Annotated in this window: 48 protein-coding genes and 3 pseudogenes (2 of these 51 cut by a window edge); 22 read left to right on the forward strand and 29 right to left on the reverse strand. The window is 73.5% G+C overall.

What is annotated here, in order from left to right; genetic code table 11:
- A protein-coding gene (locus LV78_RS05670) for a 6-phosphofructokinase (RefSeq protein WP_041837437.1) crosses the window boundary here: on the forward strand, positions 1-538 show its 3' portion. The gene continues 488 nt to the left of window position 1, outside the view; only the last 538 of its 1,026 coding nucleotides appear in the window; its start codon lies off the left edge, out of view; the stop codon is at positions 536-538.
- 268 nt (positions 539-806) lie between these two features.
- Positions 807-2,195, forward strand: a complete 1,389-nt coding sequence (locus tag LV78_RS05675) for a class II 3-deoxy-7-phosphoheptulonate synthase (protein ID WP_253843649.1) — start codon at positions 807-809, stop codon at positions 2,193-2,195.
- A gap of 168 nt (positions 2,196-2,363) precedes the next feature.
- Here the strand turns inward: LV78_RS05675 and LV78_RS41490 are convergent, their stop codons facing one another.
- Both LV78_RS41490 and LV78_RS05685 read right to left on the reverse strand, forming a co-directional pair.
- Entirely contained in the window at positions 2,364-3,761 is a 1,398-nt protein-coding gene (locus LV78_RS41490; protein WP_308208679.1) for a Stk1 family PASTA domain-containing Ser/Thr kinase, read from the reverse strand.
- 63 nt (positions 3,762-3,824) lie between these two features.
- Positions 3,825-4,895 (reverse strand): annotated as a pseudogene (locus tag LV78_RS05685) (protein kinase domain-containing protein); the annotation flags it as partial.
- A gap of 221 nt (positions 4,896-5,116) precedes the next feature.
- Between LV78_RS05685 and LV78_RS05690 the strand changes: the two are divergent.
- Positions 5,117-5,482: an Rv2175c family DNA-binding protein gene (locus LV78_RS05690; protein WP_253843650.1), complete on the forward strand. Its 366-nt coding sequence runs from the start codon at positions 5,117-5,119 to the stop codon at positions 5,480-5,482.
- Between the two features lie 181 nt (positions 5,483-5,663).
- Here the strand turns inward: LV78_RS05690 and mptB are convergent, their stop codons facing one another.
- The 3 genes from mptB to LV78_RS05705 all read right to left on the reverse strand — a co-directional run bounded on the left by mptB (position 5,664) and on the right by LV78_RS05705 (position 10,156).
- Positions 5,664-7,124, reverse strand: a complete 1,461-nt coding sequence (mptB, locus tag LV78_RS05695; RefSeq protein ID WP_253843651.1) for a polyprenol phosphomannose-dependent alpha 1,6 mannosyltransferase MptB — start codon at positions 7,122-7,124, stop codon at positions 5,664-5,666.
- 451 nt (positions 7,125-7,575) lie between these two features.
- Positions 7,576-9,084, reverse strand: coding sequence for a phytoene desaturase family protein (crtI, locus tag LV78_RS05700; RefSeq protein ID WP_253843652.1), 1,509 nt, complete (start codon positions 9,082-9,084; stop codon positions 7,576-7,578).
- Position 9,085: 1 nt separating this feature from the next.
- Positions 9,086-10,156 carry a polyprenyl synthetase family protein gene (locus LV78_RS05705; protein WP_253843653.1) on the reverse strand — a complete coding sequence of 357 codons (1,071 nt, stop codon included), beginning with the start codon at positions 10,154-10,156 and terminating at the stop codon, positions 9,086-9,088.
- A 105-nt stretch (positions 10,157-10,261) separates the two neighbouring features.
- Between LV78_RS05705 and LV78_RS05710 the strand changes: the two genes are divergently transcribed.
- Entirely contained in the window at positions 10,262-11,152 is an 891-nt protein-coding gene (locus LV78_RS05710) for a methylenetetrahydrofolate reductase (RefSeq protein WP_253843654.1), read from the forward strand.
- Between the two features lie 43 nt (positions 11,153-11,195).
- On the opposite strand, the gene LV78_RS05715 is transcribed toward LV78_RS05710, so the two are convergent.
- Together LV78_RS05715 and LV78_RS05720 are read right to left on the reverse strand one after the other, a co-directional pair.
- A complete protein-coding gene (locus LV78_RS05715; protein ID WP_253843655.1) occupies positions 11,196-11,630 on the reverse strand; it encodes a carboxymuconolactone decarboxylase family protein in 435 nt (144 codons plus the stop codon).
- Between the two features lie 71 nt (positions 11,631-11,701).
- Positions 11,702-12,355, reverse strand: coding sequence for a DUF3153 domain-containing protein (locus LV78_RS05720; RefSeq protein ID WP_253843656.1), 654 nt, complete (start codon positions 12,353-12,355; stop codon positions 11,702-11,704).
- Positions 12,356-12,543: 188 nt separating this feature from the next.
- On the opposite strand from LV78_RS05720, the gene LV78_RS05725 reads away from it, so the two are divergent.
- Together LV78_RS05725 and LV78_RS05730 are read left to right on the forward strand one after the other, a co-directional pair.
- Positions 12,544-14,223 carry a DUF885 domain-containing protein gene (locus LV78_RS05725; RefSeq protein WP_253843657.1) on the forward strand — a complete coding sequence of 560 codons (1,680 nt, stop codon included), beginning with the start codon at positions 12,544-12,546 and terminating at the stop codon, positions 14,221-14,223.
- A gap of 201 nt (positions 14,224-14,424) precedes the next feature.
- Entirely contained in the window at positions 14,425-15,048 is a 624-nt protein-coding gene (locus LV78_RS05730) for a CHAP domain-containing protein (protein WP_253843658.1), read from the forward strand.
- 48 nt (positions 15,049-15,096) lie between these two features.
- Here the strand turns inward: LV78_RS05730 and LV78_RS05735 are convergent, their stop codons facing one another.
- Together LV78_RS05735 and LV78_RS05740 are read right to left on the reverse strand one after the other, a co-directional pair.
- The gene (locus LV78_RS05735; RefSeq protein WP_253843659.1) at positions 15,097-15,660 is read right to left on the reverse strand and encodes a GNAT family N-acetyltransferase; all 564 of its coding nucleotides are present in this window, start codon (positions 15,658-15,660) and stop codon (positions 15,097-15,099) included.
- Positions 15,657-16,160, reverse strand: coding sequence for a YbaK/EbsC family protein (locus tag LV78_RS05740; protein ID WP_253843660.1), 504 nt, complete (start codon positions 16,158-16,160; stop codon positions 15,657-15,659). Before LV78_RS05740 ends, LV78_RS05735 begins: the two co-directional genes overlap by 4 nt.
- A 309-nt stretch (positions 16,161-16,469) precedes the next feature.
- On the opposite strand from LV78_RS05740, the gene LV78_RS05745 reads away from it, so the two are divergent.
- Positions 16,470-17,213, forward strand: a complete 744-nt coding sequence (locus LV78_RS05745; protein ID WP_253843661.1) for a maleylpyruvate isomerase family mycothiol-dependent enzyme — start codon at positions 16,470-16,472, stop codon at positions 17,211-17,213.
- A gap of 202 nt (positions 17,214-17,415) precedes the next feature.
- Here the strand turns inward: LV78_RS05745 and LV78_RS05750 are convergent, their stop codons facing one another.
- Positions 17,416-19,011, reverse strand: coding sequence for an alkaline phosphatase D family protein (locus LV78_RS05750; RefSeq protein WP_253843662.1), 1,596 nt, complete (start codon positions 19,009-19,011; stop codon positions 17,416-17,418).
- A gap of 24 nt (positions 19,012-19,035) precedes the next feature.
- On the opposite strand from LV78_RS05750, the gene LV78_RS05755 reads away from it, so the two are divergent.
- The 3 genes from LV78_RS05755 (at position 19,036) to LV78_RS05765 (ending at position 21,906) form a co-directional block, all read left to right on the forward strand.
- Positions 19,036-19,866, forward strand: coding sequence for a VOC family protein (locus LV78_RS05755; RefSeq protein ID WP_301305842.1), 831 nt, complete (start codon positions 19,036-19,038; stop codon positions 19,864-19,866).
- Positions 19,867-20,270: 404 nt separating this feature from the next.
- Entirely contained in the window at positions 20,271-20,909 is a 639-nt protein-coding gene (locus LV78_RS05760) for a GntR family transcriptional regulator (protein WP_253843664.1), read from the forward strand.
- Position 20,910: 1 nt separating this feature from the next.
- Positions 20,911-21,906 (forward strand): 1-aminocyclopropane-1-carboxylate deaminase, encoded by a 996-nt coding sequence (locus tag LV78_RS05765; protein WP_253843665.1) that lies wholly within the window; start codon positions 20,911-20,913, stop codon positions 21,904-21,906.
- A gap of 313 nt (positions 21,907-22,219) precedes the next feature.
- On the opposite strand, the pseudogene LV78_RS42165 reads toward LV78_RS05765, so the two are convergent.
- Together LV78_RS42165 and LV78_RS05770 are read right to left on the reverse strand one after the other, a co-directional pair.
- Positions 22,220-22,585: pseudogene (locus LV78_RS42165) on the reverse strand (hypothetical protein); the annotation flags it as partial.
- A gap of 279 nt (positions 22,586-22,864) precedes the next feature.
- A pseudogene (locus LV78_RS05770) lies at positions 22,865-27,121 on the reverse strand (ATP-dependent helicase); the annotation flags it as partial.
- Between the two features lie 301 nt (positions 27,122-27,422).
- On the opposite strand from LV78_RS05770, the gene LV78_RS05775 reads away from it, so the two are divergent.
- Both LV78_RS05775 and LV78_RS05780 read left to right on the forward strand, forming a co-directional pair.
- Positions 27,423-29,396 carry an Hsp70 family protein gene (locus tag LV78_RS05775; RefSeq protein WP_253843666.1) on the forward strand — a complete coding sequence of 658 codons (1,974 nt, stop codon included), beginning with the start codon at positions 27,423-27,425 and terminating at the stop codon, positions 29,394-29,396.
- A 51-nt stretch (positions 29,397-29,447) separates the two neighbouring features.
- The gene (locus LV78_RS05780; protein ID WP_253843667.1) at positions 29,448-30,656 is read left to right on the forward strand and encodes an MFS transporter; all 1,209 of its coding nucleotides are present in this window, start codon (positions 29,448-29,450) and stop codon (positions 30,654-30,656) included.
- A gap of 10 nt (positions 30,657-30,666) precedes the next feature.
- Here LV78_RS05780 and LV78_RS40570 read toward each other — a convergent pair whose 3' ends face one another.
- Positions 30,667-30,792, reverse strand: coding sequence for a hypothetical protein (locus LV78_RS40570; RefSeq protein ID WP_256373867.1), 126 nt, complete (start codon positions 30,790-30,792; stop codon positions 30,667-30,669).
- Between the two features lie 164 nt (positions 30,793-30,956).
- On the opposite strand from LV78_RS40570, the gene LV78_RS05785 reads away from it, so the two are divergent.
- The 3 genes from LV78_RS05785 to LV78_RS05795 all read left to right on the forward strand — a co-directional run bounded on the left by LV78_RS05785 (position 30,957) and on the right by LV78_RS05795 (position 32,978).
- Positions 30,957-31,151 carry a DUF3046 domain-containing protein gene (locus tag LV78_RS05785; protein WP_015800260.1) on the forward strand — a complete coding sequence of 65 codons (195 nt, stop codon included), beginning with the start codon at positions 30,957-30,959 and terminating at the stop codon, positions 31,149-31,151.
- Positions 31,152-31,326: 175 nt separating this feature from the next.
- Entirely contained in the window at positions 31,327-32,370 is a 1,044-nt protein-coding gene (recA, locus tag LV78_RS05790; RefSeq protein ID WP_096492038.1) for a recombinase RecA, read from the forward strand.
- Positions 32,371-32,459: 89 nt separating this feature from the next.
- Positions 32,460-32,978, forward strand: a complete 519-nt coding sequence (locus tag LV78_RS05795; RefSeq protein WP_253843668.1) for a regulatory protein RecX — start codon at positions 32,460-32,462, stop codon at positions 32,976-32,978.
- Between the two features lie 433 nt (positions 32,979-33,411).
- Here LV78_RS05795 and LV78_RS05800 read toward each other — a convergent pair whose 3' ends face one another.
- From LV78_RS05800 to edd, 3 genes are all read right to left on the reverse strand, one after another.
- Positions 33,412-34,104, reverse strand: a complete 693-nt coding sequence (locus LV78_RS05800; RefSeq protein ID WP_253843669.1) for a YqeB family protein — start codon at positions 34,102-34,104, stop codon at positions 33,412-33,414.
- A 604-nt stretch (positions 34,105-34,708) separates the two neighbouring features.
- Complete coding sequence (gene eda / locus LV78_RS05805; RefSeq protein ID WP_253843670.1) at positions 34,709-35,347, reverse strand: bifunctional 4-hydroxy-2-oxoglutarate aldolase/2-dehydro-3-deoxy-phosphogluconate aldolase; 639 nt, start codon at positions 35,345-35,347, stop codon at positions 34,709-34,711.
- The gene (gene edd, locus LV78_RS05810; protein WP_253843671.1) at positions 35,344-37,215 is read right to left on the reverse strand and encodes a phosphogluconate dehydratase; all 1,872 of its coding nucleotides are present in this window, start codon (positions 37,213-37,215) and stop codon (positions 35,344-35,346) included. The genes eda and edd overlap by 4 nt, the downstream gene beginning before the upstream one ends.
- A gap of 225 nt (positions 37,216-37,440) precedes the next feature.
- Between edd and LV78_RS05815 the strand changes: the two genes are divergently transcribed.
- The 4 genes from LV78_RS05815 (at position 37,441) to LV78_RS05830 (ending at position 41,678) form a co-directional block, all read left to right on the forward strand.
- Positions 37,441-37,734, forward strand: a complete 294-nt coding sequence (locus LV78_RS05815) for an Rv0250c family protein (protein ID WP_253843672.1) — start codon at positions 37,441-37,443, stop codon at positions 37,732-37,734.
- Between the two features lie 515 nt (positions 37,735-38,249).
- A complete protein-coding gene (sdhC, locus tag LV78_RS05820) occupies positions 38,250-39,011 on the forward strand; it encodes a succinate dehydrogenase subunit SdhC (RefSeq protein ID WP_253843673.1) in 762 nt (253 codons plus the stop codon).
- Positions 39,012-39,055: 44 nt separating this feature from the next.
- Positions 39,056-40,927: a fumarate reductase/succinate dehydrogenase flavoprotein subunit gene (locus LV78_RS05825; protein ID WP_253843674.1), complete on the forward strand. Its 1,872-nt coding sequence runs from the start codon at positions 39,056-39,058 to the stop codon at positions 40,925-40,927.
- Position 40,928: 1 nt separating this feature from the next.
- A complete protein-coding gene (locus LV78_RS05830; protein ID WP_253843675.1) occupies positions 40,929-41,678 on the forward strand; it encodes a succinate dehydrogenase/fumarate reductase iron-sulfur subunit in 750 nt (249 codons plus the stop codon).
- Here the strand turns inward: LV78_RS05830 and LV78_RS05835 are convergent.
- The 7 genes from LV78_RS05835 to LV78_RS05865 all read right to left on the reverse strand — a co-directional run bounded on the left by LV78_RS05835 (position 41,630) and on the right by LV78_RS05865 (position 48,279).
- Entirely contained in the window at positions 41,630-42,484 is an 855-nt protein-coding gene (locus LV78_RS05835) for an ADP-ribosylglycohydrolase family protein (protein WP_253843676.1), read from the reverse strand. The genes LV78_RS05830 and LV78_RS05835 overlap by 49 nt on opposite strands.
- A gap of 71 nt (positions 42,485-42,555) precedes the next feature.
- The gene (locus LV78_RS05840; protein WP_253843677.1) at positions 42,556-42,708 is read right to left on the reverse strand and encodes a hypothetical protein; all 153 of its coding nucleotides are present in this window, start codon (positions 42,706-42,708) and stop codon (positions 42,556-42,558) included.
- Positions 42,705-43,049, reverse strand: coding sequence for a MerR family transcriptional regulator (locus tag LV78_RS05845; protein ID WP_253843678.1), 345 nt, complete (start codon positions 43,047-43,049; stop codon positions 42,705-42,707). Before LV78_RS05845 ends, LV78_RS05840 begins: the two co-directional genes overlap by 4 nt.
- Positions 43,050-43,061: 12 nt before the next feature.
- A complete protein-coding gene (locus LV78_RS05850) occupies positions 43,062-43,748 on the reverse strand; it encodes an SDR family NAD(P)-dependent oxidoreductase (protein WP_253843679.1) in 687 nt (228 codons plus the stop codon).
- Positions 43,749-43,941: 193 nt separating this feature from the next.
- Positions 43,942-46,791, reverse strand: a complete 2,850-nt coding sequence (locus LV78_RS05855; protein ID WP_253843680.1) for a vitamin B12-dependent ribonucleotide reductase — start codon at positions 46,789-46,791, stop codon at positions 43,942-43,944.
- Positions 46,792-46,913: 122 nt separating this feature from the next.
- Positions 46,914-47,369: a transcriptional regulator NrdR gene (gene nrdR, locus LV78_RS05860; protein ID WP_015800273.1), complete on the reverse strand. Its 456-nt coding sequence runs from the start codon at positions 47,367-47,369 to the stop codon at positions 46,914-46,916.
- A 400-nt stretch (positions 47,370-47,769) separates the two neighbouring features.
- Complete coding sequence (locus LV78_RS05865; protein ID WP_253843681.1) at positions 47,770-48,279, reverse strand: LysM peptidoglycan-binding domain-containing protein; 510 nt, start codon at positions 48,277-48,279, stop codon at positions 47,770-47,772.
- A 218-nt stretch (positions 48,280-48,497) separates the two neighbouring features.
- Here LV78_RS05865 and lexA point away from each other — a divergent pair, with 218 nt between their 5' ends.
- Positions 48,498-49,205 carry a transcriptional repressor LexA gene (lexA, locus tag LV78_RS05870; protein WP_253843682.1) on the forward strand — a complete coding sequence of 236 codons (708 nt, stop codon included), beginning with the start codon at positions 48,498-48,500 and terminating at the stop codon, positions 49,203-49,205.
- 156 nt (positions 49,206-49,361) lie between these two features.
- Here the strand turns inward: lexA and LV78_RS05875 are convergent, their stop codons facing one another.
- The 3 genes from LV78_RS05875 to LV78_RS05885 are packed head-to-tail and all read right to left on the reverse strand — an operon-like array spanning position 49,362 to position 52,453.
- On the reverse strand, positions 49,362-50,429 hold the full coding sequence (locus tag LV78_RS05875; RefSeq protein ID WP_301306010.1) for an NHL repeat-containing protein: 1,068 nt from the start codon (positions 50,427-50,429) through the stop codon (positions 49,362-49,364).
- A 53-nt stretch (positions 50,430-50,482) separates the two neighbouring features.
- Positions 50,483-51,922 (reverse strand): GTPase HflX, encoded by a 1,440-nt coding sequence (gene hflX, locus LV78_RS05880; RefSeq protein WP_253843684.1) that lies wholly within the window; start codon positions 51,920-51,922, stop codon positions 50,483-50,485.
- Positions 51,923-51,964: 42 nt separating this feature from the next.
- The gene (locus LV78_RS05885) at positions 51,965-52,453 is read right to left on the reverse strand and encodes an ArsR/SmtB family transcription factor (RefSeq protein ID WP_253843685.1); all 489 of its coding nucleotides are present in this window, start codon (positions 52,451-52,453) and stop codon (positions 51,965-51,967) included.
- Positions 52,454-52,561: 108 nt separating this feature from the next.
- On the opposite strand from LV78_RS05885, the gene LV78_RS05890 reads away from it, so the two are divergent.
- Positions 52,562-53,812 (forward strand): MFS transporter, encoded by a 1,251-nt coding sequence (locus LV78_RS05890; RefSeq protein ID WP_253843686.1) that lies wholly within the window; start codon positions 52,562-52,564, stop codon positions 53,810-53,812.
- 31 nt (positions 53,813-53,843) lie between these two features.
- Here LV78_RS05890 and dapF read toward each other — a convergent pair whose 3' ends face one another.
- Genes dapF through LV78_RS05905 form a run of 3 tightly spaced genes read right to left on the reverse strand, consistent with a single transcriptional unit; the run spans position 53,844 to position 56,285 of the window.
- A complete protein-coding gene (gene dapF / locus LV78_RS05895; protein ID WP_015800280.1) occupies positions 53,844-54,662 on the reverse strand; it encodes a diaminopimelate epimerase in 819 nt (272 codons plus the stop codon).
- Positions 54,663-54,672: 10 nt separating this feature from the next.
- Positions 54,673-55,575 (reverse strand): tRNA (adenosine(37)-N6)-dimethylallyltransferase MiaA, encoded by a 903-nt coding sequence (miaA, locus tag LV78_RS05900; protein ID WP_253843687.1) that lies wholly within the window; start codon positions 55,573-55,575, stop codon positions 54,673-54,675.
- Positions 55,572-56,285 carry a class III extradiol dioxygenase subunit B-like domain-containing protein gene (locus LV78_RS05905; protein ID WP_253843786.1) on the reverse strand — a complete coding sequence of 238 codons (714 nt, stop codon included), beginning with the start codon at positions 56,283-56,285 and terminating at the stop codon, positions 55,572-55,574. The genes miaA and LV78_RS05905 overlap by 4 nt, the downstream gene beginning before the upstream one ends.
- Positions 56,286-56,466: 181 nt before the next feature.
- Here LV78_RS05905 and LV78_RS05910 point away from each other — a divergent pair, with 181 nt between their 5' ends.
- Positions 56,467-57,671 carry the 5' portion of a DUF349 domain-containing protein gene (locus LV78_RS05910; RefSeq protein ID WP_253843688.1) on the forward strand. Its footprint extends 142 nt past the window's final position, so the window shows 1,205 of its 1,347 coding nt (coding positions 1-1,205); the start codon lies at positions 56,467-56,469; its stop codon lies off the right edge, out of view.

The following is a 57,671-nucleotide window of genomic DNA, read 5'->3' on the forward strand; positions in this document are numbered from 1 at the left end:
GCTCGTCGTGGAGGTCATGGGCCGCCACGCGGGCTGGATCGCGCTGCACTCCGGCCTCGCGGGCGGCGCCAACGTCATCCTCGTGCCCGAGCGCGAGTTCGACGTGGACCAGGTCGTCACGTGGGTCGAGCGCCGCTTCGAGAAGCAGTACGCGCCGATCATCGTGGTCGCCGAGGGCGCCATCCCGCAGGGCGGCGCCGAGGTGCTGCACTCCGGCGAGAAGGACGCCTTCGGGCATGTCCGCCTCGGCGGCGTCGGCACCTGGCTGGCGGAGGAGATCGCGCAGCGCACCGGCAAGGAGTCCCGCGCGGTCGTGCTGGGCCACGTCCAGCGCGGCGGCATCCCGACCGCCTACGACCGCGTGCTCGCCACCCGGTTCGGCCTGCACGCGGTGGACGCGGTCGCCGACGGCGACTTCGGCGTCATGGTCGCCCTGAAGGGCACCGACATCGTGCGCGTGAAGCTCAGCGAGGCGACCGCCGAGCTGAAGACCGTGCCGCTGGAGCGGTACCAGGAGGCCGAGGTCTTCTTCGGCTGAGTTCTCGCGGCTCCCCCCGAGCCGTTCGGCGATCCCCGGTCCGCGCCTCGCGGGCCGGGGATCACCCGTTCCAGGGGCTCGGCGCGTCCCCGCGACCAGTGCACCGGTCAGTCCCCCCGCACGTTCGCCACGGCCATCGCCAGCAGGCGCGCCGCGAGCTCGTCGGTCAGCGCCGCGTTTTCATTCGTTCGGGGGGTCTCCACACCCGGCATCGCGCACAGGCCACCCACGGCCATCCCAGGGACTAGGAAGGCCTACTCTTTAACACGTGAACTGGACCGTGGACGTGCCCGTTGACACGCTTCCCGAGCTCCCGCCGCTCCCGCCCGAGCTCCGCGCTCGGCTGGACGACGCGCTCGGCAGGCCGGCCGCCCAGCAGCCCGAGTGGCCGGACGCCGACCTCGCGCGCCGGGTTCGCGCCGTGCTGGAGAGCGTGCCCCCCATCACCGTGCCCGCCGAGATCGACCGGCTCCGCGAGCACCTGGCCTCCGTCGCGCGCGGCGAGGCCTTCATGCTGCAGGGCGGCGACTGCGCGGAGACGTTCGCGGACAACACCGAGCCGCACATCCGCGCGAACGTGCGCACCCTGCTCCAGATGGCCGTGGTCCTCACCTACGGCGCCAGCCTCCCCGTCGTGAAGATCGGCCGGATCGCGGGCCAGTACGCCAAGCCGCGCTCCTCCGGCACGGACGCGCTCGGCCTGCCGTCGTACCGGGGCGACATCATCAACTCGCTGGTGCCCACCCCCGAGGCCCGCGTCGCCGACCCCGGCCGCATGATCCGCGCCTACGCCAACGCGGGCGCGGCGATGAACCTGCTGCGCGCCATGACCACCGCGGGCATGGCCGACCTGCACCGGCTGCACGACTGGAACAAGGACTTCGTGCGCACCTCGCCCGCGGGCGAGCGGTACGAGGCGCTGGCCGCCGAGATCGACCGGGGCCTGCGCTTCATGTCGGCGTGCGGCGTGAACGACTCCTCGCTGCACAGCACGGAGATCTTCGCCTCGCACGAGGCCCTGCTGCTCGACTACGAGCGGGCCCTGCTGCGCCTGGACACCACCAGCGGCCAGCCGAAGCTGTACGACCTGTCCTCGCACTTCCTGTGGATCGGCGACCGGACCCGGCAGCTGGACGGCGCGCACATCGCGTTCGCCGAGCTGCTGGCCAACCCGATCGGCCTGAAGATCGGCCCGTCCACCACGCCCGAGATGGCCGTGGAGTACGTCGAGCGCCTCGACCCGCACAACCAGCCCGGCAGGCTGACCCTGATCAGCCGCATGGGCAACGGCAAGGTGCGCGACGTGCTGCCCGCGATCGTCGAGAAGGTCACCGCCTCCGGCCACCAGGTGATCTGGCAGTGCGACCCGATGCACGGCAACACGCACGAGTCGTCCACCGGCTACAAGACCCGGCACTTCGACCGGATCGTGGACGAGGTGCAGGGCTTCTTCGAGGTGCACCGCAGGCTCGGCACGCACCCCGGCGGCATCCACATCGAGCTGACCGGCGAGGACGTCACCGAGTGCCTGGGCGGCGCCCAGGAGATCTCGGACACCGACCTGGCCGGCCGCTACGAGACCGCGTGCGACCCGCGCCTGAACACCCAGCAGTCGCTGGAGCTGGCCTTCCTGGTCGCGGAGATGCTCCGCTCCTGACGGCCCCGACGTCCCGCTGAACGCCCCGCTCCCGGTCCGCCGGGGGCGGGGCGTTCGCCGTTCGGGGCGGCAGGTCCCGGAACGAGCCCGGAACGAGCGGGGCACGAGCCCGGAACGAGAAGGGCCCCGGCAGCGCGCGGCTGCCGGGGCCCTTCTCGTGCGTGCGGATCAGATCCCGACCAGGGTGACCCGGCTGCCCTTCTCGACCTTCGTGCCCGCGTCGGGGCTCTGGTTGAACACCCGAGCCCGGTCGCTGCCGTTGAACTGGACCTCGACCTCGAGGCCGAGCTTCTCCAGGTCCTTGCGCGCGTCCTTGACCCGCTTGCCCTTGACCTCGGGCACGGTGACCGCGCCGCCGGACACCACGACGGTGACCTTCTTGTCGCCCTCCGGCAGGTTCGCGCCCGCCTCCGGCGTGGTCCGGATGACCTTGCCGTCCTCGACGCCCTGCACGAACTCGGCCTTGCCCTCGACCGGCTCGAAGCCCGCGGCGGTCAGCTCGGCGAACGCGTCCGCCTTGCTCTTGCCCCGCACGTCCGGCACCGGCTTGGGCTCGGGGCCCTTGCTCAGCACGATGGTGATCTTCGTGCCGATCGGCACCTGGGTGCCCGGCTCGGGCTTGAGCGTGACGACCTTGCCCACCGGGACGGTGGCGCTGTAGGCGTTCTCGGCCTCGTTGACCTCGCCTTCGAGGCCGACCAGCTTGAGCTCCTGCTGCGCGACCGCGACGTCCAGGTTCGACTTGAGCTGCGGCACCACCGGCCTGCCCAGCGAGACCGTGACCCGCACCAGGTCGCCGCGCATCAGCTCGGTGCCCGCCGCCGGGTCGGTGCGCAGCACCTCGCCCTTGGGCACGGTGTCGTTGGCCTCCATGGAGGTGACGAACTTCAGCGACGCGTCGCCCAGCAGCGCCGACAGCTCGGACTCCTGCTTGCCGACCAGCTCGGGCACGTCCGCGTAGCGGCCCGCCGCCATCCACCAGCCGATGACGCCCGCCAGGATCGCGGCGACCACGGCCACCGAGGTCCAGGTGATGAACTGCCGCTTGCTGCGCTGGCGCTCCTCCTCCAGGACCTGCTCGGGCGTCTTCTTCGGCCCCTTGGGCTTGCGCGGCTTGGGCGCGGGGGCGGGCGGCGCGGACGGCATGACGCCCGGCCTGGCCAGCGCCATCGTGCCCTGCGGACCGGTCGGGCCACCCGGCTTGGGGCGGGCCACCGGCAGCGTCGGCTCGGCGAAGCCGCTCGCGGGCGTCCCGGTCACCGGCGGGATCTGCAGGGTCTCCTCGGCGCCGCCGACCACGGTCGCCTCGTCGTCCGCGTCGGGCTTGGCGTGCGCGCCCGCGCTCACGGGGACGCCGCCCGCAGGTGTGCCCGCCGCCGGGACACCTCCGGGAGGGGTGCTCGTGGGGAAGCCGTCCGCGCCGACGGGGACGCCGCCGGGGGGCGTGCCGACCGGGAAGCCGGGCGCCGGGGTGGCGGGCGCGGGGGTGCCGCCGGGCGGCGTGGTGACCGGGAAGCCGGGCGCCGGCGTGCCGAGGCCCGCCGCGCCCAGACCCGCCGCGCCCATGCCCGCTGCGGCGACCCCGCCGGTGGGCACCGGCTGCGAGGTCGTGGGCGGCAGCGGGACGCGCTGCGAGGCCGACACCGGGACCTGCTGCGAGGTCGACGGGGTCAGCGGCACCTGCTGGGACACCCCTGGGGCCAGCGGCACCTGCTGCGAGGTGGACGGCGGCAGCGGGACGCGCTGCGAGGTCGCCGGGGGGAGCGGCACGTGCTGCGAGGTCGACGGAGGCTGCGGCGCGCCGGGGAACGGCGCGGGCGCGGCCAGCGGCGTGCGCGTGGTCGGCAGCGGCACCTGAACCGCCGCCAGGCCCAGCTTCGTCCGCGCGGCCTCCACCTCGGCCAGGAACGCGGCGGCGTCCGCGGGCCGCAGGAACGGCTCCTTGCGGGTCGCCCTGCGCACCAGCTCCGCCACCTCGGCGGGCACCCCCTCGACCGGCGGCACCACGTCGTTGACGTGCCGGTACGCCACCGAGATCGCGCTGTCCCCGACGTACGGCGGCGCGCCGGTGAGCATCTCGTACAGCACGATGCCCGCCTGGTACACGTCGCTGCGCGCGTCGGCCGCGCCGGTGGCGACCTGCTCGGGCGAGAGGTAGGCGACGGTGCCCATGATGACGCTGTCGCTGGTGATCCCGGACCCGGACATCGCCCGCGCCAACCCGAAGTCGGCGACCTTGACGACGCCGTCCGCGCCGATCAGCACGTTCTCCGGCTTCACGTCGCGGTGCACCAGGTCGGCCCGGTGCGCGGCGGCCAGCGCCCCGAGCACCCGCTCCAGCACGGACAGCGCGAGCGCGGGGTCCAGCCTGCCGCGCTCCACCAGCAGGTCGCGCAGCGTCCCGCCCTCGACCAGCTCCATCACGAGGAACACCCGGTCCTCGTCGACGCCCTGGTCGTGCACGGCCACCACGCCGGGGTGGTGCAGCCGCGCGGCGGTGCGCGCCTCGCCCTCGAAGCGGGCGACGAAGGACGGGTCCGCCGAGAAGCGCGAGTCCATCACCTTGATGGCCACCGGCCGGTCCAGGCGGGTGTCCACGCCCCGGTAGACGGCGGACATCCCTCCCCTGGCGACGAGGGAGCCGATCTGGTAGCGGTGTTCCAGCAGCCCGCCGGTCACGTGAGTCGACGACCTTTCCACAGGGGTGGATCGTACGGTGGAGGAGATACCGGCCGAACCCGTGAGTCGCGCCCGCGCACCCGATCATGGCGGCTCCGCTGTGGGATTGCCGTCAAGGCGAGGGGCGTTCGGGCGGTGAACGGCCCGGCGAACAGCGGGTTTCCGGTGGGTGGCGGGCTTTTGACACCCATTACCCGGTTGGCGCAGGGCGTTGCTCCCCGCGCTGTGGCATCGTGGCGTTCGTGAGTGCGATTCCTGCCGCTGCTGATGTGCTGGCTCCCGAGATCGAGGTCCTCGGCATGGCCGAGGCCGCTGAGCGGCTCGGCCAGCCGGTCAACCGTGTTCACCAGTTGCTGCGCGACGGTCAGCTCCTCGCTGAGCGGCGCGACGGCGTCCTGGTCGTCCCCGCCGACTTCATCGCCGCCGGAAGCGTGGTGAAGGGGCTCCCCGGCACCATCACGGTGCTGCGCGACTCCGGCTTCTCCACCGAGGAGATGCTGCGCTGGCTGTTCACCGAGGACGACACCCTGCCCGGCAGCCCCATCGAGGCGCTGCGCGGCGACCGGGGCCGCGAGGTCAAGCGCAGGGCGCAGGCCATGGCCTTCTGACGCGCGGGGACCGGCCGCGCCGCGCGGCAGGAGCCCGGAACACCACGAACCGGAACACCACGAAGCAGACCTGGGCGCGCCGAGCACGTCCGCAGCGCGTCCGAACGCCTTCCGGGCGGTTCCCCCTGGGGAGCCGCCCGGCCCGCTCTCCGGGGTCGGTTCCGGCGCGCGGTGGGCCAAGCTAGGGCTTGCCCGAGAGCCGGAGCGGGTCGTCCTTGGTCAGCGAGACCGCCGCGAGCGCCGACAGCAGCACCGCCACCAGCAGGTAGCCCCACGAGTAGAGCGCGGTGTCGCCGTTCGGGAACGTCACGAGCAGCAGCCAGGTGGAGAAGAACGCCACGGTCGTCAGCCCGGTGACCGTCCAGGCCAGGCCCGCGCCCAGCACCAGCGGCCAGGCGAAGTACCAGGGCAGCGTGGCGGGGGAGAGCAGCGCCACCGCCAGCATGGTCACCGCCGCGCGGAACACCGCGTTCGGGCCGCCGTCCTCGGCCGCCCGCCACTGCCGCCAGGCGATGAACACCAGCAGCGCCGAGCCGATGGCGCGCGCCACGGTCAGGAACACGCCCTGGTCCAGGTGCACGAAGACCGACACCAGGGTGTGCGCGAAGTCGCCGACCGCGCTGGGCAGCGACAGCCAGTTCACGATCATCGAGGACGTGCTCAGCGCGGGCAGCCAGCCGAGGTCCCGCCCGGCGATCAGGCTCGTCGCGGTGAACACCACGGCGAACACCGCCACGCCGCGCCCGATGGCCCGGCCGATCGCGGCCCGCCGGGGACCCGGCATCCGAGCCGCCCAGACCAGCACCAGGAACGGCAGCGCGACCGCCGCCGTGGCCTTGACCGCCACGCCCAGCGTCACCAGCACGATCCCGCCGACGTGCTTGCCGTCGAGCACCAGCAGCACCCCTGCGGCCATCAGGCCGACCATCAGCATGTCGTTGTGCGCGCCGCCGATCAGGTGCACCAGCACCAGCGGGTTGGCCGCCGCGAACCACAGCGCCACGGGCGGTCGCCCGCCAAGGTGCCTGGCCAGGCCCGGCAGCGACCAGCACACCAGCCCGAGCCCCGCGACCAGCACCAGCCGCAGCAGCACCACGCCGCCGATGACGCTGCCCGCCGTCAGCCACACCACGCCCTCGGACAGCAGCACGAACAGCGGGCCGTACGGGGCGGGCGTGTTCTGCCAGACCCAGCTCACGTTGTCCGACAGCGGGCTCTGGAGCACCGCCGGGCCGACCTCGTACGGGTCGAGCCCGTTGAGCGCGAGCTGGCCCTGCGCCAGGTAGCTGTAGATGTCCTTGCTGAACAGCGGCGGCGCGAACAGCAGCGGCAGCGTCCAGGCGCCCACCGCCGCGAGCACCGCGCGGCTGCCCACGTGCCCGCGCAGCACCATCCGGCCCAGCCGGACCCACGCCCACACCACCAGCGCGAGCCCGACGTACAGCACGGCGGTGGCCAGGTCCTGGCCGTGGCCGTAGCGGATCCAGCTCAGGGAGGTCGCGGCCAGCAGGGGGTCGCGCTTGACGACCGCGCCCGCGCCGCTGCCGCCGAGCGCGACGAGCATGACCCCCGCGACGCCCAGCAGGATCGTCCGGACGGGGATGCCGCGCGGCTCGAGACCAGGGGTCGCCGAAGAGCGCACCGGCTCGACGCTTGCGGTGCTCGAACGAGAGGAATACGGAGTCGCGGCCATCGCCGGAACATCGTCGCACAACGCGCGCGCGAGGCGGGATGCAATGGCTCTCACGCGTGACGCGGGTGCGGCTCCGAGGGGGATCTTCGCACGTCGGCGCGGGTGTGACGATGCGCCGCACGGAGTATTCGCGCGCGGTATTCGGGCATTCCGGGCCCGGTTGGGGCGGGTTCGGGCTGGTGGCCCGCGCGAGGTCGCCCGACCGGGCGGTCGCGCGGGACGGGTTCGGAACCGTTCTGGAACCGCTCCGAAGCCGCCCCGAGATCGCTCAGGCGCGACCGGGGCCGCTCCGCGCCGGAACGGGCCCTGACCACCCCCTACGTCCTGGCCCACCCCTCGCCGGGACGGTCCGCGACCGCCCGGCTGAACGGGTGGTCGGGGGGTGGCCTGCGGGATCCGGTCAGCGCCGGGAGACCCGCGCCAGCAGTCCCGCCACCGGGCGCCTGCCCGCCTGCGCGGCCACCCCGGTGATCCGCTGCGCGGCCAGCCTGCCGGACACCAGCACCGGCGGCACGCCGACGCCGGGCGTGGTGCCGCAGCCCGCCAGGACCGCGTTCTCCACCCCGGACACCAGGTTCCTCGGCCGGAACGGCCCGGTCTGGGCGAACGTGTGCGCGGCCGAGAACGGGGTGCCCGCCGCGAGGCCCATCGCGGCCCAGTCCTTCGGCGTCACCAGGCGCTCGACCTCGATCGAGTCGCCGAACCCGGTCAGCCCGCGCCGCTCCAGCTCCGCCACCAGCTCGTCCCGGTAGGCGGGCCCGACCCGTTCCCAGTCGATCCGGCCCGCCCGCAGGTTCGGCGCGGGCGCCAGCACGAACGTCGCCGCGTCCTCCTCCGGCGGCCTGCTGACCAGCAGCGACGGGTCGCTCATCAGCTGACCCCGGTCGATGATCTCGCTGAAGGTCCGGTCCCAGGCCTCGCCGAAGAAGATCGTGTGGTGGGCCAGCTCGTCCCAGCGCCTCCGGGTGCCCGCGTGCAGCACCACCGCCGACGGCGACCAGCGCACCGGCAGCGGCCTGCGCGGCCGGTGGCCCAGCAGCCGGTAGGACACCGGCAGGTCCGGGGTGAGCACGACCGCGTCGCAGGCGATCCGCTCGCCGTGCCCGGTGCGCACCGCCGTGACCCGCCCGCCGATCCGCTCCAGCCAGGCCACCCGCGTGTCGAACCGCAGGTCGGCGCCCGCGTCGACGGCCGCGGCGGCCAGCGCGTCGGGCAGCGCCCGCACCCCGCCGCGCGGGTGGTGCACGCCCGCGATCGTGTCCATGTAGGCGATCACCGCGTACGCGGCCAGCGCCTTGCGCGGCGCGACCCCGGCGTACAGCGACTGGAACGTGAACACCCGGCGCAGCCGCTCGTCCGACACGAACCGGCCCACCGAGGGGTCCAGCCGGGCGAACCCGCCCAGCGACGCCAGCCGCGCGAGCTGCGGCGTGAGCAGGTCCAGCGGCGAGTCGAAGTTCGCGCCGATGAACGCGTCCCGCTCGACCCGGTGCAGCTCGGTCAGCCAGGCCCGCAGCCGCCGGTAGCCGCGCGCCTGCTCGGGGCCAGCGAACCGGCGCACCTCGGCCTCCATCGCCTCGGCGTCGGAGTGCACGTCCAGCACCGAGCCGTCGGCGAAGCGCGCCCGGTAGGCCGGGGTGACCGGGCGCAGGTCCAGGCGCGCGGCGGCGCTCTCGCCGACCGCGTTGAACGCCTCCTCGACCAGTTCCGGCATGGTCAGCACGCTCGGGCCGGTGTCGGCGGTGAACCCGCCCAGCTCCAGCCGCCCCGCGCGACCGCCGGGGGTGGACTCGCGCTCGACGACCGTGACGCGGCGGCCCGCGCCCAGCAGGTGCAGCGCGGCCGAGAGCCCGGCCAGCCCGGCACCGACCACCACGACGTGGTCGGTCCGCCCGGTGACCAGCCGCACCTCAGCTGGTCCGCTTCGTCGCGCTCACGGCCAGCTCCGCCAGCCGCTCGGTGACCGCGCGGTCCGCGACCGGGGCCGCCTCCAGCGCGCGCAGCGCCGAGTCGGTCAGCTCGGTGATCCGCCGCTCGCAGGCGTCCACGGCGCCGACCGCCACCAGTTGCTCGCGCACCACGTCCACCTCCGCGTCACCGAGGTCGGGGCGGCCGAGCGCGCCCTGCAGCGCGTCCGCGCCGTACTCGATCCCCAGCGCCACGAGCAGGGTGCGCTTGCCCTCGCGCAGGTCGTCACCGGCGGGCTTGCCGGTCACCGCCGGGTCGCCGAACACGCCGAGCAGGTCGTCGCGCAGCTGGAACGCCACGCCGATGTCCCGGCCGAACGCGCGCAGACCCTCGATCAGCTCGGCCGAGCCGCCGCCGATGGCCGCGCCCATGTGCAGCGGGCGCTCCACGGTGTAGGCCGCCGTCTTGAGCCGGTCGATGCGCAGCGCGGCGTCCGCCGAGGCGTCGCCGCGCGCCTGGGTCAGCACGTCCAGGTACTGGCCCGCGAGCATCTCGGTGCGCATGTCGCGCCACGGCAGGCTGAGCCGCTGCAGCGCGTCGGTGGGCAGGCCAGCGGCGAACAGCATGTCGTCGGCCCAGGCGAGCGCGACGTCGCCGATCAGCACGGCGGCGGCCAGCCCGAACTGCTCCGGCGAGCTCAGCCAGGAGTTGTCCCGGTGCCGCTCGGCGAACTGCACGTGGATGGTCGGCTTGCCCCTCCGGGTCTCCGACGCGTCCATCAGGTCGTCGTGGATCAGCGCGCAGGCCTGGATCAGCTCCAGCGAGCTGACGGCGGTGAGCACGCGGCCCGCCGACTCGTCGTCCGGGCTGCCGCCCGAGGCCCGCCACCCCCACCAGGCGAAGGTGGGGCGGACGCGCTTGCCGCCGCTGAGCACGAAGTCCGTGAGCCCGTCCACCGCTTCGGTGAAGCTGCGCTCCATGCGCTCGCCGAGCACCCGGCGATCGGCGAGGTAGGCGGCCAGGGCCGAGTCAACGTGCTTGGCCAGGTCGAGGTCGAACGGGTGGAGCGCCACGCGTCTATCGTCACCTCTCCCCGCGCGCGGACGCCAACCGGGGTTCACCTCCCAGCAAGTGAGCAGGGGAGTCCAGGGGGTGGACGTGCCTTTAGGCTTGGTCGCATGACGTCGGTGCTCGAACGCCTCGCGGGGAAGACCCCCGCCTTCTCCGTCGAGTTCTTCCCCCCGCGAGACGCGGCGGACGAGCAGGTGCTGTGGCGCGCCATCCGCGAGCTGGAGGCGCTCGACCCGGCCTTCGTGTCCATCACCTACGGCGCGGGCGGCTCCGGCCGCGACCGCACCATCCGCGCCACCGGGCGGGTCGCGCAGGAGACCACCCTGGTGCCGATGGCGCACCTGACCGCCGTCGACCACTCGGTGGCCGAGCTGCGCAACGTCATCGGCTGGTACGCGGCGGTCGGGGTGCGCAACATCCTGGCGCTGCGCGGCGACCCGCCCGGCGACCCGAACGGCGAGTGGACCGCGCACCCGCAGGGGCTCAACTACGCCGAGGAGCTGGTCCGGCTGTGCCGGGAGCTGGGCGACTTCTGCGTGGGCGTCGCGGCGTTCCCGTACGGGCACCCGCGCTCGGCCGACCTGGACACCGACACCGAGCACCTGGTGCGCAAGCTGCGGGCGGGCGCGGACTTCGCCATCGCCCAGCTGTTCTTCGAGGCGGACGACTTCCTGCGGCTGCGCGACCGGGTCGTGGCGCGCGGCTGCGACGCGGCCCTGCTGCCGGGCCTGATGCCGCTGACCACGCCCAGGACGCTGGCCAAGACCGTGGAGCTGTCCGGCGCCCCGGTGCCGGACTCGGTGGCGCGCGCGCTGGACCCGTTCACCGGCGACGCGGCCGGGTTCCGCCGCGCGGGCGTCGAGCTGGTCACCAGGATGGGGGAGCGGCTGCTGGCCGAGGGCGTGCCGGGGCTGCACTTCTACACGCTCAACCGGTCGAAGGCGACCCGCGAGGTCGTGGCGAACCTGGGCCTCGCGCCCGCCCGCACGACGGCGTGACACCGGGCGTTCCGGGGCGGTGGTCCGCCCCGGAACGCGGTGGTCAGACCAGCTCGCGGTCCTTGCCGGTGTCCAGCGCGACGCCGAGCCGGTTGAGCGAGTTGATGCTGACGATCAGCACCAGCAGGTCGGCCAGCTCCTTCTCGGACCACTGCGCGGCGGCGCGGTCCCACAGCTCCTGCGGCACCCCGTGCTCGCCGAGCCGGGTCACCGCGTCGGTCAGCTCCAGCGCCAGCCGCTCGGCCGGGCTGAAGAACCCGGACTCGCGCCACGCGGAGACCGCGAACAGCCGCTGCGTGCTCTCGCCTGCGGCGATCGCGTCGCTGGAGTGCATGTCCACGCAGAACGAGCAGCCGTTGAGCACCGAGGCGCGCAGCTTGACCAGCTCCATGAGCACGTGGTCGACGTTCCTGCGCGCGTAGCCGTCGAGCTGGAGCAGGAGCTTGTAGGCGTCGGGGGCGATCTCGCCGAAGTTCATCCTCATACCGGGTGGACGAGGGGGTCCCCTGCCGTGTGACAGCGACGCCCGTCACAGCGGGCGGGCCGGGGTCAGGCGACCAGGCTGCGGCGGTGCGAGACGACCGCCATGACCACCACGACGAGCGCCGCGCCGCCGGTCAGGCCCGCCACGAGCATCACCCACGGGAACCACGACTGGGAGTCCGGGCCTGGGTAGCGGACCGTCGCCGTCAGCATCGAGGCCTGGCCGGGCTTCGGGTGCCACGACAGCACCGCGTCCTCCTCCTCGCGGCCGTTGGTGTCCACCACCTCGCCGGGGAAGCTGATCTTGACCTGGATGTCCGCGCGCTCGGCGGGCACCGAGGTCAGGTCCACCGAGCCGGACAGCGTCACCAGCTCGCCGGAGCGGCGGAAGTTCAGCTGGTAGCGGCTGCTCGACGCGCTCGTGGCGGTCGCCAGCGCCTTGACCTCGTCGAAGGTCAGCTTGCTGAACGACAGCTGCGTCCCCGCGTAGCCGTCCGCCTGGTAGGCCTTGGTGGTGACCCGGTCGGACAGCCCGTCCGGCACCTTCAGCTGCGGGCCGACGTCGGCGTCGCCGGTCGGCGGGGTCGCCGCGACGATCTCCCCGGCCACCAGGTCGTCCTGGGACAGGGCCATCGCCGCGTGCAGCCGCACGCAGCCCGACAGCGAGAACGCCGCGAGCAGCAGGATCACGGGAAGGAGGAGCGCGGAGGCCCTGGGCACGCGGGCAATCCTGCCGGCAGCCGCGCGCGGGAGCCCGTGCGCACCACCGGTCGGGCGGTCGCAAGTTCGGCACACCGGTCACGCAAGGCCACCGCGTCCGTCCCGACGACCCGGTCCTGTTCACCCGTCCACCCCAATCCGGTCACGCAGTGCGATAACCCGGTGGTGGCTCCGGGTAGGTTCGACGCATGTCATCGACCTCCGCAGGTGTGCACGCGGTCAGCAACCGCTACGTCGCCGACTACGCCGCCGCCGACCCGCTCCTGGCCACCCAGACCGGCATCCCCGGTCACGACGACCGGCTGACCGACTACTCCCCGCAGGGCCACGCCGCCCGCGAGGAGCTGACCCGCCGCGCCGTGCGCGAGATCGAGGCCGCCGAGCCCGCCGACGCCTCCGAGACCGTCGCCAAGGCGGTCTTCCTGGAGCGCACCGCCGTCGACCTGGACCTCTACGACGCGGGCGCCCACCAGTCGGACCTGAACGTCATCGCCAGCCCGGTGCAGGCCCTGCGCGAGGCCTTCGACCAGATGCCCACCGCCACCGAGCAGGACTGGGCGGTCATCGCCAAGCGCCTGGCCGCCATGCCCGAGGCCGTCGCGAACCTGCGCGCGGGTCTCGGCCGGTCCGCCGACGAGGGCCGGGTCGCCGCGCTGCGCCAGGTCACCAAGGTCGCCGAGCAGTGCGACACCTGGTCGGGCCGCGCCACCGGCCGCTCGTTCTTCGCCGACCTGATCGCGCCCGCCCCCGAGGACCGGGCGCTGCGCACCGACCTGGAGGCCGGGGCGCGCGCGGCGGGCGAGGCGTACGCCGACCTCGCCGAGTTCCTGCGCTCCGAGCTCGCCCCCAAGGCGCCGACCAAGGACGCGGTCGGCGAGGAGGCGTACCGGCTCAAGTCGCGCTTCTTCACCGGCGCGAAGCTCGACCTGGCCGAGGCCTACGCCTGGGGCTGGGAGGAGTTCTCCGGCATCGAGGCCGAGATGCGCGAGGTCGCGGGCCGCATCAAGCCCGGCGCCACGATCGCCGAGGCCGCCGCCGCGCTCGACGCCGACCCGCGCTACCGGGTGACCGGCCAGGACGGGCTGCGGGAGTGGATGCAGGGGCTGTCCGACGCGGCGCTCGCCGACGTGCGCGGCAAGCACTTCGACCTGCCCGACGAGCTGATGGCCCTGGAGTGCCGGATCGCCCCGCCCGGCGGCGGCGTCGGCGCGTACTACACCAGCCCCACCCCGGACTTCTCCCGCCCCGGCCGCATGTGGTGGTCCGTGCCCGCCGACCGGCAGGAGTTCTCCACCTGGCGCGAGGTCAGCACCGTCTACCACGAGGGAGTCCCCGGCCACCACCTGCAGATCGCCACGGCGGTCTACCAGGCCGAGAAGCTCAACGACTTCCAGCGCCTGATGTGCTGGATCTCCGGCCACGGCGAGGGCTGGGCCCTGTACGCCGAGCGGCTCATGCGCGAGCTGGGCTACCTCGGCGACCCCGGCGACCTGCTCGGGATGCTGGACTCGCACCTGTTCCGCGCCGCCCGCGTGATCGTCGACATCGGCATGCACCTGGAGCTGGAGATCCCGAAGGGCACCGGCTTCCACGAGGGCGAGCGGTGGACGCCGGAGCTGGGCCTGGAGTTCATGCTCACCCGCACCATCACCGACCCCGCGCACGTGCACGACGAGATCGACCGCTACCTCGGCTGGCCCGGCCAGGCCCCGGCGTACAAGCTCGGCGAGCGGCTGTGGCTGGCCGCCCGCGAGGACGCCCGCGCCCGGCACGGGGCCGCGTTCGACCTCAAGCGGTTCCACCAGGAGGCGCTGGAGATGGGCTGCATGGGCCTGGACACCCTGCGCGAGCGGCTCGCCGCCCTCTGACGCCCGGTCGTGCGAGGCCCGGTCGTTCACGTCGCGTTCGCTGAGGTCTGCCCCTCAGGGCCTGGCGTGACCGGGCCCGCATCAGGTATCCACGAACGTGCGGCGCGGAGCACGTCCGCGCCGCACCGCCCGGTCGACCGGGTGACGCGGGTCCACGGCGGGAGCGTCCGCGCCGCCCGTGGCGCGTCAGGAGGGGGAACGATGTCCAGACGGGGTGTCCGCGCGGCGCTGGGGGCCGTGCTGGCTTCCGCCGCGCTGCTGGGTGCCGTCGCGGTGCCCGCGCAGGCCGCGCCGGGCGAGCTGGAGCAGTGGCGGGTCCGGCAGGAGATCGTCGACAAGGCGATGGCCGAGGTCGGGCAGCGCGAGAGCGGGCCCGAGCTGTACCCCGAGCGCTACCAGCAGGTCGACTCCGCCGTCATGCGCCCCGCGCAGTGGTGCGGGGTGTTCGTGAACTGGGCGTGGACCGTGGGCGGGGTGAAGGACCGGCCCGCCATGCGGCCCGCTCCCGGCTCGTCCGGCCTCGACCAGGGGCACTGGGCGACCTACTGGCAGAAGTGGGCGCGGGAGAACGGCAAGTGGCGCGACATCTCCGAGCGGAACGTGGAGATGGGCGACGTCGTGGTGTTCGGGCAGTACCCGTCGATGTTCGCGCACGTCGGGCTGGTCGTTGAGGTCCGCTACGACGACAGCGGCCTCAAGGCCACGCACGTGCGCACCGTCGAGGGCAACTACGGCGACCGGGTGGCCTACACCCGGTGGCGCAAGATCGACGGGTTGAGCGCGGGCTTCGGCCGACCGGCCAGCGGGTTCGTCTCGCCGTTCTAGTCCGACCGCGACGGGCTCCCCTTTTTCCCAGGGGGAGCCCGTCGCGCGTCAGTCGACGGGCAGCTCGCGGCCGAGCACCGCGAACGGGCGCGGGTCGCCGGTGAACTGGTAGTGCCGCAGCACGTCCACGAAGCCCACCCGCCGGTACAGCTTCCACGCCCGGCTGGTGCCCTCCGGCGTCGACAGCAGCACGCGCGGGCTGGACACGCCCGCCAGCAGCTCCCGCAGCAGCGCCTCGCCGATGCCCGCGCCCTGCGCGCTGGGCAGCACGTGCAGCTCGGTCAGCTCGAAGTAGTCGCTCATCCACTCCTGCGCCGAGGCCGGGCCGGACACCAGGGTCAGGCCGTGCCGCACCTGCTCGTGCCACCACTGGCCGGACGCCCCGTGGTAGCCGTAGCCGACGCCGACCAGCTCGTCCTCCTCGCCGAGCGCCAGCACGCAGCGCCAGCCGGGGCGGGTCATGTGCGACATCCACATCGGGGCGCGCTGCTCGGCGGTGCCCCTCGGGTAGCGCATGGCGTTCACGTACAGCGACAGCGCCTCGGGCAGCCGCGCGGTCAGGTCGGCGGGGGAGGCCTCGACCAGCTTGCGGGCCGGCGGGAGCGCGGTCACCTGGCCACCTCGGCGGGGGCGCCACCGGTCAGCGCGACCAGGCCGTCGAACGTCGTGGGGAAGACCGCGTGCGGGTGGCCCGCCGCCGCCCACACCACCTCGTGCTCCCGCAGCGCCACGTCCACGAGGGTGCGCAGCGGGGCCGGGTGCCCGACGGGCGCGACCCCGCCGATGACCTGGCCGGTGTGCTCGCGGACGAACGCCGGGGTGGCCCGCTCGACCGAGTCCGCGCCGACCAGCTCCGCCAGCAGCGCGGTGTCGGCGCGGTGCGCGCCGGAGGTCAGCGCGAGCAGCGGGGTGGCGACGCCGTCGGTGACGGCGGCGAAGACCAGGCTGTTGGCGATCGCGCCGACGGGCACGCCGACCGCCTCGGCGGCCTCGGCGGCGGTGCGGACCGCGTCCGCCAGCACGCGGATGCCCCGCGAGGAATCGGGGTGGCCGGACTCGTCCAGCACTGCGGCGACCTTGGCGATGCCGGGGTGGTCGTGGGGTGCGCTCACCTGTTCATGAGACCACGCCCGGCCGGGTTGTTGAGTGCCGGGCCGACGCGCTACGCTGATCACGTTCGAACACGTGTTCGAGCGATGCCCTGACGTGGGGGCGGGGGAAGCGCCCCCACGTCAGGCGCTGCGCCGCGAAGCGGCGCAGACGCCCAACTGCTGCACCACGCCCCTCACTGCCACCGGATGCCCTTGGTCTCTTCCTCGGTCCCGCAGACATCTTTTCCCCGGTCCCACCCCCAACGCCCCCTGTTCCCCCCTCATCCCCGCCCCTCCCACCGGGCGACAACCACGCGCGAAGGGCGGCCCGTGAGCCGAGGACTCCTGGGGTACGGGCAGCACATCGACGTCGTGGAACGGGAAACAGCACTGCTGGCGGTCGCCGCGCGCGGCAGACCCGAGCTCCAGGTCCCCGCCTGCCCAGGCCTCAACCTCGGCGAGACCGCCCGACACGTCGGCAGCACCCAGCGCATGGTCCTGGCCCGCGTCGACGGCTCATCCCAGTGGCAGCACGAGCCCACCCCCGACCAGGACCTGCCCACCTACCTCCTCCAGGGCCTGACCCCGCTGCTCGAAGCACTGCGCGCCTCCGACCCGGCCGAACCGTGCGACACCTGGTCCCCACCCCGGCGCGACATCGCCTTCTGGGCCCGCAGGCTCGCCCACGAGGCGACCGTGCACCGGATGGACGCGCAAGCCGCGGCCGGGATCGACCTGGACCCGGTCGCCGACGACCTCGCCCTCGACGGGATCGACGAGGTGCTGTCGCTCTGGCTGGGCCACCGCCTGGACGTGCTGGGCGTGCGCGGGACGCGGGAGGGCTCGGTGCTGCTGCGGGCAGGCGCCCACGCCTGGCTGGCCAGAACCGGCCCCGACCCGGCCACCTACCACCTCGCGCGGCCGGGGGAGCGCGGCGACGGGGTCGTGACCGGGACGCCGACCGCGCTGTACCGCTGGCTGTGGGGCCGCGTGCCCGACCGCGAGGTGGCCCCCAGGGGCGACCGGGACGCGATCGCGCAGCTGTGGGCGCTGCTGCGCCTGGCCACGAAGTAGGCGCGCCCCCTCGGATCGCCGGTCCGGAAAGCCGAAGGCCCGCGCTCCCCACCGGGAAGCACGGGCCTCGTCCCACGCCGACCTGCTCGCGCCTGTCAGCTCATGCCAGACCTGGTCGCGCCCGTCAGCTCACACCTGACCTGCTCGCACCAGACCTGCTCACGCCTGACCTGCTCACATCCGCCAGCTCACATCCGCCAGCTCACAGCTCCAGGTCGGCGACCTCGGTGAGCTTCTCGGCCTCCTTGGCCGTCTCCAGCCGGAACCGGGCCTTCCTGCCCTCGATCCGCAGCTGCCCCACCGAGTTCCCGAAGTGCGGGCCGCTCTCCCGGCGCCACGCCAGCGGGTCCTGCGAGATGCCCTGCCGGTCGGCGCGCTTCCGCAGCCACCGGGTGACCGGCTTGGTCCAGAACAGCGCGAACGCGGGCCGGAAGAACCACGGCGGGTCGTTGTGCACCGGCGAGCACACCAGCTGGTAGATCGCCGAGTCGGTCGGCTTCGGGTACTCCGCGCGCACCGCGTAGCTGTGGTGCACGTCCCCGGACAGCACGCAGATCTTCGCGGGCGCCTCCGCGCCCGTCCCGATCCGCGCGATCAGCTTCGACAGCCGCTCGAACGAGGCCCGGAACGCGGGCCAGTGCTCCAGGTCGGCGACCTGCCTGACCTTCTCGCCCAGCGCGCCCCGCCAACCCGGCTGGGCGGCGGCGTGCTCGTTGAGCGACTGCAGGTGGCTCAGGCCGTGCGGCATCAGCCAGGGCAGCGACGAGCCGATCAGCAGGTGGTCGAAGTCGCCCTCGGCGTTGCGCTCGATCCAGTCGAACTCGTCGTTGCTGATCATCAGCCGGTCGCCGTCGAGGATGCGCCCGCAGCGGGTGTCGATCACCAGCAGCCGCACCCGGCCGAAGTCGCGCCGGTAGCTCCACCAGGTCGACTTGCGCCCGTCCAGCTCGGCGTCGGCGGCCTCGGCGAACTCCTCCAGCAGGTGCTGGGTGTCGCCCTCGGCCGAGGTGACCTTGCCGAACAGGTCGTCCTGGGCCAGCGTGTCCGGGTCGAGGTTGCCGAGCTGCTGGTAGACCCAGTACGAGGCCAGGCCCGCGCGGATGCGCTCCGGCCACCACGGCTTGCGGGCCATCTGCTCGCGCCACGTGCGGGAGGTGTTCCAGTCGTCGCGCACGTCGTGGTCGTCGAAGATCATCGAGGTGGGGACGGTGGACAGCAGCCAGCGGATCTCCGGGTCGCCCCAGGTCTCGTGGTACAGCTCGGCGTACTCGCGGAACTCCACCACCTCGCCCTTGGGCTCGCGCCCGTCCCTGCGCTCCGCCAGCCACTCCTTGATCCGAGGGGTGGGCTCGTCGGCGTAGACCTGGTCGCCGAGCAGCAGCAGCGCGTCCGGCCACTCCTCGACGGGCTGGTCCTTCATGCGCAGCGCGAAGGCGTCGAGCGCGTCAGGACCGAGCTTGTCGGCCTTGCGCCCGTCGTGCTTGGCGGCTCGGCAGGAGCCGAACACCAGGTTGTGGGTGTTGTCGTCGGGGGATTTGGTCCGGATCACGCAGGGCGGGAACGGCGAGTCGGGCTCAGGCCAGGCCTGCGTCCCGTCGAGGGCGACCTCGTAGGGGGTGGTCGTGCCGGGAACGAGGTCCCGGACGACGACGAGCGCGAAGTGCTGCTCGCCGACCTGGAAAGTCCGTGCCGAGTGACCGGCGACGGTCACCTCGCAGGAAGAATCGGTTTCCACCCAGACGGTCGCCGAGGAACCGTTCACGTGCCGCAGCACCGGGCCGAGAACCAGTTGCGCCATGATCGGAGAGGCTACCGTCGGGCGATGTCAACTACATGGTGCAGCGTTGTTGTTGATGCGCGGGATCACAGGGCTTTGGCCGGTTTCTGGTCGGAACTGCTCGGCGTTCCCGGTCCAGGGGGAGCCGTTTCGCCCGTTTCGCCGGTTTTGCTGGACGATGCGGTAGCGCCCGGTTCACCGGCTGTTGGCGGTGACGAGGGTTCGGTGAACTCTGCGGTCCCCGCGCCTCCCGCGCCCTCCACCTCTCCGCCGGACGAGTCGGTGCTGGACGTCGAGGGCCTGGAACTGCTGTTCGGGGTGGGCGTGGACGCGAAGGTCGAGAAGAACCGCGTGCACCTGGACGTGAACAGCCGGAGCGCGGAGCACCAGGCCGAACTGGTCGACCGGGCCCTGGCCCTGGGCGCGGCCCGCGCGGACATCGGCCAGCGCGACGTCCCGTGGGTGGTCCTGACCGACCCGGAGGGCAACGAGTTCTGCGTCCTGGACCCGAGGGACGGCTACGCGACAGCGGGCCCACTGGCGGCGGTGGTGTGCGACGCCCACACCCCGACCACCCAAGCCCGCTTCTGGTCGGCCGCGACGGGCCTGGAGGTGTTCCGGACGCACGAGAAGTTCGCGTCCCTGAAGCCGGAGCGCGGCCCGTGGCTGGAGTTCGTGCGCACGGACGACCGGAAGCGCTCCAAGCTGCGCGTCCACCTGGACGTGGCTCCCGGCGTGGACGACGCCACCGGCTCCGAGGTCGACCGCCTGCTGGCCCTGGGCGCGGCCCACGTGGACATCGGTCAGCGCGACGTCCCGTGGGTGGTCCTGACCGACCCCGAGGGCAACGAGTTCTGCGTCCTGACCCCGAGGTGACCACCCCGCCTACCTGGTAGTCCGCCTCCGGCCTCCTCCAGCCGAGGGCTCCAAGCGCCCCGCCGTGCCCGCCCCCGGCGGTACCCGCCTGCCCGCCCACTCGCCTGCTCGCCCGCCTGCCTGCTTTCTTGCCCGCTCGCTCGCCCTCCCGCTCACCCAGGTTCGCCTCCCTGCCCGTCCGTTTCTCCGCCCTCCCGCCCGCCTGCTCGCTCGCCCACTTGCCCTCCCGCTCGCCCACTCGCCCTACTGCCCGCCCGCTCACCCTGCCGCCGGTGCGCTCCAACGCCCTCCCGCTCGTCCTGCCGCCTGTGCTCTCCAGCGCCTACCTACCCGCCCACCCACCCACCTGCTCGCTCTCTCGCTTTGCTCTATCGCTCGTGCCCCGCACTCCCTATAGTGCCGATATGCAATATATTGGCCGCGCCCTCTATCGGGACCAGGCGTTGTCGGCGATCCGTGAGGCGATCATGGTCGGCGATCTGGCCCCCGGCGCGCCGATTCGCGACGTCGAGCTGGCCGAACGGCTCGGGTTGTCGCGGACTCCGGTGCGGGAGGCGTTGGCGCGGTTGACCGACGAGGGCCTGGTCGAGTCGAAGCCGCACAGCTACACGCGGGTCACCGAGCTGAGCACGTCGGCGGTCCGGGACGCGCACGCCGTCGTCCAGGCCATGCACGCCCTCGCGGTCCGCCTGGCCGTCCCGCTCATGGACGCGGGCGACCTCGACGCGATGCGCTCGGCGAACACCCGGTTCGCGTCGGCCCTGGTCGACGGCGACGTGGCCGCCGCGCTGGCGGCCGACGACGAGTTCCACGACGTCGCGGTGCGGCGCAGCGGCAACTTCGCCGTCGTCGCCACGATCGAGCGCTACACCCCGCTGGTGCGCCGCCTTGAGCGGCTGCGGTTCGGCACCCCGCCAGGTCGTCACTCCGTGGCGATGCACGAAGAGATCATCGCCGCCTGCGCGGCCCCGGACGCCGACCTCGCCGCCGTGCTGGTCGAGCGCAACTGGGCGACGCTGGCGGACCTGCTCGAGGAGGACTGACGTGGCACTGGACGACTTCAGCCGCTTCCCGCTGACCTTCGGCCCGTCGCCGGTCCACCCGCTGGAGCGCCTGACCGCGCACCTGGGCGGCGCGCGGGTGTGGGCCAAGCGCGAGGACTGCAACTCCGGCCTCGCCTACGGCGGCAACAAGACCAGGAAGCTGGAGTACCTGGTCGCCGACGCCCTGGCGCAGGGCTGCGACACCCTCGTCTCCATCGGCGGTGTGCAGTCCAACCACACCCGCCAGGTAGCAGCCGCCGCCGCACGCGCCGGACTCCAGTGCGTGCTGGTGCAGGAGAGCTGGGTCGACTGGCCGGACGCGGTGTACGACCGGGTGGGCAACATCCTGCTGAGCAGGCTCATGGGCGCCGACGTCCGCCTGGTCGAAGCGGGCTTCGGCATCGGCGTGAAGCCCGCGTGGGAACAGGCCGTGGACGACGTGCGAGCCCGAGGCGGCAAGCCCTACGCCATCCCCGCAGGCGCCTCGGACCACCCGCTGGGCGGCCTCGGCTTCGCGGGCTGGGCGGCCGAGGTCGACCGCCAGGAGAAGGAGTTGGGCGTCCACTTCGACACGATCGTGGTCTGCTCCGTCACCGGCAGCACCCAGGCGGGGATGGTCGCGGGCTGGGCGGGCACCGGCAGGCGGATCATCGGCATCGACGGCTCGGCCAAGCCCGAGGAGACCAAGGACCAGGTCACCAGGATCGCGAAGAACACCGCGTCCCTGCTGGGCGTGGAGGTGGCGGACGACGAGGTCATCCTCGACGAGCGCTTCCACGAGGGCATCTACGGCGTGCCGGGCGAGTCCACCACCGAGGCCATGAAGCTGGGCGCACGCCTGGAAGGCATGATCACCGACCCCGTGTACGAGGGCAAGTCCCTGGCAGGCCTGGTCGAACTGGTCTCCACCGGCGAAATCCCGAAGGACTCCACAGTCCTCTACGCCCACCTGGGCGGCCAACCCGCCCTGAACGCCTACAGCAGCCTCTTCCGCTAACCACCACCCCTCCGCCGACAACCACCACCCCAGCGATCACCGCCAACCAAGCCACCACCGATGACTGGCACACCTCCCTGCCAGTCCCCGCCGACGCCCCGACTGCCCTCGGGGCGTCGGCGCCACGGCACGAACCGCGACCTGGCAGTCGCACCACGACGCGCCCCACGGTGGCTGCCCGGCACGACCCAGCGGTGGTATCCGCTGTGGTCCTGGCCGCCTGGCCGCCTGGCCGCCTGGCCGCCTGGCCGCCTGGCCGCCTGGTGACCGACTGCCGGTGACCGGCTGCCGGTCGCCGGTCACCTGTCACCGGTCAGGCTCGTAGCCGGAGCCCCTTCGGAGTCGCCCGGAACCCCGCTTCCTGGAGCACACCTGCCAGTTTTGAACCCAATGCCACCTCCCCATCCGCCCGCTGCACGGACAACTGCCCGAGCCACCCGTCACGCACCGCCCGGCTCAACCCCTGCGCCGCGGCACGCAAGGGCTCGTCCTCCTCGGTGAACGACAGCAGCGACTTCCCGCCCCGCTCGACGTACAGCACGGCCTCCCCGTCGACGAGCACGGCCAACGCCCCCGCCTTGCGCCCCGGCCGGTGCTTGCCACCACCAACCTGCTCCGGCCACGACAGCGCCGCCCCGTACGGCTGCGCCGGATCCGCCGCCGCCAGCACCACGGCGGTCGGACCTGACCGTGTCGAACCCCCTGGCCGCACCGGACCGCCCCAGCCCGCTGAACCGGCGAACCCCGCCGAACCAGCGAACCCCGCCGAACCGGCAGGCCCAACCGAACCGGCAGACCTGGCAGATCCTGCTGACCAGTTCGGCTCCGGCCCAGACCAGTCCGGCCCAGACCAGTCCGTTCCAGGGGCACCCGACCCCGGTGCCCCTGACTCCGATGTCCCCGTTTCAGGCCCGCCCGTTTCAGGCGCTCCCGGTTCCGGCCACTCCGACTCCGTCCGGCCCGGTGGGGCCGACAGGGCGCGCAGGCGGTCCACCGCGCCCCTCGCCGCGAACTGGGCCGCGCCCAAGCCCTCGACCACGTAGCCGCGCACCACCTGGCCCGACTCCTCCATCGCGCGCAGCACCCGGTACACCGCGCTGAAGCCACCGGTCACCCGTTCGGTGTCCAGCGCGCCCCTGGTCAGCACGCCGTGGCGCTCCAGGAACGCCTCCGCCCGCGCGTGCGCCCTGCGCGTCGGGTCCGGCGACGGCACCACGGCCAGCGACCAGCGGCCCGCCACCGTCGGCGGACCGGTTCGGCTCGGCATGTCCGGGCGGGTCGCGCGCATCCGCGCGTAGCGGCCCCTCGGCGTCGCGCGCTTCGGCTTGTGCGCGCCGCCGCCCGACACCAGCGCGCGCAGCGGGGCCAGGGTGTCGTTCGTGACCAGGCCCGCCCACACCAGGTCCCACAGCGCGCCGACCACCTCCTGATCGGTCGTCGGGCCCTGCAGCGCCACCCGGTCCACCACCTGCTGGAAGAACAGCGCCCCGCCCGCCAGCGCCTCCACCACGGCCGTGTGCAGTGGCGACTCCGGCGCCGACTCCGGGACCAGGTCCGGCAGCAGCAGGTCCGCCACGTCGGTCGGGGCCAGCGCCACCCAGCCGTCACCGCCCGCCAGCGCCCCGCACCCCGTCCAGGTCACCTCGCCCGCCGCGGTCAGCTCGTCCAGCAGCGCCGGGTGGTAGCCGGGCAACCGGGCGGGCAGCAGCAGCGACTCGACCGCGCTCGCGGGCAGCGGCGCGCCTGCCAGCTGCTCGACCACCGCGTACACGTCGTCCGCCGTCGGGGCCCCGCGCACCCGCCTGCCGACGCCGTGCCAGCCCGGCAGGAACCGGCCCAGCGCGGCTGGCTCCACCGGTTCCACCTCGGAGCGCAGCCTGGCCAGCGACGACCTGCGCAACCGCCGCAGCACCTCCGCGTCGCAGTACTCGGTGTGCGTGCCGCCCGGCCGCAGCTCCCCGCGCACCAACCGCCCCGTCGCGGCCATCCGCTCCAGCACCCCGGTCACCACGGCCACCCCGAGCCCGAACCGCTCCGCCGCCTGCCCCGCCGGGAACGGCCCGTGCGTGCGCGCGTACCGGCCCAGCAGGTCGCCCAGCGGATCGGCCACCGGCTCGGTGAACACCTCGGGCACGCCCACCGGCAGCGCGACGCCCAGCGCGTCCCGCACCCGCCCGGCGTCCTCGATCGTGATCACCCGCTCGTGGCCCGCGATCCGCACCCGGATCGCCCGCCGCGCCGCCACCAGCTCGGCCAGCCACTCCGGCCGCACACCCCGGTCGGCGGCCTCCTCCTCGGACAGGTCGCCGAGGAACCGCAGCAGGTCGGCGGCCCCCTCGGCGTCCCGCGCGTGCCGGTCGGGCGCGAGCCGCTGCAGCGCCCGCTCGACCTCCTCCAGCACCTCCGGGTCGAGCAGCTCCCGGATCGCCTCCGACCCCAGCAGCTCCGCCAGCAGCGCCGAGTCCAGCGACAGCGCCGCCGCCCGCCGCTCGGCCAGCGGGGTGTCCGCCTCGTACAGGAACATCCCGACGTACCCGAACAGCAGGCTCCGCGCGAACGGCGACGGCGACGGCGTCTCCACCTCCACCACGCGCACCCGCCTGGCCCGCACGTCGGCCATCAGCTCCCGCAGCCCCGGCACGTCGTACACGTCCTGCAGGCACTCCCGCATCGCCTCCAGCACCACCGGGAAGCTCTCGTACTTCGAGGCGACCGACAGCAGTTGCGCCGCTCGCTGCCGCTGCTGCCACAGCGGGGTGCGCCGCCTCGGATCGCGCCGGGGCAGCAGCAGCGAGCGGGCCGCGCACTCCCGGAACCTCGCCGCGAACAGCGCCGACCCGCCCACCTCGGCGACCACGACCTGCTCCACCTCGTCCGGGTCGAGCAGCACGTCCTCCGCCCCGGCGACGGCCTGCCCGCCCTCGGCGTCGACCGCGTCCGGCAGCCGCACCACGATCCCGTCGTCCGAGTGCGCCACCTGCGCGTCCACCCCGCGCCGCTCCCGCAGCCGCGCCCCGATCGCCAGCGCCCACGGCGCGTTGACCTGCGCCCCGAACGGCGAGTGCACCACGAGCCGCCAGTCGCCCAGCTCGTCGCGGAACCGCTCCACCAGCACCGCCCGGTCGCTGGGCACGTGCCCGGTCGCCTCGCGCTGCTCCTTCAGGTAGGTCAGCAGGTTCGCCGTGGCCCACTCGTCCAGCCCGGCCGCCGCCGCGCGCCCCACTGCCTCGGGCTCGGGCAGCGCCGACACCTCCCGCAGGAACCGCCCGAGCGCCCGCCCCAGCTCCAGCGGCCTGCCCGGCGCGTCGCCCTTCCAGAAGGGCATCCGCGCGGGCTGGCCGGGCGCGGGCACCACGACCACGCGGTCGTGCGTGATGTCCTCGACCCGCCACGACGAGGTGCCCAGCAGGAACGTGTCGCCCACCCGCGACTCGTAGACCATCTCCTCGTCCAGCTCGCCCACCCGCGAGCCAGGCTTGGCCTCCGAGGCCGGGGTCATCACCGCGAACAGCCCCCGGTCCGGGATCGTGCCGCCGGAGGTCACCGCGAGCCGCTGCGCGCCCGGCCGCCCGCGCAGCTCCCCGGTGACCCGGTCCCAGGTGATCCTCGGCCGCAGCTCGCCGAACTCCTCGCTCGGGTACCGGCCCGCCAGCATGTCCAGCACCGCCAGCAGCGCCGACTCGGGCAACCCGGCGAACGGCGCCGCCCCGCGCACCACCCGCGCCAGGTCCTCCACCGACCACGGCTCCAGCGCGACCATCGCCACCACGTGCTGCGCCAGCACGTCGAGCGGGTTGCGCGGGTACCGCACCGCCTCGATCGCGCCGTCCCGCATCCGCTCGGCCACCACCGCGCAGGACACCAGGTCGCCCCGGAACTTCGGGAACACCACCCCGCGCGACACCGCGCCCACCTGGTGCCCGGCCCGGCCGACCCGCTGCAACCCCGACGCGACCGTGGGCGGCGCCTCCACCTGCACCACCAGGTCCACCGCGCCCATGTCGATGCCCAGCTCCAGCGACGAGGTCGCCACCACGCACGGCAGCCGCCCCGACTTCAGCTCCTCCTCCACGGACGTGCGCTGCTCGCGCGACATCGACCCGTGGTGGGCGCGGGCGATCACCGGCCCCTCCTGGACCGTCACCCCCGACTGCCCGACCGCCGCTGCGGGGAACCGCGCCACCGCCGAGCCCGACCCGTCCGGACCCGCACCCCCGCCAAAGCCGTCCGCACCAAGGCCGTCCGCACCGGGACCACCCGCACCGGAACCGTCCATGCCGGCCCCACCGCCCTCGGCCGCCTCGGCCGCCAGCTCGTTGAGCCGCGCCGTCAACCGCTCCGCCAACCTGCGCGAGTTCGCGAACACGATCGTCGACCGGTGCTCCCGCACCAGCTCCAGCACCCGCTGCTCCACCGACGGCCAGATCGACGTCCGCCGCTCACCGCCCGCCGCCGACCCGCTCACCTCGCCGGTCGGCTCCCCGAGCGCCGACATGTCCTCGACCGGGACCTCGACCCGCACCTCGATCGTCTTGGCCGACTCCGGCTGCACCACCCGCACCGGCCGCCCGCCCGCGAGGAACGCCGACACCTCCTCCACCGGCCGCACCGTCGCCGACAGCCCGATCCGCTGCGCGGGCCGCTCCAGCAGCCCGTCCAACCGCTCCAGCGACAGCGCCAGGTGCGCGCCGCGCTTCGTGCCCGCCACCGCGTGCACCTCGTCCAGGATCACCGTCCGCACCCCGCGCAACGAGTCCCGCGCGGCCGAGGTGAGCACCAGGAACAACGACTCCGGCGTGGTGACCAGCACGTCCGGCGGCTTGCGCGCGAACGCCCTGCGCACGTCGGCGGGCGTGTCCCCGGTGCGCATCCCGACCTCGATGGCGGGCTCCGGCAACCCCAGCCTGCGCGAGGCCTGCCGGATGCCCGCGAGGGGCGCCCGCAGGTTGCGCTCCACGTCCACCGCCAGCGCCTTCAGCGGCGACACGTACAGCACCCGGCACCGCTCGCGCGGCTCCTCCGGCGGCGGTTCCTGGGCCAGCCGGTCCAGCGCCCAGAGGAACGCGGCCAGCGTCTTGCCGGACCCGGTCGGGGCGATGACCAGCGCGTTCTCCCCGGCGGCAGCGGCCTCCCACGCCCCGGCCTGCGCGGCCGTGGGCGCGGCGAAAGCACCGGCGAACCACTGCCTGGTCGCCGGTGAGAAAGCGGTCGTCACATCCACGGGGCAATCTTGACCGACCGCACCGACAGAACCGGGGCGAAGATCGTTCCGAGGGCTTCCCGGGCCGGTTTCCCGCACTTTTCGGGGGTGTCCGCCAGTTGATCACCAGGGAGTCTCCGGAAGGTCATCTGACCTGCGCCGGAACCGCCCCCGCCGACACCGCGCGACCCGCCGTGGGTAAAGATGAGCCTCACTCGGCGGAGTGAATCTCACCTCGTCGCACATCTTCCCGAGACGCCACCGGCGCCCAACGCGGTGTGGGACGATCACGCCGCTTGCGGACGGAGAGGTGAACATGCGCGTCCTGTCGGTCGACCTGGGGACTTCCAACACCGTCGCGGTACTGGCCGCGCACGGCAGGCCACCGAGGGTGGTCGAGGTGGACGGCTCCGCGACCATGCCCTCCGCCATCTACTGCGAGGAGGGCGGCTCGCTGGTCGTCGGCCGCGACGCCGAGCGCAGGGCCCGCCTCGACCCGTCCCGCTTCGAGCCCAACCCCAAGCGCCGCGTCGACGAGGGCGCGCTGCTGCTCGGCGACGACGTCGTGCCGGTCACCGACGCCCTCGCCGCCGTGCTGCGCCGCGTGCTGGAGGAGACCAACCGCCAGCTGGGCGGCGAGAAGATCGACGAGATCCGGCTCACCCACCCCGCCGAGTGGGGCGCGACCAGGCGCAACGTGCTGCTGTCCAGCGCCAGGCTCGCGGGCGCGGACTGCGAGATCCTGCTGTTCCCCGAGCCGGTCGCCGCCGCCTCGCACTACGCCTCGCTGTCCGTCGGCCAGGCCCTGGCCGTCTACGACCTCGGCGCGGGCACCTTCGACGTGGCGATCGTCGGCGCGACCCGCGACGGGTTCACCGTCCTCGCCTCCGACGGCCTGCCCGACCTGGGCGGGCTCGACGTGGACCAGGCGCTGCTGGAGCACGTCGGCCGCCAGGTCGCGCACCGCGACCCGGCCCGCTGGCAGCGGCTGCTGCGCCCGGAGAGCACCGGCGACCGGCGGGCCAGGCGCGCGCTCCAGGAGGACGTGCGGGCGGCCAAGGAGTCGCTGTCGCGGCACCCGCACACCGAGGTCCCGATGCCGGAGCCGTTCGAGGACGTGCTGGTCACCCGCGCGGACCTGGAGGCGCTGGTCAGGCCGAGCATGCTGCGCAGCGTCGAGCTGCTGGCCTCCACGATCGGCTCCACCGGCATGACGCCCGGCCAGCTCGCGGGCATCTACCTGGTCGGCGGCTCCAGCCGCATCCCGCTCGTGGCGAACATGATCTCCGAGAAGGTCGGCGTCGTCCCGACCAGCCTGGACCAGCCGGAGACGGCCGTCGCGCTCGGCGCGCACCACGTGCCCAGGGACGGGGTCGCGACCAGGCCCGACCCGCAGCCCCAGCCGACCGGCGACTCGCCATCGGCCACCACCGCCTACCTGCCGCCGATGGTCCACGGGCAGGGCACGCCCGCGCAGGGGACCCCGGCGTCGAACCCGATCGCGCAGACCCCCGCGAGCAGCGGTCCGCACCAGGTCAACCCGGTGATCAGCGGGGCGCACCAGGTCGGTCCGAGCACCGGCGGGCACCCGGTGAACCCGGCGGCCAGCGGCCCGTACCCGGTGAACCCGGCGATCAGCGGCCAGCACCCCAACCCGTCGGTGACCGCCCCGTACGGCCCGCAGCAGTTCAACTTCCCCACCCTCGCGCCGCGCCAGCCGGAGCAGAGGAAGGCGGGCAACCGGAACAAGGTGCTCCTGTCGGTCGGCGGCGCGCTGGCCGCGGTGCTGCTGGTCGTGGGCGGCGTGGTCGCGTTCTCCGGGTCGGGCGTGCCGACCGCCGAGGAGTGCAAGAGCGACACCGCCAAGGACGACAAGGGCTTCACCACCTGCCTGCGCCACCTCGCGGGCGCGGTCGCCGACACCGCCGAGTGCAAGGCGGGCGGCACGGCGGGCGTGTCCGGCGCGATCACGGTCAAGGGCTCGGTCGTCAGCTGCGCCTTCAAGGACGACTACTCGGTGCAGTACGTGCTCACCGAGACGATCACCGGGGCCGAGCGGGACGCGGGCGCGGTCGTCGCCTCGCTGAAGTCCGACGTGGTCAAGGCGCGCTGGGGCGGCAACGGTCTGCAGGGCACCTACCAGGCCTCGGCCGACGGCGGGCTCGGGCTGCTGACCTTCGTCGCCGAGGGCAGGCCGCTGCTCGGGATCGTCACCAAGAGCGGCAGCGCGGACCTGACGGCGGACGCGCTGGCCGACTTCTTCGAGAAGAACGTCCAGCCGGGGACCTGACCCCCGTCCGGTCGCTACCGCGCGCGCCCGCGTGACCGGACGATCGACCGCGTGGTCATCGCAGCGGAACCGGTCCAGCGGCGGGTGCTCAAGGTGCTGGCGGTCAGCCAGGTGCTGGGGTCCTCCGGGATCGCCACCGGGTTGGCGCTGAGCGCGCTCGTCGCCGTGTCGCTCTCGGGCGTGGAGGCGGTGGGCGGGTTCGCGCAGACCTGCGCGGTGGTGGGAGCCGCGCTGTCCGCGCTGCCCGCCGCCCGACTCGCCCAGCGCGCGGGACGGCGGCCCGTGCTGGTGCTCTGCTACGGCGTGGGCGCGGTGGGGGCGCTGCTCGCCGCCGTGGCCGTGGTGCTGGGGTCCTGGCAGTTGTTGCTGCCGTCGTTGGTGCTGTTCGGTGCCGCGGGCAGCGCGAACCTGGCCGCCCGGTACGCGGGCGCCGACCTGGCCGCGCCGCACGAGCGCGCCCGGTCGCTGGCGCTGGTGGTGTGGGCGGCGACGGTCGGCGCGGTGGCGGGGCCGAACCTGGCCGCGCCCGCCGGTCAGGCCGTCGCCGGGCTCGGGCTGCCCGAGGGGAGCGGGGCCTACCTGGTGTCGGCGCTGCTGTTCGGGGCCGCCGCGCTGGTCGTGCTGCGGTTCCTGCGGCCGGACCCGCTGCTGCTGGCGCGGGGGAGCGCCGCCGAACCCGTCGTCGTCGGGCCGCGCGGCCGGGTGTGGCCGTCGTTGCCCGCCTCGGGGCGGGTGGCGGTGGTCGGGATCGCGGTCAGCCACGGGGTGATGGTCGGGCTGATGGCGATGGCGCCGGTCCACGTGGGGCACGCGGGCGGGTCGTTGTCGCTGGTCGGGGTGCTGGTGAGCCTGCACGTCGCGGCCATGTACGGGCTCAGCCCGCTGGTGGGCTGGCTGGTCGACCGGTGGGGCGGCGGGGCGGTGCAGGCGCTCGGGGCGGCGCTGCTGGTGGCCGCCGCCGCGCTCGTGGGCAGTTCGGCGGGGGACGATCCGGTGCGGCTGGGGATCGGGCTGGTGCTGCTCGGGCTCGGCTGGTCGTGCGGGGTGATCGCGGGGTCCGCGCTGCTCACCGAGGTCGTGGCCGGGGCCCGGCGGACGGCCGCTCAGGGCCTGTCCGACCTGTGCATGAACTGCGCGGGCGCGCTGGGCGGGGTGCTGGCCGGGCTGGTGGTGACCGCCTGGTCCTACGCCGCGCTGGGGCTGCTGGCCGGGTTCGTGGTGCTCCCGGTGCTGGTGGTGGCGGTGCTGCGGGTGCGGTGAGGGGGCCGGTTCAGCGCTTGCGGTTCATCCAGAGGTGCCGGGCGCCGACGACGATCGCCGCCAGCAGGCCCGCGATCACGGCGATCGTGCCGATCGGGGAGGACAGGCCGGTCGGGTCGCTCTGGAGGAGGATCACGCCGTCCAGGTTAACCGCCACCGGCGCTCGGGGCGGGGGTCGCGCCGCCGACCCACGACCGTTACCGGCCTCCCGATCCAGTGATTCCAGGCGCCCTCGCCAGGGTGACGAGGGCCTCGGCTGCGGTGTCCGGGTCCCCGTTCCTGCGCGCTAGCCTGGCAGCGATGCGCAACACGGTGTTCCGGAAGCTGATGGCGGACGAGTTCGGGCAGGTCAGGTCGGAGGTGCTGGCCAGCGAGCACGTGCTGTCCGCGCTCGGCGGGCGCACGCCCGACCAGGCGTTGGACGTGGGGCTGCCCGCGAAGGAGATCTGGCTGGCGGTGTGCGACGCGTTCGACGTCCCGGAGCACCGCCGCTGAACACCGGGCGTGGCGGCGACGCGGTCGAACACCTGTTCGGCTACACTCGCCAACCACAACCGGGTGATCCCAAACCCGCAGGTCACCGGGCCGCCGTCGGAAATTGTCGTACCCCGCCCGTACCGTCGGCCCCGACAACGACGAGCGACCCAAGACAAACCGAGGTGGACTCCAGATGGCACCCCAGGCACCCGACCGGGACAAGGCACTCGAACTCGCCCTGGCCCAGATCGACAAGCAGTTCGGCAAGGGCTCGGTCATGCGGCTGGGCGAGGACGGCCGCGCGCCGATCGAGGTGATCCCGACGGGCGCGATCGCGCTCGACGTGGCGCTCGGCATCGGCGGCCTGCCCCGAGGCCGGGTGGTCGAGATCTACGGTCCGGAATCCTCCGGTAAGACCACCGTGGCGCTGCACGCGGTCGCCAACGCCCAGCGCAACGGCGGCATCGCGGCGTTCATCGACGCCGAGCACGCGCTCGACCCCGACTACGCGCGCAAGCTGGGCGTCGACACCGACGCGCTGCTGGTGTCCCAGCCGGACACCGGTGAGCAGGCGCTGGAGATCGCGGACATGCTGGTGCGCTCCGGCGCGCTGGACATCCTGGTCATCGACTCGGTGGCGGCGCTGGTGCCCCGCGCCGAGATCGAGGGCGAGATGGGCGACAACCACGTCGGCCTCCAGGCCCGCCTGATGAGCCAGGCGCTGCGCAAGATCACCGGCGCCCTGAACTCCTCCGGCACCACGGCGATCTTCATCAACCAGCTGCGCGAGAAGATCGGCGTCATGTTCGGCTCGCCCGAGACCACGACCGGTGGCAAGGCGCTGAAGTTCTACGCGTCGGTGCGGCTCGACGTGCGGCGCATCGAGACCCTGAAGGACGGCGGCGAGCCCGTCGGCAACCGGACCAGGGTCAAGGTCGTGAAGAACAAGGTGGCCCCGCCGTTCAAGCAGGCCGAGTTCGACATCCTCTACGGCCAGGGCATCAGCCGCGAGGGCTCGCTCATCGACATGGGCGTCGACCAGGGCATCCTGCGCAAGTCCGGCGCCTGGTACACGTACGAGGGCGACCAGCTCGGCCAGGGCAAGGAAAACGCCCGGAAGTTCCTGCGGGAGAACCCGGACGTGGCCAACGAGATCGAGAAGCGCATCAAGGAGAAGCTCGGCATCGGCGCGACCCTGGAGGCCGACGACACCGCGCCCGCGCCGGTCGACTTCTGATCGCTGTGCGGGGTGGACGAGGCGGGAGGGGCTCGGGGCGGCGCGGTCGCGAGCCCGAGCTCACCGCTGACGGAGAGCCGGTCGACGAGGTGCCCGTCGACCCGGTGAAGGAGCAGCGCAGGGCGACGGACATCTGCTACGCGCTGCTCACCGCACGCGCCCGGACCAGGGTCGAGCTCCGGGATGCCCTGCTGCGCAAGGGCATCCCGGAGGAGATCGCCGAGACGGTCCTGGGCAAGTTCGACCGCGCTGGGCTGATCGACGACGCGGCGTTCGCCGAGGTGTGGGTGCGGACGAGGCACACGCACCAGGGGCTCGGACGGCGGGCGCTGGCGCGCGAGCTGCGCACGAAGGGCGTGCCGGACGAGGTCGCCGCCGAGGCGGTGGCCGCTGTCGACGACGAGGCGGAGCGGGAACGGGCGCGGGAGCTGGTGCGCAAGAAGCTGCGCACCCTGGCGAACGTGGACGACACCACCAGGATTCGGCGGTTGGTGGGGGCGTTGGCGCGCAAGGGGTACGCGGAGGGGATGGCGTACGGGGTGGTGAAGGAGGAGTTGAAGGCCTACGGGGAGGAGACCGAGCTCCTCGACGACCACCTGCGGGGGTAGCGGCTGCCGTGCGGGTCGGGTGACGGGCTGCGGTGCGGGCTGGGTAACGGGCTGCGGTGCGGGTGGTGACTGCCGCCTGGGTGGGGCCGTCTGCGCTGGGCGGGACCACCGGTGCGGGAGTGTGCGGCTGCGCGGGTTCCGGGCAGGTCTGGTGCTCCGGACAGGTCTGGTTTCTGGCGGGGCGCGGTGAAGGCCCGTGGTTGAGGAACCCGCTGGGCCGGAGCCTGCCGTGCGCGGGGTGATCAGGAGGAGCTGATCAGCCTGGCGTGCTGGGACGGTGTGCCGGGTGCCGGGTGCCGGGTGCCGGGTGCCGGGTGCCGGGTGCTGGTGAGCCGGTGTGCGGGTGTCCGTGAGGCCGGGGCAGTGACTGCGGGCCTAGCTCGTGAGCCGGAGCAGTGTGCCCGCAGCGGGCGCCCGTGGTGGCGCCGGGTCGTCAGCGTGGGGTGGTGTGGCGCCAGAACTGGCGCTTCTTCTTGTCCTCGCGGACTGCCAGGCCCATGCGGGTGAGTTCTTCGCGGAGTCCGGCCGCGTCTTCCTGGTCCAGGTTGCGGAGGGCCTCGGCTCGGGCCTTGAAGATCTGGTCGGCGCCCTGGGGGAGTTCCGGGTTGCCCTCGATCCAGCGGCGGTAGTCGGCGCGGTGGGGGTCGCCGTCCTCCAGCCACGGGTAGCCGTGGGACTGGAAGGCGTTGGCGATGTTCTCCGCGATCAGGTCCGACTTGTCCCTGGCCAGCTCCTCCGAGTTCAGGCCGAGCAGGACCAGGTCCTTGCCGTCCAGGAAGACGCCGGAGATCTTGGTGCGGTCGAAGGTCCGGCTCTTGCCGCCCCGGTAGAACACCGCGTTGTCGTCGCGGACGGCCACCGAGAGGCGTTCGTGGGCCGCGATGAACGACACGACCAGGCCCAGCACCGCGCCGATCGCGATCACGCCGATCGTTCCCCACGGTTCGGGGACGACGTTCAGCAGGCGGAGCGGGCCGTCGAACGGGACGAAGGGCAGGGAGAGGATCCACTTCGCGGCCAGCTTGAGCAGCCAGAGCGCGACCGCGCCCACTACCGGGAAGCCGACCCAGATCAGGCTGACCTGCCAGGTTGGTTCGGCGACCACCGTGGTGCGACGAGTGTCCATGCTCCCCTCTCCTCCGAATGCCCGTTCAACCTACCGCCATAGGGGTGACGGCCGGGACTTTGGGGCGGGACCCCTGCGGAGAGTCCGGGAAACCGGTGAACGGGACACCTTCGGGACCCCTTCAGGACCCCTGCGGGGGACGAGCGGGAGTGATGAGCAGCCTGTGGTTGTCGCTGACCGCCGCCAACCACCGCTGGCCGCCGCTGGCCGTCGCTAACCACCGCTGGCCGCCGCTGGCCGTCGCTAACCGCCGTTGGCCGCCGCTGGCCGTCGCTGGCCGCCGCCAACTGTTGCTGGCCGTCGCTGGACCTGAATGGTCGCTGGTCAGAACTGGGGAGTTGCTGAACGCGGTGGTGCTGGAGGTGGTAGCCGCTGCTGGGCATTGGCGGGTATCCGCTGGGTGCGGAGTGCGCTGCTGGGGACGCTGGCCGCTGCCAGGTGTCGACTGGCATCGACGGCGGCCGTTGAGCGTCACTGGGCGCTGCTGGGCATGGTGGGCGTGGTGGGCGGAGCGATCACCACGGGGGTGTGGAACGAGCGGAGCGGCGGCCCCTCGGGACCGCCGCTCCTGGGTCGTGCGTGGTGCTCGTGCGTCGTCGGTCGGTCAGCGCAGGGCCGCCGCCGCTCGGGCCAGGGACTCGACGCGGGCGTAGTCGCCCGACAGCAGGGCGTCCTTCGGGGCCAGCCACGAGCCGCCGACGCAGCCGACGTTCGGCAGGGCCAGGTAGCGCGGGGCGGTGTCCACCGTGATGCCGCCCGTCGGGCAGAAGCGCAGGCCCGGCAGGGGGCCGCCGATCGACTTCAGGTAGTCCGCGCCGCCCGCCGCCTCGGCCGGGAAGAACTTGAGGGCGGTCAGGCCGCGCTCGGCCAGGCGCATGGCCTCGGAGACGGTCGCCGCGCCCGGCAGGAACGGCAGGCCCGTGTCCTCCGCCGCGCCCAGCACCCGGTCCGTGCTCCCCGGAGTCACCAGGAAGGCCGCGCCCGCCTTCGCCGCCGCCGCCGCGTGCTCCGGCGCGGTCACCGTGCCCGCGCCGATCACGATCTCCGGCACCTCGGCGGCGACCCGTTCGATCGCCTCCAGCGCCGCCGGGGTGCGCAGGGTCAGCTCGATGACGCCGATCCCACCGCGCAGCAGGGCCTGCGCCAGCGGCACTGCGTGCTCGGCGTCGTCCACGACGACGACCGGGACGACGGGGGACAGCGCCAGCAGATCCTGGGCCGTCGCGTGTGCTGCGGTGGTCACCGGCTCACCTCCTGGTTACTCAGCCCCGCGAAGTGCGAGGCGGCGATCGGGCCGAACACGCTGGCTCCCCGGTCGGCGGGACCGACCGACCGGCGCAGCGCCGCGAACAGCTCGCGACCCGTGCCGGTCCAGGACTGCGCGTCCGGGGGGAAGTCCACCAGCTCTCGTGCGCCCAGTTCAACCGGGTCCACCAACGCGTCCAAAGTGGCCGCTCCGGCGTCCACCCGCAGCACGTCGCCGTCGCGCACCCGCGCCAGCGGACCGCCGACCGCGGCCTCCGGGGTCACCTGGATCGCGGCCGGGATCTTGCCCGACGCGCCGGACATGCGGCCGTCGGTCACCAGCGCGACCTTGAACCCCCGGTCCATCAGCACGCCCAGCGCGGGCGTCAGCTTGTGCAGCTCCGGCATCCCGTTCGCCTGCGGCCCCTGCTGCCGCACCACCACGACCACGTCGCGGTCCAGCTCACCGGCCTTGAACGCGGCCCCGAACGCCTCCTGCGAGGTGAACACCCGCGCGGGCGCCTCCACGACCCGGTGCTCCTCGGCCACCGCCGACACCTTGATCACCGCGCGGCCCAGGTTGCCGGACAGCATCCGCAGCCCGCCGTCCGCCGAGAACGGGTCCGTCGCCGGGCGCAGCACCGCCGCGTCCAGGGTCTCGGTCGGGCCGTCGCGCCACACCAGCTCGCCGTCCACGAGCACCGGCTCGCGGCGGTACCGGTCGAGGCCGGGGCCCGCGACCGTGCGCACGTCCCCGTGCAGCAGACCCGCGTCCAGCAGCGTCCCCACCAGGAACTGCACACCACCGGCGGCCTGGAAGTGGTTGATGTCCGCGCCGCCGTTGGGGTAGACCCGCGCCAGCAGCGGCACCACCGAGGACAGGTCGGCGAAGTCGTCCCAGCCGAGCTCGACGCCCGCCGCCGACGCGATCGCCACCAGGTGCATGGTGTGGTTGGTCGACCCGCCGGTGGCCAGCAGCGCGATCACGCCGTTGACCACGGACTTCACGTCGACCACGTGTCCGATCGGGGTGAACTCCTCGCCCCGGCTCAGCGCGACCGCGCGCCGCGCCGCCTCCTCGGTCAGCGCCTTGCGCAGCGGCGTGCCCGGCGGCACGAACGTCGCGCCAGGCAGGTGCAGGCCCATGACCTCCACGACGAGCTGGTTCGAGTTCGCCGTCCCGTAGAACGTGCAGGTGCCGGGGCTGTGGTACGAGGCGGCCTCGGCTTCGAGCAGGTCCTCGCGGGTGGCCTTGCCCTCGGCGAACAGCTGCCGCACGCGGGCCTTCTCCTTGTTCGGCAGCCCCGACTCCATGGGCCCGGCGGGCACCAGGATCGCGGGCAGGTGGCCGAACGAGAGCGCGCCGATCAGCAGGCCGGGCACGATCTTGTCGCACACGCCGAGCAGCAGCGTCGAGTCGAACATGTCGTGCGAGAGCGCGATGGCCGTGGACATGGCGATGACGTCGCGGCTGTACAGCGACAGCTCCATGCCCGCGCGGCCTTGCGTGACGCCGTCGCACATCGCGGGCACGCCGCCCGCGAACTGGGCGATCCCGCCCGCCCCGCGCGCCGCCTCCTTGATCCAGGAGGGGTACTCGTCCATCGGCTGGTGCGCCGACAGCATGTCGTTGTAGGCCGACACGATGGCGACGTTGGGCTTGCGCACGGCGCGCAACGCCTGCTTGTCGCCCCCGGTGATGCCCGCGAACCCGTGGGCCAGGTTGCTGCACGCGAGGTCCCCGCGTGCAGGCCGCCCTTCGAGCGCGGCGGCGTTCACTCGTTCGAGATAGGCGGACCGGCTTGCTGCGCTCCGGGCGGCAATGCGGGCCGTCACTTCTGCGACGACGGGGTGCAGGTCGCTCATTGCTCTGCGTCTCCGGTGGGTGATCACGGGCTGTGGTGGCCCCGGTGGACGACAGCGCTGGCGTCGCACGGAAGGACGTGACAGCGCACACACTAGGTGACGGGAGGGCTTGATCACAAAAACGATTCAGAATCCGGACGGACCCACACGGGTGTGTGGCCCTTGTCACAGTGGCGCGGAGCGTGCAGAGTCGGACGCCGGAACACGCCCAGGGAGGTCCCCGACATGACGTCCTCCGAGATCGCCGAACTGCGCCGCGCGGTCGGCAGGCTCCGCCAGGCCGTCGTCGCGGTGCGCGCCCGCCACGGCGACGTGCCCGCCGTGCGACGCCTGGCCAACGACGTGGAGCGGCTCGACATCGACGCCGCCGACCTGTCCGAGGCGCCCGTCGCGCCCCGGCCGCGACAGGCCCCCGACGTGGAGCGGGAGGTGGTGGTCGTGCCCGACACGCCCTACGACTCCTCGCTCTGGCACGACGCGGACGACGAGGGGCTCGGCGGCTACCGGCAGCGCCGCTGACCCCGCACGACCGGCGGCCCCCGCACCCTCGGCGCGGGGGCCGTTCGCGTTCCCGGAGGAGAGCGGCGGGTGTCCGGGCGGGGCGCGCGGGCGGTTCGGGGCGGTGATCGTCCCACCCTGTGGACGAAGGTCGCCCGGTCGTGGTGGAAACCCCCGGAAGCGCCATATGGGACGCCCGATCCGGGCATCACCCGGATGGGGAAACGACAGGAACCGGGCACGGAAGCAAGGTCGTCAGGTGGCTGAAAACGGCTTCACCCGGACCGGGAGCGGCCACCGCGGACAGCACCACCCGGAGCGGTGACAGCGGGCGAGCCGCCGCCGGACGTCGCACCGGGCGCACCACCGCACGGGGCATGCGTGACGCCACCGCGCGGGGCACCACCGCGCAGTGCACCACCGCGCGGGGCACCACCAGCAAGCGCACCACCCGCACAGCGCACCACCAGCACAGCGCACAACCGAACAGCCGAGCACCACCGCCGAGCACCACAACGACGTGGAGGGGTGAGGGGATGAGGGCGCGGATCGAACAGCGCACGCTCCGCACGGACCGCTGGTGGTTACCCCCGCTGGCGACGGCGGCGGCCCTGCTGCTGATCTCCGCCTACGCGGCGGTGCGCACCTTCATGGGCGACCACTACTGGGTCGACGACTACCACTACCTGACGCCCATGTACTCGCCGTGCCTGAGCCAGGAGTGCTTGCCCGAGGCCGCGCACTTCGGCAGGCCCCTGCCGGAGCTGCCCGGCTTCCTGACCCCGCCCGTGGTGATCCTGCCGTTCCTGCTGGGCTTCCGGGTCACCTGCTACTACTACCGCAAGGCCTACTACCGGGCCGCCTGGCTGTCCCCGCCCGCGTGCGCCGTCGCCGAGCCGCACGCCCGCTACACCGGTGAGACCCGGTTCCCGCTGATCGCGCAGAACCTGCACCGGTACTTCTTCCTCGCCGCGTCCGTCCTGCTGGTGGTCAACACCTACGACGCGCTCGCCGCGCTCACCACGGGCCTGGGCCTGGGCAACATCATCCTGCTGGTCAACGTGACCCTGCTGGGCGCGTACACCCTGTCCTGCCACTCGTGCAGGCACATCGCGGGCGGCAGGCTCAAGCACTTCTCCCGGCACCCCGTGCGCTACCGGATGTGGACGCTGGTCTCCAAGCTCAACGCCAGGCACATGCTCCTGGCCTGGGTGTCGCTGGTCTTCGTCTGCCTGACCGACCTCTACATCGCGCTGGTCTCGTCCGGCGTCATCAGCGACCTCAGGTTCATCGGCTGACCTCCGGCTCGGCCGGTGGGCGAAGGCAGGGAGAGGAGCGGGCGTTGCCCGAGCTGGAGAGGCACACCTTCGACGTGCTCGTGATCGGCGCTGGGGGAGCGGGGCTGCGCGCCGCGATCGAGGCGAGGCAGCGCGGCGCCCGCACCGCCGTGCTGTGCAAGTCCCTGTTCGGCAAGGCGCACACCGTCATGGCCGAGGGCGGCATCGCCGCGGCCATGGGCAACGCCAACCCGAACGACAACTGGCAGGTGCACTTCCGCGACACCATGCGCGGCGGCAAGTTCCTCAACAACTGGCGCATGGCCGAGCTGCACGCGCAGGAGGCGCCGCAGCGGGTGTGGGAGCTGGAGACCTACGGCGCGCTGTTCGACCGCACGAAGGACGGCCGGATCAGCCAGCGCAACTTCGGCGGCCACGAGTACCCCCGCCTCGCGCACGTCGGCGACCGCACCGGCCTGGAGCTGATCCGCAGCCTCCAGCAGAAGGTCGTCTCGCTCCAGCAGGAGGACTTCGCCGAGACCGGCGACCACGAGTCGCGGCTGAAGGTGTTCCAGGAGTTCACCGTCACCGACCTGCCGCTGGACGGCGGGCGGGTCGCGGGCGCGTTCGGCTACTGGCGCGAGAGCGGCCGGTTCACCCTGTTCGAGGCGCCCGCCGTGGTGCTGGCGACCGGCGGCATCGGCAAGTCGTTCAAGGTCACCTCGAACTCGTGGGAGTACACCGGCGACGGGCACGCGCTGGCCCTGCGCGCGGGCGCCGAGCTGGTCAACATGGAGTTCGTCCAGTTCCACCCCACCGGCATGGTCTGGCCGCCCAGCGTCAAGGGCATCCTGGTCACCGAGTCGGTGCGCGGCGACGGCGGCGTGCTGCGCAACTCCGAGGGCAAGCGATTCATGTTCGACTACGTGCCGGACGTGTTCAAGGACAAGTACGCCGAGGACGAGGCCGAGGGCGACCGCTGGTACACCGACCCGGACCACAACCGCCGCCCGCCCGAGCTGCTGCCCCGCGACGAGGTGGCGCGCGCGATCAACTCCGAGGTCAAGGCCGGTCGGGGCACCGAGCACGGCGGGGTGTTCCTGGACGTGTCGACCCGGCTGCCCGCCGAGGAGATCCGGCGGCGGCTGCCGTCGATGCACCACCAGTTCAAGGAGCTGGCCGACGTCGACATCACCGCCCAGCCCATGGAGGTCGGCCCGACCTGCCACTACGTGATGGGCGGCGTGCTGGTCGACCCGGACACCGGCGCGTCGTCGGTGCCCGGCCTGTACGCGGCGGGCGAGGTGTCCGGCGGGATGCACGGCTCCAACCGGCTCGGCGGCAACTCGCTGTCGGACCTGCTGGTGTTCGGCAAGCGCGCCGGTCAGGGCGCCGCCGACTACGCGGCCGGGCTCACCGCGCGGCCCGCGTGCGGCGACGAGGCGATCGCGCGGGCGCGGGAGGTCGCGCTCGCCCCGTTCGCGGGCGACGGCGGGGAGAACCCGTACGCGCTGCACGTCGAGCTCCAGCAGGCCATGAACGACCTGGTCGGCATCATCCGCCGGGCCGGGGAGATGGAGAGCGCGCTGGAGCGGCTGGACGGGCTCAAGCGCCGCGCCGCCTCGCTCACCGTCGAGGGGCACCGGCAGTTCAACCCCGGCTGGCACCTCGCGCTGGACCTGCGGAACATGCTGCTGGTCAGCGAGTGCGTGGCCCGCGCCGCGCTGCTGCGCACCGAGAGCCGGGGCGGCCACACCCGCGACGACCACCCGCGCATGGACGCCGACTGGCGGCGCAAGGTGCTGCTGTGCACCGCCTCCGGCGACGGCGTGGCCGTGGCCGAGCTGGCCCAGGAGCCGATCCGGGCCGACCTGCTGGCGCTGTTCGAGCGCGCCGAGCTGGAGAAGTACCTGACCGCCGAGGAGCTGGAGGGCTGACGTGGGCTACCAGGGGCACTTCCGGGTGTGGCGCGGTGACGCCTCCGGCGGCGCGATGGAGGACTTCACCGTCGAGGTCAACGAGGGCGAGGTCGTGCTCGACATCATCCACCGGTTGCAGGCCACCCAGGCCGCCGACCTCGCCGTGCGGTGGAACTGCAAGGCGGGCAAGTGCGGCTCGTGCTCGGCCGAGGTCAACGGCAGGCCGAGGCTGCTGTGCATGACCCGCATGTCGGTGTTCGCCGAGGACGAGACCGTCACGGTGACGCCGATGCGGGCGTTCCCGGTGATCAGGGACCTGGTCACGGACGTGTCGTTCAACTACGCCAAGGCGCGCGAGGTGCCCGCGTTCCGGCCGCCCGACGACCTGGAGCCGGGTGAGTACCGGATGGCGCAGGTGGACGTGGAGCGCTCGCAGGAGTTCCGCAAGTGCATCGAGTGCTTCCTGTGCCAGGACACCTGCCACGTGGTGCGCGACCACGAGGAGAACAAGGAGGCGTTCTCCGGGCCGAGGTTCCTGATGCGGGTCGCCGAGCTGGAGATGCACCCGCTCGACACCGCCGACCGGGTCGAGGCGGCGCGCTCCGAGCACGGCCTCGGGCTGTGCAACATCACCAAGTGCTGCACCGAGGTGTGCCCGGAGCACATCGCCATCACCGACAACGCGCTGATCCCGCTGAAGGAGCGGCTGGCGGACCGGCGCTACGACCCGCTGGTGTGGTTGGGCAACAAGCTGTTCCGCAGGTCCTGAGGCAGCGGTTCGCGCGCCTCCAGCCACTCCGGCGGGATCGGCGCGCGGACGATGCCGCCCACCATCGCCGCGGTGGTGTCCACGTCACCGCCCGCGCGCACGCACGCGCCGATCGCGGCGCGGTAGTCGTGCGCGTGGGTGGCGGCGATCCACAGGACCAGCGGGACGCTGGTGAGCGCGGTCGGGCGGGAGCCGTTGCCGAGGTGGTGGACGGCTTCCTCCGGCGAGCGGCCCAGGAGGGTCTCGGCGAGCGCGACGGCGTCCCGGATCGCACCGGGCCGCAGCCCGTCCAGCACCGCCTCGAACACCGCGTCCGGGCGCGCGGCGGCGAGCGCGACGGCCACCGCGCCGTCGATCCCCTCGGGGTGCGCGTGGGTGACCTCGGCGGAGCGGGTCGCCTGCTCGACCACGGCGGCCGGGTCGTCGGCGAAGAACGCGCCGAGCGGGGCGACGCGCATCGCGGCCCCGTTGCCGAGCGAACCGCCGCCGAACGCGCTGGTCGCGGCCTCGCGCCAGGGGACGCCGTCGCGGAGCAGGCGCAGGATCGTGATCGCGCCGGGGCCGTAGCCCCGGTACGGGTCGCAGTGCTCGGCGAACGCGGCGGCCAGGTGCTCCTGGACGATCTCGCCCCGGTCGCGCAGCTCGGCGGTGACCAGGCAGGCCATCTGGGTGTCGTCGGTCCACGGCCATGGGGGCGGACCGGGGGTGAGGGTCGCAGGGGAGGTTCCGGGGACGAAGAACTGGGCGCCGAAGGCGTCGCCGACGGAGAGGCCTTCGAGTGAGGTCAGGGCTTCGGGGAGGGGCATGGTGGGGGTGATGCTAGGGCTGTTTTTCCGTGCTCATCGGGTTTCTCCGTCCGCGAGCACCACGGACGCCGCTATCGCCGGGGAGGTGCGGCCTCTGGCCAGTCCGCCGGGATCGCGGTGCGGGTACCGGTTCGGGACGCGCCGGGCCGCCGCCAGCGCCGCAGCGTCGTCCAACCGGCCCAGTCCACCGCGTCCAGGCCGGGCAGGACGCTCGCGCCGCTCATGCCCGCTCCAGCGCGGCGGCCAGGCGGGTGCGGCTGTCGGTGTGGGTGGCGATGCGGCGGTCCAGGGCGGCCAGGCGGTCGTGGGCCACGCGCAGGCCGCGCTCGGACGGCGGCGCGGTGCGCACGTCGCCGTCCAGGCACGGCGCGAACTCGCGCACGTCGTCGAGGGTCAGGCCGACCTCCAGCAGGCAGCGGATGTTCCTGACCCGCGTCACCGCCGCGTCCGGGTAGGTCCGGTAGCCGTTGGTGGCGCGGGTCGGCGCCAGAAGGCCGGCCTGCTCGTAGTGCCGCAGCGCGCGCGGGGTGGTCCCGGTGGCGGTCGCCAGCTCTCCGATCAGCACCCCGGCATTGTGCTACGCCCCCACGGCCGCGCCGCCGTCCACGGGCAGCACGACCCCGGTGGTGAACGGCGCTGCGGCCAGGTGCGCGATGACCTCGGCGACCTCCTCCGGCGTGCCGATCCGGCCCAGCGGGGTGCGCGCGACCTGCCAGGCGCGCAGGGCGGCGAGCTCGTCGGGTGGGAGGTGGTCGGCGATCGGGGTGGCGATGGCGCCGGGGGCGACGGCGTTGACGCGGACGTGGCGCGGGGCCAGCTCCAGCGCGAGGCTGCGGGTGAGGCTCTCCAGGCCGGCCTTCGTCGCCGCGTACACGCTCCGCCCTGGCCAACCGCGTCCGCCCGTTGAGGTGCTGACGTTGATGACCGTGCCACCTTTTCGCAGGTCAACGGCCTGGGTGAGCAGGAGTGGGGCCAGCAGGTTCACCGCGACCTGGGCGTGCGCGGCCTCGGCGGTGATGCGGCCGAGGGGTTGGCCGAGCGCGGTGGCGGCGTTGTTGACCAGCACGTCGACGGGGCCTGCGGCGCGGGCGATCGCGTCGACGTCGGTGGTGACGTCGGCGGCCAGCGGCTCGATGCCGCGCCCCAGCGCGGCGAGCGGTTCGAGGCGGCGGCCGACGGCCAGGACGTGCGCGCCCTCGCGCGCGAACCGCAGCGCGGTGGCCCGACCGATACCGGTGCCCGCGCCCGTGATCACGACTCTCATGCGTGGCAGCCTGCGACCTTGCCGCCAGCGGCAGGGTCAAGCGCCGCCCGTCCGATGAGCTCGGGGCTCTCCCGCCAGGCGGTCGGTCGAGAGGCCGTGCGGACGACAGCGGGAACGAGAACGGGGTGGGCATCACTCCTGAGAGCGACGCTCACCCCGTTCACCGGCTCACCCCCGCAGGGGCTTCAAGCGATCAGCTGCAACCCGAGGTCGACCCGCAGCCCTCGCACAGGTAGCAGGACCCCGCAGGCCGCATCTTCGTGCCGCAGGTCATGCACAGCGGCGCGTCCGCGACCGTGCCCAGGCGCAGCTCCAGCAGCTCCGTGGAGCTGCCCACCCGCGCGGGCGGCTCGGTGGTCGTCGCGGGCTTCGACTCCGGCTCCCTGGTCGGGGTCGCGTCGACCGTCGTGCGCAGGGCCTCCAGGTCCACGTCCGCGCTCGGCGTGCCGTAGTCCGCGCTCACCTGCGCGGTGCGCTCCTCGGCGGTGAAGATGCCGAGCTGGGCGCGCTTGTCGTGCGGCAGGTGGTCCAGGGCGAGCCTGCGGAACAGGTAGTCCAGGACGCTCGTCGCGATGCGCACGTCCGGGTCGTCCGTCATGCCCGCGGGCTCGAAGCGCTGGTTCTGGAACTTCGAGACGTAGAACTCCAGCGGGATGCCGTACTGCAGGCCCACCGAGATCGACATCGAGAAGGCGTCCATGACGCCCGCCAGGGTCGAGCCCTGCTTGCCCAGCTTGACGAAGATCTCGCCGAGGCCGTCGTCCGGGTAGGAACCGGCGTGCAGGTAGCCCTCGGCGCCACCGACGGTGAACGACACCGTCTGCGACGGGCGCTTCTTCGGCAGGCGCTTGCGCACCGGGCGGTACTCGACGACCGTCTCCGTCGTCTTCTCCGCGGTCGCCGACGCCTTCGCGCCCTTGCCCGCCGACAGCGGCTGGCCGACCTTGCAGTTGTCGCGGTAGATGGCCAGCGCCTTCAGGCCCATCTTCCAGCCCTGGTAGTAGACCTCCTCGACCTCCTCGACGGTCGCCGTCTCCGGCATGTTGACCGTCTTCGAGATCGCGCCGGACAGGAACGGCTGGACGGCCGCCATCATCCGGACGTGGCCCATCGGCGTGATGGAGCGCTCGCCCATCGCGCAGTCGAACACCTCGTAGTGCTCCAGCTTCAGGCTGGGCGCGTCCACGACGTGGCCGTGCTCGCCGATGTGCTCGACGATGGCCTCGACCTGCTCGGTCGGGTAGCCCAGCGCCGCCAGGGCGCGCGGCACCGTCTGGTTCACGATCTGCATCGACCCGCCGCCGACCAGCTTCTTGAACTTGACCAGCGCCAGGTCCGGCTCGATGCCGGTGGTGTCGCAGTCCATCATCAGGCCGATGGTGCCGGTGGGGGCGAGCACGCTGGCCTGCGCGTTGCGCCAGCCGTTGAGCGCGCCGATCTCCTGGCACCTCTGCCACTCGGCCGTCGCGAGCGAGCGCGCGTTGGCGTCGTTGGCGTGCAGCGTGCGGATCTCGTCGTTCGCCGACGCGTGCTTGCGGATGATCCGCTTGTGCGACTCGGCGTTGCGCGCGTAGCCGTCGTACGGGCCGACGACGCCCGCGAGCTCGGCGGACCGGCGGTAGGACACGGCCTGCATCAGCGAGGTGATGGCCGCGGCCAGCGCCCGGCCGCCCTCGGAGTCGTACGCGTGGCCGGTGGCCATGAGCAGCGCGCCCAGGTTCGCGTAGCCGATGCCCAGCTGGCGGAACGCCCGCGTGGTCTCGCCGATGGCGGGGGTCGGGAAGTCCGCGAAGCAGATCGAGATGTCCATCGCGGTGATGATCAGCTCGACCGAGCGGGCGAACAGGTCGGCGTTGAACGAGCCGTCGTCACCCAGGAACTTCATCAGGTTCAGCGACGCCAGGTTGCAGCTGGAGTTGTCCAGGTGCATGTACTCCGAGCACGGGTTGGACGCGGTGATCCGGCCCGACTCCGGCGTGGTGTGCCAGTCGTTGATGGTGCCGTCGTACTGGATGCCGGGGTCGGCGCACTCCCACGCCGCCTGCGCCAGCTTGCGGAACAGCGACTTGGCGTCGACGGTCTCGATGACCTCGCCGGTGCCGCGCGAGCGCAGCCCGAAGTCCTTGCCCTCCTCGAACGCGCGCATGAACTCGTCCGAGACGCGCACCGAGTTGTTGGCGTTCTGGTACTGCACGGAGACGATGTCCGAGCCGCCAAGGTCCATGTCGAACCCGGCGTCCCGCAGCGCGCGGATCTTGTCCTCCTCGCGCGCCTTCGTCTGGATGAACTCCTCCACGTCCGGGTGGTCCACGTCCAGCACGACCATCTTGGCCGCGCGGCGGGTCGCGCCACCGGACTTGATCGTCCCCGCCGACGCGTCCGCGCCGCGCATGAACGACACCGGGCCGGACGCGGTGCCGCCCGAGGACAGCAGCTCCTTGGACGAGCGGATGCGCGAGAGGTTCAGGCCCGCGCCGGAGCCGCCCTTGAAGATCAGGCCCTCCTCGCGGTACCAGTTCAGGATCGACTCCATCGTGTCGTCGACCGACAGGATGAAGCAGGCGCTGACCTGCTGCGGCGACGCGGTGCCGACGTTGAACCACACCGGGGAGTTGAAGCTGAACACCTGGTGCAGCAGCATCCAGGTCAGCTCGTGCTCGAAGACCTCGGCGTCGGTCTCGGTGGCGAAGTAGGCGTGCTTGACGCCCGCGTCCACGTACGACTTCACCACGCGGTCGATCAGCTGGCGCAGGCTGCTCTCGCGCACCGCGCTGCCGACCGCGCCCCGGAAGTACTTGCTGGTCACGATGTTCGTCGCGTTGACCGACCAGGACGACGGGAACTCGACGCCGCGCTGCTCGAAGTTGATCGAGCCGTCGCGCCAGTTCGTCATGACGACGTCGCGCTGCTCCCAGGTCACCTCGTCGTAGGGGTGCGTCCCGGCGGTGGTGTGGACGCGCTCCACCACGAGCCCGGCCTGCTTCCCCCCTGCACCGTTGCGGTTGGCCGTCTTCTTGCGCGAGCCACCAACGGTTTCCGTCATCTGCCGGTCCCTCGAATCTGCTTGTTTATCGGCGATCTTTGTCTTTGAAGCTCATGCCGCGACCACGTCCGGGGGCCCTTTCCCGTTCGCGCCGGCCGCGGAAACCTGGTGTGGCCGAAGCCCTAGTCGTCCCGCGCCGCTCCGCGCAGGTCCGCGATCTCCTTCTCGAAGTCCTCGACGGACGAGAACGACCGGTACACGCTGGCGAAGCGCAGGTAGGCGACCTCGTCGAGGTCGCGCAGCGGGCCCAGGATGGCCAGTCCCACCTCGTGGCTCGGGATCTCGGCGACTCCGGTGGAGCGGATGCTCTCCTCCACGCGGTGCGCGAGGTGCTGGAACGCGTCGTCGTCCACCGGCCTGCCCTGGCACGCGCGCCGGACGCCGTTGACGACCTTGTCCCGGCTGAACGGCTCGGTCACGCCGGAGCGCTTCACGACGGCGAGGACGGCCTCCTCGACGGTGGTGAAGCGGCGCCCGCACGTGGTGCACGAGCGGCGTCGGCGGATCACCTGGCCCTCGTCGACCTCGCGGGAGTCGACCACGCGGGATTCCGAGTTCCGGCAGAACGGACACCGCACGCCTTGCTCCCCCTTGTCGGCGCAGCACTCATCGCGTCAACCCAGGTGACGGGGAAACCCCCATCGGTGGGCCGACTTCGGCGGTGCAACCACTAGATGTGGGGGTCAACCTATGCCCGACTCGGAAGCCGGCGCAATCCGGGGGGTCCGTTCCGCAGGGGGCCTGCGGGGGGTTGGTAGCGCACCGCTGATCATGGTTGAACGGGCAGTGATCGCTATCCCGCTCAGGGGTGACCGGGGAGAGGTGCGCGGGTCACTCTCCGGAGCGGGGAGGGCGGTCGTGCGAGCGGGTCGGGCGCGTTCAGCCTGGTGGGGGAAATTGCGGGTGATGGTCACCACTGGGGGTGGCCGCGCGGCGTTCGCGGTTCCGGGGAAGGGCGTGCTCACCCCCGGCGCGCGCTCAGGGCGCGGGCAGCCCGTCCGGCACGACCAGCGCCTGTCCCGGCCGGACGACGGCGTCCGGGCCGCCCAGCCCGTTCAGCTCCGAGATCCGCTCGGCCACGGCCTCCGGGTCGCTCCCCGGCGCGGACCGCTCGGCCACGTCCCGCAGCGTCTCCCCGACCTGCACGTGCGCGGTGGTCGTGCGGTCGGGCACGCCCGAGATGCCGGACGCGTGCAGGTAGGCCAGGCTCACGGCAGCGGCGGCCAGCGCGGCCAGGAGCGCCCCGCCGAACGCCCGCAGCGGCGACCGGGCCCGGCTGGGCGCGGGAGTGGCCTCGGGCGCGGGCAGCGGCGCGCTGCGGGCGCTCACCGGGCGTCGCCGGGCCAGTCCGTCGGAGCTCTCGAACCGTCGCAGCACGCGCGGTCCCGGCACCGCGCCGGTCCCCGTTCCCGCCCCCAGCGGGACCTCCTCGGCGCGGGTGTCCTCCACCAGCGCGAAACCCCTAGAAGTGCCCAAGACCACCGCCACGCCGCCTCCTCCACCGCAGGTCACCGGAGCATGATCGAACAATCGTTCGATCGAACGCCCGTGCGAATGTGTACCACCGGGAGCCTCGGAATAGCTACGACACGCCGTGATTTACTCGAACAGGTGTTTGATCTGGACAGGGGTTGCGACTACCTTCGACACTTGAAGATCGACCGACAGCCGGCCTGCCAAAACTGGTCCGGTCAGGAGGAATCACCGTGGCCCGGAAGACCGACGACGCCCCGCACGCCGCCTCGGCGGCGCAGGCCGCTCAGACGGCGCCAGCCGACGTCGCTGGCAACGCGGGCCTGACCCTGCGCCAGCGCAAGGTGCTCGACGTGATCCGGGACTGGGTCGACCGCTTCGGCTACCCGCCCAGCGTGCGCGAGATCGGCGAGGCGGTGGGCCTGACGTCCACGTCCTCGGTCGCGCACCAGCTGCGCGCGCTGGAGCGCAAGGGCTTCCTGCGCCGCGACCCGAACCGCCCGCGCGCGGTCGGCGTGCTGCCCGCGGAGATCGTCACGGGCCTCGACCCGGCGGCCAAGCCGACGCCCGCGTACGTGCCCATGCTGGGCCGGATCGCGGCGGGCGGGCCGATCCTGGCCGAGCAGTCCATCGAGGACGTCTTCCCGCTGCCGCGCGAGATCGTCGGCGAGGGCGAGGTGTTCCTGCTCAAGGTCGTCGGCGACTCGATGGTCGACGCCGCGATCACGGACGGCGACTGGGTCGTGGTCCGCCAGCAGCCCACCGCCGACAACGGCGAGGTCGTCGCCGCGATGATCGAGGGCGAGGCGACCGTCAAGACGTTCAAGCGCAAGGACGACGGGCACGTGTGGCTGCTGCCGCAGAACCCGGCCTACCAGCCGATCTTCGGCGACGAGGCGACCATCCTCGGCAAGGTCGTCGCGGTCCTGCGCAGGCTCTAGAGGGCTCTAGGGCTCTGGAGCCGGGCGGGCTGACCCGGCTGACGGGTCGGCTGACCAGTCTGGCTGACCGGCCCGGCTACGACCGGGCCCTTCCGGACTGGCTCCTGCCGAACCGGCTCCTGGCGGACCCGACGCCGCCGGACCGGGCCTGCGGGCTCAGCGCTGCCCGCGCACCCGTCGCCCGCGTGCCCGCCCCCACCGCGCCCGCGCCCACAGGGCCAGGCCGAACACCGCCACCACGCCGATCCCGACCAGCGCCACCCGCACCCGGCCGAGCCACTCGGGCCCGTTCCCGGCCCCCGAGGGCTCCGCTGCGGGCCGCGCGGCCTCCGCGCCGCGCTCGGCCGACGTCCCGCCCCCGCTCGGCGCGGCGCCGGACGTGGTGGCCGGAGCCGCCGCCTCGACCGCGTCCACCGCCCCCGCGACCGACCGCACCACCGAGAACGCCCCGCCGTCCCCGAACTCGGACGCCGACAGCAGCGCCCCGTCCGGCTCGAACGCGATCGCCTCGCCCTGCGCCTCGTCCGGCAGCGGCACCCGGACCGGCTCGCGCCCCAGCGCGGCCACCAGGTCCCCGTCGACCACCGGGTACAGGTAGGCCTCGGTGTACGTCCGCAGCGCGGCCACCGAGCCGTCGCGGGACATCGCGCCACCGGTCACCAGCCGGGTGACCAGCCTGCTCTCCCGAGGCCCGCCGGTGGTCTCCGTGCTGGGCAGGGACAGCGCCGCGACCTGCTCCAGCGGCGTGGGCGCGGTCTCGCTCAGCGCCCCGACCGGCCGGTACACCAGCGCCTGCCCGAGCACCTCCTTGGTGACCACGTGCGGCACCCCGGCCGCGTCCAGCAGCAGCGCCTCGGCGTCGTGCGGGCCGTCCGGGTAGGTCAACCGGTAGAGGCGGGTGGTCCCGTCCTTCGACAGCGCGTGCAGCGCCACCGTGCTCCGGGAGCGGGCGTTGTCCCCGGTGTCGGAGACCCACAGCGTCCCGTCCGGGGCCGGCGCCAGGTCCTCGGCGTCGTACGGGTCGGTGGTCCCGGAGATCGTGCCGACGACCGAGCAGTCCCGGCCCAGCACCTGGACCCGGAGCACCCCGTCGTCATCGTCGTTCAGCGCGTACCAGCGCCTGCCGTCCGACGCGAGCCCGGACAGCTCGGCCAACCGGGGATCGGTCACCCGGCACACGTCGGCGACGGCGGGCGCGGCCGGGACCGGCCCGGCCGTCACCAGGAGAAGGGCGGCGACGGCCGGGAGGACCCCGGCCGCGCGCGCCGACCGCAGCCTCAGCTGCGGCTCCCCACCGCGTACCGCTCCAGCGCCCCGGCCAGGTCGGGGTGCACCTTGGCGCTCAGCTCGGTGCCCTCCTCGGTGTGCCGCTCCTTGAGCACCTCGCCCTCGCGGTGCACCCGCGCGACCAGCTCGCCGCGCGTGTACGGCACCAGGGCGTCCACCACGACCTCGGGCCGGGGGATGAGCCCGGCGACGACCCGCCGCAGCTCCTCGATCCCCTCGCCGCTGTGCGCGGACACCAGCTGCGAGCCGGGGAACAGGTTCCGCAACCGGGCCTGCACCAGCTCGTCCACCGCGTCGATCTTGTTCACCACCAGCAGCTCCGGCGGCATCGGCTCCTCGCGCTTCTCCACGATCTCGCCGATCACCTCCCGCACCGCGGCGACCTGCTTCTCCGGCATCGCGTCCGAGCCGTCGACCACGTGGATCAGCAGGTCGGCGTCCGCGACCTCCTCCAGCGTGGACCGGAACGCCTCGACCAGCTGGTGCGGCAGGTGCCGCACGAAGCCCACGGTGTCGGTCAGCGTGTACGGCAGCCCGTCCGGGGTGCTGGTGCGCCGGGTGGTCGTGTCCAGGGTCGCGAACAGCGCGTCCTGGACCAGTACGCCCGCGCTGGTCAGCGCGTTGAGCAGGCTGGACTTGCCCGCGTTGGTGTAGCCGGCGATCGCGACGCTGGGCACCGCGCCCGCCACGCGCCCGCTGCGCTTGGTCTCCCGGATCACGCCCATGGACGCGATCTCGCGCCGCAGCTTCGCGATCCGCGCGCGGATGCGCCGCCGGTCGGTCTCCAGCTTCGTCTCACCGGGGCCGCGCAGACCCACGCCGCCGTTGCCGCCGCCCGCCCGACCACCGGCCTGCCGGGACAGCGACTCGCCCCAGCCGCGCAGGCGGGGGAGCAGGTACTGGAGCTGGGCCAGCTCGACCTGGGCCTTGCCCTCGCGGGAGGAGGCGTGCTGGGCGAAGATGTCCAGGATCAGCGCGGTCCGGTCGATGACCTTGACCTTGAGCCGCTCCTCCAGCTGCCGCAGCTGGCCGGGGGACAGCTCGCCGTCGCAGATCACCGTGTCCGCGCCGGTCGCGATGACCACGTCGCGCAGCTGCTCGACCTTGCCGGAGCCGATGTAGGTCGCCGAGTCCGGGCGGTCGCGCCGCTGCACGAGCCCTTCGAGCACCTGCGAGCCCGCCGTCTCGGCGAGCAGCGCCAGCTCGGCCAGCGAGGCCTCGGAGTCCGCGGCCGTGCCCTCGGTCCACACCCCGACGAGCACGACCCGCTCCAACCGGAGCTGCCGGTACTCGACCTCGGTGACGTCCTCCAGCTCGGTGGACAGACCGGCGACGCGGCGCAGCGCGGCCCGCTCGGCGAGCGCGAGGTCGCCGGTGGACAGCTCGTCGTCGTGATCGAACCGGTCGTCGTCGTGGTTGTTATCCCTCATATGCCCTTCATGGTCCCACGTCCCGGCCCTCGGCCGAAGCGGTTAATCCGCGGGGTACACGGCCAGGTAGATGGCGACGTGCTCGGCGTCCGGGTCGGCGGGCCGGTCGGCCAGCTCATCCAACAACGCCCGGAACCTCCCCATCAGTTCCTGCTGATCCGCCCTGGCCACCAGACGGGTCTGCTCCACCCGGTCGACGCCCGCGTCGGCGACCTCGCCGAGGAACGCCTCCAGCAGCGCCTCGCCGACCGACGGGTGCTCCTCGCTCCAGCTCAGCCGCCAGGACAGGCCGGTCGACAGGTAGGGGATCTCCTTCGCGCCCCGGTTGCCCGCGCGCGGCGGCTGGGCCTCCAGGAAGCCGGTGGCCACGAGCTTGCGCACGTGGTGCAGCACCGTGGCGGGGTCCTTGCCGAGCTGCCGCGCCAGTTCCTTGTTGGTGAGCGCGCGGTGGTGCGTCATCCGGATGATGCGCAGCCGCACCGCCGAGGCCAGCGCGGCGGCCTCCTCCTGCGTCGCGACCCGTTCTCCCACGTCGAACAGGATAGGCGGGCGGTGCGGCGGTGATCGGGTCCGGCGTCCGGATGGCGGCGCCGCAGAAGTGATTGACACTTTCCAATCACTGACGTCACACTTCCGGGCATGTCCCTCTGGTCCCACCGCGACTTCCGCCGCCTCTGGGTCGGCGACACCATCAGCCAGTTCGGCTCCTCGATCGGGTACACCGTCATCCCGCTGCTCGCCGCAGGAGCCCTCGCCGCCACCCCGTTCGAGATGGGCGTGCTCTCCGCCGCCACCACCGCCGCGTTCCTGGTCATCGGCCTGCCCGCCGGGGTCTGGGTGGACCGGCTGCGGCGCAGACCCGTGATGCTCACCGCCGACCTGGTCAGGGCCGCGCTGCTGCTGTCCGTCCCGGTCGCCTGGTGGGCCGGGGTGCTCACGCTCGCGCAGCTGGTCGTGGTGTCGCTGCTGGTCGGCGTGGCCACCGTCATGTTCGACGTCGCCTACCAGTCCTACCTGCCCGCCCTGGTGGGCCGGGACCAGCTGGTTGAGGGCAACACCAAGCTCCAGACCAGCCAGTCCGTCGCCCACGTGTCCGGCCCGTCGCTCGCGGGCTTCGCCGCGCAGGCGTTCGGCGCGGCCAACGGCGTGCTCGCCACCGGCGTCGGCTACCTGGTCTCGGCGTGGGCGCTGCTGCGCATCCGCACCGCCGAGCCCGAGCCCGACCGGGCCGCGCGGACCGGGCTGGCGAAAGAGATCGGCGAGGGCCTGCGGTTCGTCTTCGGGGACCGGTCGCTGCGCGCGATCGCGCTGTGCACGGCCACCGCGAACTTCTTCGGCAGCGCGGGCCTCGCGCTCCAGGTGCTGTTCCTGACCCGCCACCTCGACCTGTCCGAGGGCGCCGCGGGACTGCTGCTCAGCGTCGCGGGCGCGGGCGGCCTGCTCGGCGCGGTCACGGCGGGCTGGTGGACCGCGCGGTTCGGCCAGATCCGCACGATCTGGCTAATCCTGCTGGTCACCAACCCGCTCGGGCTGCTCATCCCGCTCGCCGCGCCGGACTGGCGGCTCGGGCTGTTCGTCGTCGGCGAGCTGGCCGTCGCGTACGGCGGGCTGGTCTACAACATCGCCCAGCTCAGCTACCGGCAGGCGCGCTGCCCCGACCGGCTGCTCGGCCGGATGAACGCCTCGATCCGGTTCGTGGTCTGGGGCGTCATCCCGCTGGGCGGGCTGCTCGGCGGCGCGCTCGGCGGCTGGATCGGGATCGTGCCGACGCTGTGGATCGGGTTCGGCGGGCAGGCGCTGGCCGGGCTGTGGGTCTTCTTCTCCCCGCTGCGCGGCCAGCGCGACCTCGCCGAGGCGCAGACCGCCGAACCCGAGAGGTCCCCGTCCTGAGCAGAGCGGCCCTGAGCCGGTCGGGCCCCGGCTACAGGGCGTCCCACCAGGACCGGTCGAGCTCACCGCGCGCCAGCAGCACGGCCGGACCGGTCAGCGTGCTGCCGCCCTCGTCCACCGTCACGCGCACCCGGCCACCGGGGACCAGCACGTCCGCCGCCCCCGTCGCGCGGCCCGTGCCGCGCAGCCAGGACGCCACCGCCGCCACGGTCCCGGTGCCGCACGAGCGCGTCTCGCCGACGCCCCGCTCGTGCACCCGCATCCGCAGCTCGCCCGCGCCGTTCATCCCGCCGTCGGCCAGCACGTTCACGAACTCCACGTTCACCCCGGCGGGGAACAGCGCGGCGTCGTGGGAGGGGGCGTCCCGCAGGTCCAGCCCGGCCACCGGCACGTCGGTCACGCACGCCAGGTGCGGGTTGCCCACGTCCACGCCGACCCCGGCGAACTCCACGCCGCCCAGCACCGCCGTCGACTCCCCGGTCAGCCGCACCGGGCCCATGCCCACGGTCACCGAGCCGTCCGGGTGGGCGGTCACCGCGCGCTTGCCCGCGCGCGTCGCGATCTCGAACTCGCCTTCAGGCGCGAGCCCGGCCGACACCAGGTACCGGGCGAACACCCGCACCCCGTTGCCGCACATCTCGGCGATCGACCCGTCCGCGTTGCGGTAGTCCATGAACCACGGACCCAGGTCCAGCCGCACCACGCGCAGCACGCCGTCCGCGCCGAGGCCCCGCTGGCGGTCGCACAGCGCCCGCACGCGCCCCTCGGTCAGGTCCAGCTCGTTGTCGACGTCCGGGAGCACGACGAAGTCGTTCTCCGTGCCGTGCCCCTTGAGGAACTCCACACCCACGGGCCCCAGGCTACGGGGCCACCCGCGCGAGCACGTCGTCGACCAGCCCCGGCGACCCGGCGTCGAACCAGGCGACCCGCTTGTCCCGCCGGAACCACGACCGCTGCCTGCGCACGAACCGCCGCGTGCCGCGCGCGGTCTCCTCGGCCGCCGCCGCGAGGTCGCCGTCGCCGTCGAGCGCGGCCAGCACCTGCTGGTAGCCCAGCGCCCGCGACGCGGTCAGCCCGTCCCGCAGCCCCACCGCCTCCAGCGCCCGCACCTCGTCCACCAGGCCCCGCTCGAACATCCGCTCCACCCGCAGGTCCACCCGCGCGTCCAGCTCCTCCACCGCGCGGTCCAGCCCCACCAGCACCGCGCCGTACCGCGCGGGGCCGGGCTTGGGCATGGTCGCCGAGAACGGCCGACCGGTCAGCTCGATGACCTCCAGCGCCCGCACCACCCGCCGGGTGTTGCCGGGCAGGATCGCGCCCGCCGCCACCGGGTCCAGCGCGGTCAGCCGCCCGTGCAGCGCGCCCGCGCCGACCACCGCCAGCTCGTCCTCCAGCCGCGCCCGCACCGCCGCGTCCGTGCCGGGGAACTCCAGCTCGTCCAGCACCGCCTGCACGTACAGCCCGGACCCGCCCACCAGCACCGGGACCCGGCCCTCGGCCAGCAGCGCCTCCACGGCCGCCCGGCCGTCCCGCTGGTAGGCGGCCACCGAGGCGGTCTCGGTCACGTCCAGCACGTCCAGCAGGTGGTGCGGCACGCCGCGCCGCTCCTCGGCGGTCGCCTTGGCCGTGCCGATGTCCATGCCCCGGTACAGCTGCATGGAGTCCGCGTTGACGACCTCCCCGCCCAGGCGCAGCGCCAGCTCCACGGCGAGATCGGTCTTGCCGGTGGCGGTGGGCCCTACGACGGCGATGGGAACGGTCACGCCCCAGTGTCCCAGAGCCCCCGCTCCCACACGGCCAGGTGGTAGCCGACCCCGAACGGGGCGTCGAACCACGACCGGGCGCACCGCCACGGACCCGGCACCCCGGCCAGCACCTGCCAGGCCGCCCGCCCCTGCGCGCCCAGCTCGCGCGCCAGCCCCGCGTCCAGCGCGGCCAGCGCCGCCGGGTCCGCGCCCGCGAGCGCCGAGCGCACCGAGCCGTCGAACCCCGCCGCCCGCTCGTCCGGTCGCCCCACGGCCCGCTCGCCGTGCCGGGTCGACCCGTCGCCCAGCACCAGCAGCGCGCCCTCGGGGGCCGAAGCCAACCCCGCACCGAGTTCCGCGCACTCGTCGGCCGGGAGGTCCGGCGGCACCAGCACCACCCGCACGCTCCGCGCGCCCGCCCGCTCCCGCAGCCACCCGGCCACGAGCGCGGGCAGCGGCAGCTCCGGGTCCACCGCGCCGGTCGCGTCATCCGACAGGGCGATCCGCACGTCCACGCCGAAGCCCCCGAACGTGCCGACCGCGCCGGACACCTCGCGCACCGGCCCCGGCGCGACCCCGACCGCCACCCACTCGGCGGAGCGCGCGGCCAGCTCACGTGCCCCTGCCAGGCACGCGGCGCGCACCGGCTCCGTCTCGGCGACCGCGCCGCCCACCAGTTCGGGCACCAGCAGCGGAGGGTACGGCACCACCGCGACGCGGGAGATCATGGTTTCGACGTTACCCATCTGCCACCACCAGTACCGGGTTCGGCCCTGACCTGTTTGAATGCGCGCGGGGTACCGAGGCCGAACTGAACCTGCGGTACCCGGGTGCTGGGCCCCGCCCTCAGGGCGGGGCGCCCGTGGTCGGCACGGGCACCGAAGTGGGCAGGCGAGGAGGAAGCCGGCGATGACGGAGCACGAGACGACGACCCCGGAGACCACCGGCGGGACCGGTGCGGACGCGGTGGTCGAGCAGGTGCGGGTGGAAGGCGCGCCCGCGGCGCAGGCCGCGGCCACCCCGCCGGTCCCGGTGGCGTCGGACCACCCGGAGCGCTGGGGGCGCGTGGACGCGGAGGGCACCGTCTACGTCAAGACCGCGGACGGCGAGCGCGCCGTCGGTTCCTGGCAGGCGGGCGAGCCCGCCGAGGGGCTGGCGCACTTCGCCCGGCGGTTCGACGACATGCGCACCGAGGTCGAGCTGCTGGTGACGCGGCTGGCGTCGGGCAACGGCGACCCCAAGCACGCGCAGACCAGCGCCAAGCACGTGCGGGACGGCCTCGCCGACGCCGCCGTGGTCGGCGACCTGGCCGCGCTCGCCGCGCGGGTCGAGTTCGTCCTGACCAAGGCCGACGAGGCCATGGAGGCGGCGAAGGTCGCCAAGGACGAGGCTCGGGCCGCCGCTGCCGCGCGCAAGCAGGCGCTGGTCGAGGAAGCCGAGGTGCTCGCGAACGAGTCCACCCAGTGGAAGTCCGCGGGCGACCGGCTGCGCGCCATCCTGGACGAGTGGAAGACCGTCCGCGGCGTCGACCGGAAGACCGACGAGGTGCTGTGGCGGCGGTTCTCGAAGGCGCGCGACGCCTTCAACCGGCGCAGGGGCTCGCACTTCGCGGACCTCGACCGGCAGCGCGGCGTGGCCAAGGGGCGCAAGCAGGAGCTGGTCGAGGAGGCGGAGAAGCTCGTCTCCTCCGACGACTGGGGCCCCACCGCCGGTCGCTACAAGGAGCTCATGGTCGAGTGGAAGGCCGCCGGGCGCGCGCCCAAGGAGGCCGACGACGCCCTGTGGCAGCGCTTCCGCGCCGCGCAGGACGCGTTCTTCTCGAAGCGCTCCGAGGCCTTCAACGAGCGGGACGCGGAGTTCTCCTCCAACGCGAAGCTGAAGGAGGAGCTGCTCGCCGAGGCCGAGCAGATCGACCCGTCCGGTGACCTGGAGTCGGCGCGGCAGCAGCTGTACCGCGTCCAGGAGCGCTGGGACGCGATCGGCAAGGTGCCGCGCGAGCGCATCCGCGAGCTGGAGGGCAAGCTCCGCACGATCGAGGAGCGGGTCAGGGGCGCGGTCGACGCGCAGTGGCGCCGGTCCGACCCGGAGGCCGAGGCGCGCGTGGCCCAGTTCCG

This window comes from Actinosynnema pretiosum (assembly GCF_024171695.1).
In the GTDB taxonomy this organism is placed as follows: domain Bacteria; phylum Actinomycetota; class Actinomycetes; order Mycobacteriales; family Pseudonocardiaceae; genus Actinosynnema; species Actinosynnema pretiosum.

Bases quoted from the DNA above. Each gene is read 5' to 3' on its own strand.
- LV78_RS41490 (WP_308208679.1), bottom strand. From the start codon at position 3,761: ATGGGCGCGGCGGGTCTGGGCGCGGCGGGCCTCGGCACGCCGGCGCCC.
- LV78_RS05710 (WP_253843654.1), top strand. From the start codon at position 10,262: ATGACGTCGGTGCTCGAACGCCTCGCGGGGAAGACCCCCGCCTTCTCC.
- LV78_RS05715 (WP_253843655.1), bottom strand. From the start codon at position 11,630: ATGAACTTCGGCGAGATCGCCCCCGACGCCTACAAGCTCCTGCTCCAG.
- LV78_RS05725 (WP_253843657.1), top strand. From the start codon at position 12,544: ATGTCATCGACCTCCGCAGGTGTGCACGCGGTCAGCAACCGCTACGTC.
- LV78_RS05730 (WP_253843658.1), top strand. From the start codon at position 14,425: ATGTCCAGACGGGGTGTCCGCGCGGCGCTGGGGGCCGTGCTGGCTTCC.
- LV78_RS05750 (WP_253843662.1), bottom strand. From the start codon at position 19,011: ATGGCGCAACTGGTTCTCGGCCCGGTGCTGCGGCACGTGAACGGTTCC.
- LV78_RS05755 (WP_301305842.1), top strand. From the start codon at position 19,036: ATGTCAACTACATGGTGCAGCGTTGTTGTTGATGCGCGGGATCACAGG.
- LV78_RS05760 (WP_253843664.1), top strand. From the start codon at position 20,271: ATGCAATATATTGGCCGCGCCCTCTATCGGGACCAGGCGTTGTCGGCG.
- LV78_RS05775 (WP_253843666.1), top strand. From the start codon at position 27,423: ATGCGCGTCCTGTCGGTCGACCTGGGGACTTCCAACACCGTCGCGGTA.
- LV78_RS05785 (WP_015800260.1), top strand. From the start codon at position 30,957: ATGCGCAACACGGTGTTCCGGAAGCTGATGGCGGACGAGTTCGGGCAG.
- recA (WP_096492038.1), top strand. From the start codon at position 31,327: ATGGCACCCCAGGCACCCGACCGGGACAAGGCACTCGAACTCGCCCTG.
- LV78_RS05800 (WP_253843669.1), bottom strand. From the start codon at position 34,104: ATGGACACTCGTCGCACCACGGTGGTCGCCGAACCAACCTGGCAGGTC.
- edd (WP_253843671.1), bottom strand. From the start codon at position 37,215: ATGAGCGACCTGCACCCCGTCGTCGCAGAAGTGACGGCCCGCATTGCC.
- LV78_RS05815 (WP_253843672.1), top strand. From the start codon at position 37,441: ATGACGTCCTCCGAGATCGCCGAACTGCGCCGCGCGGTCGGCAGGCTC.
- sdhC (WP_253843673.1), top strand. From the start codon at position 38,250: ATGAGGGCGCGGATCGAACAGCGCACGCTCCGCACGGACCGCTGGTGG.
- LV78_RS05835 (WP_253843676.1), bottom strand. From the start codon at position 42,484: ATGCCCCTCCCCGAAGCCCTGACCTCACTCGAAGGCCTCTCCGTCGGC.
- LV78_RS05840 (WP_253843677.1), bottom strand. From the start codon at position 42,708: ATGAGCGGCGCGAGCGTCCTGCCCGGCCTGGACGCGGTGGACTGGGCC.
- LV78_RS05850 (WP_253843679.1), bottom strand. From the start codon at position 43,748: ATGAGAGTCGTGATCACGGGCGCGGGCACCGGTATCGGTCGGGCCACC.
- LV78_RS05855 (WP_253843680.1), bottom strand. From the start codon at position 46,791: ATGACGGAAACCGTTGGTGGCTCGCGCAAGAAGACGGCCAACCGCAAC.
- hflX (WP_253843684.1), bottom strand. From the start codon at position 51,922: ATGAGGGATAACAACCACGACGACGACCGGTTCGATCACGACGACGAG.
- LV78_RS05890 (WP_253843686.1), top strand. From the start codon at position 52,562: ATGTCCCTCTGGTCCCACCGCGACTTCCGCCGCCTCTGGGTCGGCGAC.
- LV78_RS05905 (WP_253843786.1), bottom strand. From the start codon at position 56,285: ATGATCTCCCGCGTCGCGGTGGTGCCGTACCCTCCGCTGCTGGTGCCC.